Here is a 57,671-nt window from a genome sequence, read left to right on the forward strand (position 1 = left end):
TGGTTGTCTTCGGACAGCGGCCGGTGTGGTGGAGCCGGTGAACCGAGCTTGTAGTAGGTGAGTGATGGGGTGACGCAGGAAGGTAGTCCAGCCCGGGCGGTGGTTGTCCCGGGGTAAGGGTGTAGGACGTCATGTAGGCAAATCCGCATGGCATGTGTCTGAGACCTGATGCCGAGCCGATTGTGGTGAAGTGGATGATCCTATGCTGTCGAGAAAAGCCTCTAGCGAGTGCTGTTGCGGCCCGTACCCTAAACCGACTCAGGTGGTCTGGTAGAGAATACCGAGGCGTTCGGGTGAACTATGGTTAAGGAACTCGGCAAAATGCCCCCGTAACTTCGGGAGAAGGGGGGCCACGGCTGGTGATGAGTCTTGCACTCGGAGCTGGTGGTGGCCGCAGAGACCAGCGAGAAGCGACTGTTTACTAAAAACACAGGTCCGTGCGAAGCCGTAAGGCGATGTATACGGACTGACGCCTGCCCGGTGCTGGAACGTTAAGGGGACCGGTTAGTCCGATTTCGGTCGGGCGAAGCTGAGAACTTAAGCGCCAGTAAACGGCGGTGGTAACTATAACCATCCTAAGGTAGCGAAATTCCTTGTCGGGTAAGTTCCGACCTGCACGAATGGCGTAACGACTTCTTGACTGTCTCAACCATAGGCCCGGTGAAATTGCAGTACGAGTAAAGATGCTCGTTTCGCGCAGCAGGACGGAAAGACCCCGGGACCTTTTACTATAGCTTGATATTGGTGTTCGGTTCGGTTTGTGTAGGATAGGTGGGAGACTGTGAAGCATTCGCGCCAGCGGGTGTGGAGTCGTTGTTGAAATACCACTCTGATCGTGCTGGATGTCTAACCCGGGTCCGTGATCCGGATCGGGGACAGTGTCTGGTGGGTAGTTTAACTGGGGCGGTTGCCTCCTAAAGGGTAACGGAGGCGCCCAAAGGTTCCCTCAGCCTGGTTGGTCATCAGGTGGTGAGTGTAAGTGCACAAGGGAGCTTGACTGTGAGACTGACGGGTCGAGCAGGGACGAAAGTCGGGACTAGTGATCCGGCGGTGGCTTGTGGAAGCGCCGTCGCTCAACGGATAAAAGGTACCCCGGGGATAACAGGCTGATCTTCCCCAAGAGTCCATATCGACGGGATGGTTTGGCACCTCGATGTCGGCTCGTCGCATCCTGGGGCTGGAGTCGGTCCCAAGGGTTGGGCTGTTCGCCCATTAAAGCGGTACGCGAGCTGGGTTTAGAACGTCGTGAGACAGTTCGGTCCCTATCCGCTGCGCGCGTAGGAGTCTTGAGAAGGGCTGTCCCTAGTACGAGAGGACCGGGACGGACGGACCTCTGGTGTGCCAGTTGTCCTGCCAAGGGCATGGCTGGTTGGCTACGTTCGGGAGGGATAACCGCTGAAAGCATCTAAGCGGGAAGCCTGCTTCGAGATGAGGACTCCCACCCCCGTTGTGGGGTTAAGGCTCCCGGGAGATGACCGGGTTGATAGGCCAGATATGGAAGACCCGTGAGGGTTGGAGTTGACTGGTACTAATAAGCCGAGGGCTTGACCACAGCTGCTACGCGTCCACTGTCCGGTATCTGAAACAACAACCCCGGCAAACCGTGCTGGCTGGTTGGTTGATATGTGAAGAGTGCGCTGAACACACACGACACAAGGTTTCCCCTTGTTGCGTTGAGCAATGTGGGGGTTGTGTTTCGGTGGTCATAGCGTGAGGGAAACGCCCGGTGACATTCCGAACCCGGAAGCTAAGCCTTACTGCGCCGATGGTACTGCATGCGGGAGCGTGTGGGAGAGTAGGACACCGCCGAACTACTATTGAAGGGCTGTGGTTCTGGGACTGTTAAGTTCCGGAACCACAGCCCTTTTTCATGTCGTCACCGGCAGTTCATTTTCCGCCCTCACTATCGGCGCCATGAGCGCGACTGAGATGACGGGTGCCGGTGTAGGAATCGGAGACGAGGTCGTGGTGCCTGCCTTCGGCGGGGCCGAAGTGGCAAGTGCCGTAAGGGCGGTGGGCGCCCGCCCGGTGTTCGCGGACATCGATCCGCTGAGTTACTGCTTGTCCCCCGCGGCTGTCGAAGCCGCCGTGACGGACCGGACCGTGGCCATCGCGCCCGTGCATCTCTTCGGTCATCCCGCGGACATGGTGTGCCTGCGGGAGGTGGCACAGCGGCGTGGCCTGCGCGTGATCGATCCGGAGCCCGGGCCGTCGGTGGTCTCCGTGGACGCGGCGCGGCGACGGAAGTTCGCGGAGTATCTGGAGCGGCGGCTTCGAGGCGTGGTCATACCCAAGGTCGCTCTCGGAGTGCAGCACTCCTTCCACGAGTACGTGGTGCGGGTGCCGGGCAATGGGCGGCCCGATCGGGACGCGTTCAAGTGGGCGCTGCGTGCGCGCGGAGTGGCCTGCTACGTACCGGTGAAGACGCCGGCGCACCGCACGGCCGAGTTCCGCAGTGACGTATGGCTGCCGGAGTCGGAGCGTGCCGCCGATGAGACGCTCGCGCTGCCGCTGGAGACGTCCATGACGAAGCGCGAACTGCATCGGCTGGTCTCCGCATGCAATGGGCTCGGCGGACTGCTGCTGGACGCCGCCTGCTGAAGAGGGGGAGAGGCCGGGCCTGGCGAAGGCGCTGATCTCCGACGCTGTGGCCCAGCAAGGCAGTTGAGGACGCGGGCCGATGGACTGAGCAGTACTCGGCATCGGGTAAGATCGACGCCGCCGCAGCGCGCCCCAATAGCTCAGTCGGCAGAGCGTCTCCATGGTAAGGAGAAGGTCAACGGTTCGATTCCGTTTTGGGGCTCTCAGCAGGTGAGTTGAGTGAAGAGGCTTCCGTTCTGGGACGGGAGCCTCTTTTCGTCATTGCCGGACGACCGTCCAACTCCGCGAAAGAGGCGGGCTATTCAGGGACCCGCATCGCAAGGATGGCCATGTCGTCCGAAGGCGCCGCGTTGGCGAAGCGTTCCACGGCGCGCATGATGCGCGCCGCGACTGCGCCCGCCGTAAGCCCGGTGCAGCTTGTGAGCACGTCGGCGAGGCCGTCGTCGCCGAGCATGCGGGTGCCTTCGCGGCGTTCGGTGACGCCGTCCGTGACGCACAGCAGCACGTCGCCCGGGTCGAGGACGACGGTCTGCTCGTACAGTTCGAGGTCGTCCATCACGCCGAGGAGCGGTTGCGGATCGGCGGCCGGTTCCACGCTGCCGTCCTGCCGAAGGCGCAGCGGAAGCGGATGGCCGGCGCAGACGATCTTCAATTCGGCGCTGCCGTCGGGCTGCGGGCGCAACTCCCCGTACAGCAGCGTAAGAAAGCGGCTGCGCGCCCCCTCGTCCAGGATCGCGGTGTTGAGGCGGTCCAGCACCGCGGGACCGCCGAGGCCTTCGCGTGCGAGGAGTCGCAGCGCGTGCCGGGCGAGCCCGGTCACCGCCGCGGCCTCCGGGCCCGTACCGCAGACGTCGCCGATCGCGAAGCCCCAGGTGCCGTCGGAGATGTCGAAGAGGTCGTAGAAGTCGCCGCCGACCTCGTTGCCCTCGCCGGCCGCGCGGTAGATGACCTCGACCTCCACTCCGCCGCTGACCTCCGGCAGTTCGGGCGGGAGCAGGCTGCGTTGCAGGGACTGGCTGATGGCCGTGCGCTCCGAGTAGAGGCGCGCGTTGTCGAGGGCGAGTGCGGCACGGCGGGAGAGGTCCTCGGCGAGTTCGAGGATCTCCTGGCGGAAACGTTCCTCGGCGGGCTTGCCGAGGGTGAGCATGCCGATGACGCGGTTGCGGGCGACGAGAGGGAGGACGACGGTCTCGCCGCCGACTGCCGCCGCTGTGGCGCGAGTCGAGCCCGGCGAGAGGTGATGTTCCTCCTCGCCGAGCACGACCGTACGCAGTGAGCTGCGCAGTGCCGCGGAGTGTGCGGCGTCGGACGGCGCGCTCCAGACGCGGGCGCCCGGCGTGGGTACCGGGTCCGGCGGATCGACCTTGTTGAGCAGGGCCTTGAGGTGGTCGATGCGGTCTTCGTCCTCGTGAAGTACGTACGACAGCTTGGGGTCGGAGCCCGGTTCGGCCACGGTGTAGACGGCGCACCAGGCGGCGAGGGTGGGGACCGTCATCTGTGCCATGAGCGCCAGCGTCTGGTCCCGGTCGAGGGTGCCGGCGAGCAGGTCGGAGGCTTCGACGAGGAAGGAGAGCGAGCCGCGGCGCAGCCTCTCCAGCTCGGTGAGGCGGGCCCGTTCGACGGCGAGCGCGATGCGGTCGGCGGCGAACTGGAGGCGCAGCGCCTCCTCGTTCGTATAGCGGCCAGGGGATTCGGTGGCCACACCGAGCGAACCCGTCAGCCGGCCCTCGACTTTCAGCGGGACGGTGACGACGGAGCGCATGCCGGTGCCCGCCAGCAGCGGTACGGCGCCCGGCACGACCGTGAGGTCCTCGTGTACGGAGGGCATACGCGCGGACCCATAGCGTCCGGTGCCCGCCTCGACCGGTACGCGGGCGAAGCGCTGGCGTGCGGAGGGCAGGCCGGTGGACGCGCGCACTTCCAGCTCGGTCTCGTCGTCGGTGGCCAGCAGCAGATAGGCGGAGTCGCCGTCGAGCATGTCGCGTGCGCGCTCCACCGTTCGCTGGAGCAAGCCGTCGAGATCGTCGGGCGCGGGGGAGCCGATGAAGATCTCGAAGGGGTCGACGGGCCCCTCCCCGCCCTCCTGACGGCTTGCGGAGTCGGGCGCGGGGCTGCGCAACGGGGACTGGAGAACCGCCCGTTCGTGGTCCCGTACCAGGAGGCACACAGTGGACGGTTCGCCGTCGCTGTCGCGCACGCGCAGGTGGGAGGCGTAGACGGGGATCGTACGTCCGTCGGCGTCCCGCAGGCCGTACGAGCCTTCCCAGCGGGAGAGCTGGAGGGCCTCGGCGATGCCCGTGCTGGTGCCGGGGGTGTGGGGCCAGGCGGCGAAGTCGGTGAGGGGCTTGCCTGTGACCTGCTCGGCCGGGTAGCCGAAGAGCTGCTGTGCGTCCTCGTTCCAGGCGGCGATCGCGCCCTGGCGGTCGACCTGTACGACTGCCACGCGCACGCGGGCGTCGGCCACGGGAAGCGCGTCGTCGGGCAGCGCGGGGCCTGCTGCGCGGGTGCCGACGGGGCGTTCGGGCAGGTCGAGGCTGAACCAGACGCGCTTGTCGGCCGCCGTGTAGTCGACGCCCCAGTGCGAGGCGAGCGCCGCGCACAGCAGCAGGCCACGTCCGCCCTCGCGGTCCGGGCTGCCGAGTACGTGTGCCGGGTCCTGGAGCGGGAGTTCGCGCTCGGGATAGCGGTCGACGACTTCGATGCGTACGCCCTCGCCGTCGCGCAGGCATACGACTTCGGCGGCGGTGCCCGCATGCACCACGGCGTTGGTGACGAGTTCGCTGGTGAGGACGACGGCGTCGTCGACGATGTCGCCCAGGCCCCAGCCCTGGAGGGTGTCCCGTACGAAGGCACGGGCGGTCGCCACGGAACGTCCGACAGGCTCGAACGTGGCCGCTGCCCTCGCGGTGATCACTCGTCTCCCCTTGTATCGCTGATCGCTGCCCGCCCGTGTGCCGTCCGCACCCGGAGGGGAGTGCTGCGCCGCGATGACCGGTGCTGTCGTGCTGCGGGCGGCCGGGCCGGCGTCCGCGGTGCCGCCGCCCGTCGCCCGGGTACCGAAGCCGACCGCCGGGCCGCCCCCGCCGCCGCCTTCCGGGAGACCCGTGTCGCCGTCCGCGGGCGTGCCCCCGCGCTCGGCGCTCTGCTCTTGCGTCACCCGCGGCGCCCCTCCGTTGCCTTACATGCTCTCGCGGCTGCCCCGCCCGCTTCGTGCACTTCCACACGATTCGCACTTTTCACTGCTCTGTCCGCAACACGGGACGGATGGACAGCCGGAAGCCAGGTTACTTACGTTCGCAGTGTGCGCGGGTGCCGGATCCAGTGTGTTTTCCGTCCGGGGTGTGTGGAGAGCCGTGTGCCATGCTGCCGAACTGTTATCGCCTGGTTCGGGCAGGGTGAAACACTGGGAAGGCTCGAAGCAAAAGCCCGGGTATGACGGCAGGACGGTCGACCCTTCGGGAGGGACACGGTGGAGTCTGGCGCAGCGGTGCGTAGCAAGAGTGCGCGCGCGAAAGGCGGCCGCTCCCGGAAGAGCGGGACGATCGAGGTCGATGCGGCATCCGTCAATCGGCTGCTGACGGCTCTCACGGCAATGCGGGACGGTAACTTCCGTAAACGGCTGACCGTCACGGGAGACGGTCCGATGGCGGAGATCGCGGCGGTCTTCAACGAGGTCGCCGACCAGAATCTCCATCTCACCGGTGAGCTGGCCCGCGTTCGGCGGGTGGTGGGCCGCGAGGGCAAGCTGACGGAACGGCTTGAGACCGGTACGTGCGAAGGCTCGTGGGCGGCGGCGATCGACGCCTCCAACGCTCTGGTCGAGGATCTCGTCAGGCCGGTCTCCGAGGTCGGCAGGGTGCTGACGGCGGTGGCCGAAGGCGATCTCGAACAGCGGATGGATCTGCGTTCCCGCGGTGCCGACGGCAGCGGGCGCCCGCTGCGCGGCGAGTTCCTGAAGGTGGGCCGCACGGTCAACGGGCTCGTCGATCAGCTCTCCGCGTTCACCGACGAAGTGACGCGCGTGGCCAGCGAGGTCGGTACGGAGGGCAAGCTCGGCGGGCAGGCGCGCGTGCGCGGCATGTCCGGTTCCTGGAAGGACCTGACGGACTCCGTCAACACGATGGCGTCCCGGCTGACCGCTCAGGTGCGGGACATCGCGCTGGTGACGACGGCGGTCGCGAAGGGCGACCTGTCGCGCAAGGTCACCGTCCATGTGGCCGGGGAGATGCTGGAGTTGAAGAACACCGTCAACACGATGGTGGACCAGCTCTCCTCGTTCCAGTCCGAGGTGACCAGGGTCGCCCGCGAGGTCGGCACCGAGGGCGAACTCGGCGGCCAGGCCCGGGTGCAGGGCGTCGCGGGCGTATGGAAGGACCTGACGGACTCCGTCAACCTCATGGCGGGCAATCTCACCTCGCAGGTGCGGGAGATCGCACAGGTGACGACGGCGGTCGCCAACGGTGATCTGTCGCAGAAGATCACGGTGAACGCGCGGGGCGAGGTCGCGCAGCTCGCCGAGACGATCAACACGATGACGGAGACGCTGCGTACGTTCGCAGACGAGGTGACCCGCGCGGCGAACGAGGTCGGCACGGAGGGCGTACTGGGCGGCCAGGCGCAGGTCCCGGGCGCCGCGGGCATCTGGAAGGACCTCACGGACTCCGTGAACACCGCGTTCCGCAACCTCACGGCGCAGGTGCGGGACATCGCGCAGGTGACCACGGCCGTGGCGAACGGCGATCTGTCGCAGAAGGTGACCGTCGACGTCTCCGGCGAGATGCTGGAGCTGAAGACCACGGTGAACACGATGGTCGACCAGCTCTCGTCCTTCGGTGCCGAAGTGACCCGCGTCGCACGGGAGATCGGGGTCGAGGGCGAACTGGGCGGCCAGGCGCAGGTCCCGGGCGCGGGCGGCACCTGGAAGGACCTCACGGACTCCGTGAACACCGCGTTCCGCAACCTGACGGGTCAGGTGCGCAACATCGCGCAGGTGACGACGGCGGTCGCGAACGGCGATCTGTCGCAGAAGGTCGCGGTCGACGTCTCCGGCGAGATGCTGGAGCTGAAGAACACCGTCAACACGATGGTGGATCAGCTCTCTTCGTTCGCGGAGCAGGTCACGAGGATGGCCCGCGACGTGGGTACGGAGGGCAGGCTGGGCGGCCAGGCCCGTGTCGACGGCGTATCGGGCACGTGGAAGGACCTCACCGACTCCGTCAACTTCATGGCGGGCAACCTGACTTCGCAGGTACGCAACATCGCGCAGGTGACGACCGCTGTGGCCCGCGGCGACCTCTCGCAGAAGATCGAGGTCGACGCCCGAGGGGAGATCCTCGAGCTGAAGAACACCATCAACACGATGGTGGATCAGCTCTCTTCGTTCGCGGAGCAGGTCACGCGCGTGGCCCGTGAGGTCGGTACGGAAGGCCGCCTGGGCGGTCAGGCGCAGGTGCCCGGCGTGGCGGGCGTCTGGCGGGACTTGACCGACTCCGTGAACGGAATGGCCGGCAACCTCACCGACCAGGTGCGCAACATCGCGCAGGTCGCGACCGCGGTGGCGCGAGGCGACCTCTCGCAGAAGATCACAGTGGACGCCCGAGGCGAGATCCTCGAACTCAAGAACACCCTCAACACGATGGTGGACCAGCTCTCTTCGTTCGCCGAACAGGTCACGCGCGTGGCCCGTGAGGTCGGCACCGAGGGCATCCTGGGCGGCCAGGCCGAGGTCAAGGGCGTATCGGGCACGTGGAAGGACCTCACGCAGTCCGTCAACTTCATGGCGAACAACCTCACCTCCCAGGTGCGGAACATCGCGGAGGTGACGACCGCCGTCGCACAGGGCGACTTGTCGAAGAAGATCACCGTCGACGCCAAGGGCGAGATCCTCGCGCTGGTGACGACCGTGAACACGATGGTCGACCAGCTCTCCTCGTTCGCGGAGCAGGTCACGCGGGTCGCCCGCGAGGTGGGCACCGAGGGCATGCTCGGCGGTCAGGCACGGGTGCCGGGCGTCACCGGCATCTGGAAGGACCTGAGCGAGAACGTGAACCTGATGGCGAACAACCTCACCAGCCAGGTCCGCAACATCTCGCAGGTCGCCACGGCCGTCGCCAACGGCGACCTGACGAAGAAGGTCACGGTCGAGGCGAGCGGCGAGGTCGAGCAGCTCGCCGACACCCTGAACACCATGGTCACGGCGCTCTCCACCTTCGCCGAGGAGGTCACCAGGGTCGCCCGCGAGGTCGGTACGGACGGTGTGCTGGGCGGCCAGGCCCGGGTCGCAGGCGTCGCCGGCACGTGGAAGGACCTCACCGAGTCCGTGAACTCGATGGCGTCCAACCTCACCGGGCAGGTCCGCAACATCGCGATGGTCACGACGGCCATCGCCCGCGGTGACCTCACCAAGAAGATCGACATCGAGGCCAACGGCGAGATCCTCGAGCTGAAGACGACCATCAACACGATGGTCGACCAGCTCTCGTCCTTCGCCGAGCAGGTGACCCGGGTGGCCCGAGAGGTCGGCACCGAGGGGCAGTTGGGCGGTCAGGCGCGTGTACGCGGAGTCGCGGGCACATGGAAGGACCTGACCGACTCGGTGAACGAGATGGCCTCCAACCTCACCCGGCAGATGCGTGCCATCGCCGACGTGGCGACCGCCGTGACGCGCGGCGATCACAACGTACGGATCGACGTGGAGGCAGCGGGCGAGATCCTCCAGCTCCAGGGCTACATCAACACGATGATCGCCAACCTGCGTGAGACCACCCTCGCCAACCAGGAGCAGGACTGGCTCAAGGGCAACCTCGCGCGCATCTCCGGCCTCATGCAGGGCCGCCGCGACCTGAAGGACGTAGCCGGGCTGATCATGAGCGAGCTGACGCCCGTCGTATCGGCGCAGCACGGCGCGTTCTTCCTCGCCTTCTCCACGGGCGAGGACAACGAGGACGTCGGCATCGGCGCGGAACACAGCGACGACGCCAACTACGAGCTGCGCCTCGTCGGCAGCTACGGCTACTCGACGGAGGCGATGCCCTCGACCTTCACGCCGGGCGAGTCCCTGGTGGGAACCGCCGCGAAGGAGGCGCGCACGATCCTCGTGGAGAACGCGCCGCCCGGCTATCTGAAGATCTCCTCCGGTCTGGGGGAGGCGCCGCCGGCGCATGTGATCGTGCTGCCCGTCGTCTTCGAGGGAACGATCCTCGGGGTGATCGAGCTGGCCGCGTTCCAGCCGTTCGCGCAGATCCAGAAGGACTTCCTCAACCAGATCGCCGAGATGATCGCCACGAGCGTCAACACGATCAGCGTCAACACGAAGACCGAGACCCTGCTCCAGCAGTCGCAGGAGCTGACGGAGCAACTGCGGGAACGTTCCGAGGAGTTGGAGAACAGGCAGCGGGCGCTTCAGGAGTCCAACGCCCAGCTCGAGGAGAAGGCCGAGCAACTCGCCCAGACCAACAGCGACATCGAGATCAAGAACCGCGAGATCGAGGAGGCGCGCCAGGTCCTGGAGGAGCGTGCCGAGCAGCTTTCGGTCTCCATGCGCTACAAGTCGGAGTTCCTGGCGAACATGAGCCACGAGCTGCGTACTCCGCTCAACTCGCTGCTCATCCTCGCCAAGCTGCTCGCCGACAACGCGGAGGGCAATCTCTCCCCGAAGCAGGTCGAGTTCGCCGAGACGATCCACGGAGCGGGCTCCGATCTGCTCCAGCTCATCAACGACATCCTCGATCTGTCGAAGGTCGAGGCGGGCAAGATGGACGTCAGCCCGACGCGCATCGCGCTCGTACAGCTCGTCGACTATGTGGAGGCCACGTTCCGGCCGCTGACGGCGGAGAAGGGCCTCGACTTCTCCGTACGGGTCTCGCCGGAGCTGCCGGCCACGCTCCACACCGACGAGCAGCGGCTGCTCCAGGTGCTGCGCAACCTGCTTTCCAACGCCGTGAAGTTCACCGACACCGGCGCCGTCGAGCTGGTGATCCGCTCGGCCCAGGCGGACGTTCCCGATGTGATCAGGGAGCAGATGCTGGAGCACGGATCGCTCTTCGACGCCGATGCGGAGATGATCGCGTTCTCGGTGACCGACACCGGAATCGGCATCGCCGCCAGCAAGATGCGCGTCATCTTCGAGGCGTTCAAGCAGGCGGACGGCACGACGAGCCGAAAGTACGGCGGTACGGGCCTGGGCCTGTCCATCAGCCGTGAGATCGCCAGGCTGCTGGGCGGCGAGATCTACGCGGCGAGCGAGCCGGGCCGCGGCTCCACCTTCACGCTCTACCTGCCGCTGCACCCGACCGAACTGCCGCCGCAGGGCTATGCGCAGCTCGGTTCGGGCACCCTCGCCGTGGCCGCCGCCGCGGAGACGGGGGCGGCAGCGGCGGAGCGCATCGAGCCGCTGGAGCGGGTCGACGAGCACGCGGAGGGCGGCGAGGACGCTGCCGAGGCCGGGGAAGGCGCGGAAGCGGAGGAGGCCGCGGGCGAGGACGAGGCGCGGCAGCCGTCCTCCGGCGATGTGGCCGCCTCGGAGGCCGAGCGCGCCGCTGCGTCTCTCGTACGGCGCCGCAGGCAGCGCAACGCGGCGGAGCCGGGCCAGCAGCCCGAACTGCCGCCGGAGGCGCAGCCGGAGCCGCGTGCGCTCCAGAACGGCCGCGGCGGCCGTGGCGCGCGTTACGGCCGTACGGCCTCGGCCACGGGTTCGGCGGACGGCGGCGGCATCGGGGCCGCGGAGGAGGCCGCGAGGAGCGCTCAGGACGACTCCTGGCTGCACAGCGGGCAGGATCTGGTCGAGCCGGGCCCCGGCGGCGACTTCGGCGGCGAGAAGGTGCTGATCGTCGACGACGACATCCGGAATGTGTTCGCACTCACAAGTGTGCTGGAACAGCACGGACTTCAGGTGCTCTACGCCGAGAACGGCCGTGAGGGCATCGAGGTGCTGGAGCAGCACGACGATGTGACCGTGGTGCTGATGGACATCATGATGCCGGAGATGGACGGCTATGCCACGACCGCGGCGATCCGCAAGATGCCGCAGTTCGCGGGGCTGCCGATCATCGCGCTGACGGCCAAGGCCATGAAGGGCGACAGGGAGAAGAGCATCGAGGCCGGAGCGTCCGATTACGTCACGAAACCGGTGGACACCGACCATCTGCTCGCGGTCATGCAGGAGTGGATGAGTGCGCGCTGATGTGGCACGGTGCTGGTAGCGGCCGACCGCTGACGCAGTGTGTCGAAGAAGTGTGGAAGTGTGGACGACCGGGAACCTTTCGGTCTCTTGAGGCGTTCCTGCTGTGTGCACAGTGACATCACGGTGACAGGGTGTGGTGAACACCGGCGTGCGGCTACGATGACCCGCACAAGGACGGGCGGCGCTGTCGATGAGCGGCCCCCACGGGCGGCGTCCGACAGACTGCCGGGGCGAGGAGGACGGGCCATGGTGCAGAAGGCCAAGATCCTCCTGGTCGATGACCGGCCGGAGAATCTGCTGGCGCTGGAGGCCATTCTCTCCGCGCTCGATCAGACACTGGTGCGGGCATCGTCAGGGGAGGAAGCGCTCAAGGCGCTGCTGACGGACGACTTCGCGGTCATTCTGCTCGATGTGCAGATGCCAGGCATGGACGGCTTCGAGACGGCTGCCCACATCAAGCGCAGAGAACGCACGCGTGACATCCCGATCATCTTCCTCACGGCCATCAACCACGGCCCGCACCACACCTTCCGTGGATATGCGGCCGGTGCCGTCGACTACATCTCCAAGCCGTTCGACCCGTGGGTGCTGCGCGCCAAGGTCTCCGTCTTCGTCGAGCTGTACATGAAGAACGTCCAGCTACGGGAGCAGGCGTCGCTGCTGCGGCGGCAGTTGGAGAACGGCAGCGGTGCGGGGCAGCCCGCGGGCGAGAGCACGGAGACGGAGGAAGGCGCGGAGCCTCCGGGCCTCCTGGCCGAGCTGTCGGCGAGACTCGCCGCCGTCGAGGAGCAGGCCGAGGCGCTGTCCAAACAGCTCGGCGACAATGCCGAGTCGGCCACCGTGGCCACCGCCGCGCATCTCGAACGTAAGATCACCGGGCTGCGCAGAGCACTCGACGCGCTGGAGCCCGGCGCGGGCGGAGCCTCCGCACAGGTGCCCTCGCAGAACTGACCTTTCTCGCTGTCTCCGCTGAACTGGCCCGCTACGTAGGGAAGTTGACGGAGCGGGGCTTGAGCCCCCGTCAGCATTCTTCGTCACCGTGGTGGCTTGTGCTGTCGCAGGCGTGCGGTGGGCCGTGCTCGACGGGCCGCATGCGTGCACACCGATCGCCGCCCGACGAGGACGCCCCCGGGAGCGGTCCGCTGTGCGTCTACCGCCCGCGTTCCTGCCCGGGACTCCGGCCGAGTGCCGCCGCACGTCCCTGCCCGCGCTGCACGGCTGTTCGTGCCCTGACGCCCCGACGACGGTAACCTCACCACCATGGCCTCTCGTACGTCCGGCTCCGGAAAGGCAGCCAGAAAAGCGCCCGCGAAGAAGGCTGCCGCGAAGAAGGCGCCGGCGAAGCAGGCCCCCAAGAAGGCGGCGGCGAAGAAGCCCGCGCCCAAGAAGCAGGCTGCCAAGGGCAAAGCCAAGTCGGCGCCCAAGCCCGCCCCTTCACCCACCGGCGGGGTCTACCGGCTGGTGCGCGCCTGCTGGCTCGGCGTGGCCCACACCGTTGGGGCGCTCTTCCGCGGCATAGGGCGCAGCACCAAGGGGCTCGACCCGGCGCACCGCAAGGACGGGCTGGCGCTGCTGCTGCTCGGCGTCGGCCTCGTGATCGCGGCGGGCACCTGGTCCAACCTCAAGGGCACGGTCGGCGAACTCGTGAAGATGCTCGTCACCGGGGCCTTCGGACGGCTGGATCTGCTGGTGCCGGTGCTGCTCGGGGTGATCGCGGTACGGCTCATCCGCCACCCGGAGAAGCCGGAGGCCAACGGCCGTATCGTCATCGGGCTTTCGGCACTCGTCATCGGCGGGCTCGGGCTGGTGCACATCGGCTGCGGCGCGCCTGGCCGGGGCGCGGGCGAGAGCGCGATCCAGGACTCGGGCGGCCTCATCGGCTGGGCGGCGTCACGGCCCCTGATCGAGACGGTCGGCGAGGGACTTGCCGTGCCGCTGCTGGTGCTGGTCGCCCTCTTCGGACTGCTGGTCGTCACCGCGACGCCCGTCAACGCGATTCCGCGACGGCTGCGTGCCCTCGCGGTGCGCCTGGGGCTAGCCGATCCCCCTGCCGCAGCACGGGAGTTCGTGGACGACGAGGACGACGAGCCGCGTCCCGTGCGCCCGGCGCGGGGGCGCGCGCACAGCATGCGCAAGGAGTACCTCGATCCCGCGCAGGCGGAGAAGGAGGCTCTGGACAGCCGCAGGTCGGCACGCAAGGGGCGTTCGCGCCGCGGCGGCGTGGCAGCGGGCGCCGGACGGGGCGACGAGTCGGTCGACCTCGCGGCGGGGGCGGCGGCGTCGCTCGACGGCGCGCTGCTGCACGGCGTGCAGCCGTCGCCGCTCGTCGCCGACCTCAGCAGCGGTGTCTCCTCGGGCAGGGGACGCAAGTCCGCGGCGGCCGACGGCATGGACGAAGACGGCCGTGCGGACGCGGGTGCCGGCGCCGGGGGAGGCGCCGATTCGGCCGCACGGCACGGCAGTTCGGGCGCCGACGGCCGCGACGAGACCGCCGTACCGGATCTGACGAAGTCTCCGGCGAAGCGCGAACCGGACTCGCTGCCGCCGCGTGCCGAGCAGCTACAGCTCTCCGGCGACATCACGTACGCGCTTCCCTCGCTGGACCTTCTGGAGCGTGGCGGCCCGGGGCGTACCCGCAGCGCCGCCAACGACCGTGTCGTGGAGTCGCTGACGAACGTCTTCAGCGAGTTCAAGGTGGACGCCGCCGTCACCGGCTTCACCCGTGGGCCGACGGTCACGCGCTATGTGATCGAGCTGGGCCCCGCGGTGAAGGTCGAGAAGATCACGGCGCTGACGAAGAACATCGCCTATGCCGTGGCCAGTCCGGACGTACGGATCATCAGCCCCATCCCGGGCAAGTCCGCGGTCGGCATCGAAATCCCCAACAGCGACCGGGAGATGGTCAATCTCGGGGACGTGCTGCGGTCCGCCGAAGCGGCGGGCGAGGAGCACCCGATGCTGGTCGGCCTCGGCAAGGACGTCGAGGGGGGATATGTCTCGGCCAATCTCGCCCGCATGCCGCACATCCTGATCGCGGGCGCCACCGGCTCCGGCAAGTCCTCGTGCATCAACTGCCTCATCACCTCCGTGCTGGCCCGCGCGACCCCGGAGGACGTGCGGATGGTGCTCGTAGACCCCAAGCGGGTCGAACTCACCGCGTACGAAGGCATTCCGCACCTCATCACGCCCATCATCACCAACCCCAAGAAGGCCGCCGAGGCGCTCCAGTGGGTCGTACGCGAGATGGACCTGCGCTACGACGACCTGGCGGCGTACGGGTACCGCCACATCGACGACTTCAACGCCGCGGTACGCAGCGGCAAGGCCACGGCCCCCGAGGGCAGCGAGCGCGAGCTCGCCCCGTACCCGTATCTGCTCGTCATCGTGGACGAGTTGGCGGACCTGATGATGGTGGCGCCGCGAGACGTGGAGGACGCGATCGTACGGATCACACAGCTCGCTCGCGCGGCGGGTATTCACCTGGTGCTGGCCACGCAGCGTCCGTCCGTCGACGTCGTCACGGGCCTGATCAAGGCCAACGTGCCGTCCCGGCTGGGCTTTTCGACCTCGTCGCTCGCGGACAGCCGCGTCATCCTCGACCAGGCGGGCGCGGAGAAGCTGATCGGCAAGGGTGATGCGCTCTTCCTGCCGATGGGGGCGAACAAGCCGGTGCGCATGCAGGGCGCGTACGTCGGCGAGGAGGAGATCCAGGCGGTCGTCGGGCACTGCAAGGACCAGATGTCCCCGGTCTTCCGCGACGACGTCATCGTCGGGCAGAGCAAGAAGAAGGAGATCGACGAGGAGATCGGCGACGATCTGGATCTCCTCTGCCAGGCGGCCGAGCTGGTGGTCTCGACACAGTTCGGTTCGACGTCGATGCTTCAGCGGAAGCTGCGGGTCGGCTTCGCCAAGGCGGGCAGGCTGATGGACCTGATGGAGTCGCGCGGGGTGGTAGGGCCGAGCGAGGGATCGAAGGCCCGCGACGTGCTGATCAAACCGGACGAACTCGATGGTGTGCTGGCCGTGATCCGCGGGGAGTCTGTTTCGTAAGGACGAGTGAGGCAGCCGTCTCCCAGACGTATACGTCGAGTTGGAGATGCGAGCGGGCGGAAGTGTCCGGACTCAGGCGGTATGACAATCCGGATGGCGTACAAAGTTCGTCCGCCCGCTTGCCCCACTCTTTTGCTCCGCCCCTAGACTGAACGTCCAGCAGGTGGCTACACGCTCGAAAGGCGCCCCCGTGTCCATCGGCAACGAAGCGGAAGAGGACCGTCCGACGGTCGGTCAAGCCCTCCGACAAGCCCGTATCGAAGCACGGCTGACAGTCGACGAAGTCAGTACCTCTACGAGAGTGCGCGTCCCCATCGTGCAGGCGATCGAGGCGGACGACTTCTCCCGTTGCGGCGGTGACGTCTACGCCCGCGGGCACGTCCGCACCCTCGCCCGAGAAGTCGGCCTGGACCCCAAGGAACTCGTAGCGCAGTACGACGAGGAACACGGGGGACGGCCGCAGCCGACACCGCCCGCCGCCCTCTTCGAAGCCGAACGGATCCGTCCTGAGCGGCGCAGGCCCAACTGGACGGCCGCGATGGTCGCCGCGATCGTCGCGGTGGTCGGCTTCGTGGGCTTCACCCTCGTCGGAGGAGGCGGCGAACAGGAGCCGTCCAAGGCGAAGGAGACGCCCTCCGCGCAGCCGACCGAGACCGACACCCCCTCCAAGCCGCCCAGGACGACGGCGCCCGAGGACGAGAAGCCGTCCGAGAGTGCGGAGCCGTCCGAAAGCGCCATCGCGGCGGCCCCGGCCGACAAGGTCACCGTCCAGATGACGGCGGAGCAGGACGTCTGGATCTCCGCACGGGACCACAACGGACGGCTGGTCCACGAAGGCGTGCTGAAGAAGAGCAAGAGCAAGGTCTTCACCGACGACAAGCGCATCAGCCTCGTACTGGGCAACGCCGGCGGCGTGAAGCTCTACGTCAACGGCAAAGAGGTCGAGGACGTCGGCGAGGACGGCCAGGTGCAGCGCGTCAGCTACACCCGCGGCGACCCGGAAGCAGGCTAGGCACGGCGCGACGGCACGGTCCGTTCTCGCCCGGAGCCCCTCACTCGGCGACAAGTCGACATAGGGGACCGAATGCGAAGTGACAGGACGATGTGTCGACCCGGCAGCCGGACGGACGCCCTGACCTGGGCACCGCCGCCCGGCGCGAGGCGGCCTCGGCCACAGCGCGTCCCGCCCACCAGCCGCAGCATCACCTGCGGCTGGTGGGCGGGACGCGACGAAGTACGCTGAGTCCATGCCCGAACGCCGCACCGTCGCCCTCGTCACGCTTGGATGCGCCCGTAACGAAGTTGACTCCGAGGAACTCGCAGGCCGCCTGGCGGCGGACGGCTGGGACCTCGTCGAGGAGGCCGCGGAGGCCGACGTCGCGGTGGTCAACACCTGCGGATTCGTCGAGGCCGCCAAGAAGGACTCGGTGGACGCGCTGCTGGAGGCCAACGACCTGAAATCCGGCGGGAGTCCGGAGGACGGCGGCTCGCGTACGAAGGCCGTGGTGGCCGTCGGCTGCATGGCCGAGCGCTACGGCAAGGAACTCGCCGAAGCCCTGCCCGAGGCCGACGGCGTACTGGGCTTCGACGACTACGCCGACATCTCCGACCGGCTGCGCACCATCCTCGGCGGTGGCGTGCACGCCCCGCACACCCCACGTGACCGCCGCAAGCTGCTGCCCATCAGCCCCGCCGAACGGCAGGGCGCCGGGCCGGACGTCGCGCTGCCGGGACACGGCGGTCAAACCGGTCCCGCGGCGGGCGAGTTCGAGGATCTGCCGGAAGGTCTCGCTCCCGCGTCCGGGCCCCGCACGCCGCTGCGGCGGCGCCTCGGGGACAGCCCCGTCGCCTCCGTGAAGCTGGCCTCCGGCTGCGACCGGCGGTGCTCGTTCTGCGCGATTCCGTCCTTCCGCGGCTCGTTCATCTCGCGGCGGCCCTCGGACGTACTGGCCGAGACGCGCTGGCTGGCCGGGCAGGGCGTGCGGGAGGTCATGCTCGTCTCCGAGAACAACACCTCCTACGGCAAGGACCTCGGCGACATCCGGCTCCTGGAGACGCTGCTGCCGGAACTGGCCGCCGTCGACGGCATCGAGCGGATCAGAGTCAGCTATCTCCAGCCCGCCGAGATGCGGCCCGACCTGATCGACGTGCTGACGGGCACCGAGAAGGTCGCGCCGTACTTCGACCTGTCCTTCCAGCACTCGGCGCCGGGTGTGCTGCGCGCGATGCGGCGCTTCGGCGACACCGAGCGCTTCCTCGGGCTGCTGGAGACGATCAGATCCAAGTCGCCGCAGGCAGGCGTCCGTTCGAACTTCATCGTGGGCTTTCCGGGGGAGAGCGAGTCCGACGTGGCCGAGCTGGAGCGCTTCCTGTCACAGGCGCGCCTGGACGCCGTCGGAGTCTTCGGATACTCGGACGAGGACGGCACGGAGGCCGCCGGCTACGAGGAGAAGAACGACCCGGAGGTCGTCGCGGAGCGCTTGGAGCGGGTCTCCCGGCTTGCCGAGGAGCTGACGGCGCAACGTGCCGAGGAGCGGCTGGGAGAGACGGTACGGGTGCTCGTCGAGGGCGTCGCGGACGACGCCGACTTGGGCGCTGACACCACCGAAGGCGGCGCGGTCGGCGACGGCGATGACGCCGTGCTGGTCGGCCGCGCGGCGCACCAGGCACCGGAGACCGACGGCCAGGTGCTGCTGAGGGGCGGTCCCGCGCCGCTACGGGGCACGGCGATCGGACGTATGGTCGAGGCGAAAGTGGTCGCCACAGAAGGCGTGGACCTGGTCGCCGAGCCGCTGCACAGCGGCCCCGAAGGGGGCGACGAGGACGGCCCGGGCAACAAGGAGGCCGGCGGATGACGGGAATGCCGGCCTCCGCGGCGAGTGGTGGTGCGATGGCCAAACCCCAGCACAAGCCCCAGTACGAGCCGCGTCCAGGCGCCGCCGCGGGGGCGGTGCGGCGCGTGAGCCTGTGGAACGTCGCCAACATCCTCACGATGGTGCGGCTGCTGCTCGTCCCCGGCTTCGTATGGCTGATGCTGTGGCACGGCGGCCACGATCCTGCCTGGCGTTCGTTCGCCTGGGCCGCCTTCACCGTCGCCATGATCACCGACCTCTTCGACGGGGAGCTGGCACGCCGCTACGACCTCGTCACCGACTTCGGCAAGATCGCCGACCCCATCGCGGACAAGGCGATCATGGGTGCGGCGCTGGCCTGCCTCTCCGTGCTGGACGATCTGCCCTGGTGGGTGACCGGGGTGATCCTCTTCCGTGAGCTCGGGATCACGGCGCTGCGTTTCTGGGTGATCCGGCACGGTGTGATCCCCGCCAGCAGGGGCGGCAAGCTGAAGACGCTGGCTCAGGGCGTCGCCGTGGGGATGTACGTGCTGGTGCTGACAGGTCCGCTGGCGACGCTGCGCTGGTGGGTGATGGCGGTCGCCGTCGCGCTGACGGTGGTGACCGGCCTGGACTACGTACGGCAGGCGATCGTGCTGCGCAGGGCCGGACGGGCCCGTGAGCGCGAAGCGCGGGCGGCACGACCGGCCGACTCCGCGGACGCGGCTGACGCGGCGGAGCCCTCCGGGCCGGGTGGCTCGGAGCAGCCGTGAGCGACGTCCGGGCCTCCGCCGAACGTGAGGAGAGTTACTTCGACGTGGCGGCGCGAGTGCTGGAGCTGCTGACGGAGCGCGGAGAGACGCTGGCCGTCGCCGAGTCGCTGACCGGCGGCATGGTCGCCGCCGAGATCACGGCGGCACCGGGCTCGTCACGGGCGTTCCGCGGCTCGGTCACGGCGTACGCCACGGATCTGAAGCGGGAACTGCTGGGCGTTGACGGGGCGCTGCTGGAGGAGCGGGGCGCGGTGGACGCGGATGTGGCGTGCGCCATGGCCGAGGGCGTACAGGAGGCGCTGAGCGCCTCCTGGGGGCTGTCGACGACGGGGGTGGCCGGACCCGAGCCGCAGGACGGCCGGCCCGTTGGCACGGTCTTCGTGGCCGTCTCGGGTCCGCGGGGAACGGTGTGCCGCGGGCTGGAGTTGCAGGGCGACCGAGCGGAGATCCGCAAGCTGAGCGTGAAGGCCGTACTGGGGCTCCTCCACGGCGAACTGGCCGGGAATGAACGGAGGAAGGGTAAGGAACAAGACGGGGGGAATGGTTGTTTGCAGCCCTGAGTGAACACGACATCGCTCCCCGCACGGCCGCAGCCCGAGGCGGTACGGTGGAGCCTGAAGGATTCACGCCCGATGGGGTGGTGGGTATCAAGCTGTGGAAGACGCCGCGCGTTGAGAGGGAGGAGCACCGATGATTCTGCTCCGTCGCCTGCTGGGTGACGTGCTGCGTCGGCAGCGCCAGCGCCAGGGACGTACCCTGCGCGAAGTCTCTTCGTCTGCCCGGGTTTCACTCGGGTATCTCTCCGAAGTCGAGCGCGGCCAGAAGGAAGCTTCCTCGGAACTGCTGTCCTCGATCTGCGACGCGTTGGACGTCCGGATGTCGGAGCTCATGCGGGAAGTCAGCGATGAGCTGGCGCTTGCGGAGCTTGCCGAGTCCGCTGCGAGCGAGACCGTGCCGGCGCCTATGCGGCGCACCGTTCTCAACCCTGTCTCCGTGACATCTGTCACAGGAGTTCCGGAGGAGCGGGTCACGATCAAGGCGCCCGCGGAGGCCGTCGACGTGGTCGCGGCCTGACGCTCGCTCGGCGGAGAGCACAAGAGTTCACCGAGAGGTCCTGCCGGTTCGTCCGGCGGGGCCTCTCGCTGTTCGGCCCCCATCGCTGTGTTCCTGCTGGCCGCATACGAGCTGCTTTGTACGCGAATCCGCCCGTATGCAGGCGGTGGGCACGGCCGTTGCCGTGTGACATCTGGGCTGCTGCGCCTTGTGACTGCTGCTGCTTCGTACTGCTGTCGCGGGGTCGCGCAGAGTGCGCGACGATGAGCACGAAGGCGAGTACGGCCCGGGTCGGCGTGCGCGGGAGGTGCGGAGATGGCGGGGTGCATACGGGGACTGCCGGTTCGCCGGGTCCTGGCGGTCGTGGCCGCGGTCGTCGCCGGATGGCTCGTATGGCGGCTGGCAACTCATGGGGCTCCGGCGGTGGAGTCCGTGGTTTCGATGGCTTCGGTGCTCGGTTGGGGGCTGGGGCTGATGCCTGTGCATGTGAAGTTGGGGGAAGCGCGAGGTCCCGAAGGGGCGCGGAGGATACGGCGACCGGCGCGGACATACGACCGCAGACGTGACCGCGGGGGCCGTCGTACGGCTGCCTGAGGACTCTTGGGGGAGCCGAACCGGCCGTACGGCTGAGGGGGCCGTTCGGCCGAAGTGAACGCTGGAATGGGGGAGTTCGGGCGTTCGCGCGACAGGACGACGGGGGCAGTTGGGCCCGGTGGGCGCCTGTCGTCCGCGGTGCTACGTCGATCAGAGGTGGGGGCCGGGCTGGCAGCGTGGGCAGTAGAAGGCGGTACGCAGGCGCTCGGGCGGTCCATGCTCGCCCGTGCGTACGGGAGTGCCGCAGCGGTGGCACGGCCTGCCGGTTCGTCCGTACACCCACAGCGCGCGGTCGCGGTCCGCGCGGGCCGGGGCGTGGGTGGTGCGCCGGTCGAAGCGGTCCTTGTTGGCGTCGAGGAGATTGTGAGCGGCGGCGACCAGCTTCTCCAGCCGTGGCGGCGGCAGTTCACCGAGGGGCGTCCAGGGGGAAGTGCCCGCGAGGAAGCAGAGTTCGGCGGCGTAGACGTTGCCGATGCCCGCGAGATTGCGCTGGTCGAGCAGGGCTTCCACGAGGGGGCGGGCCGGGTCGCCGAGCAGGCGGCCCAGCGCCTCATTCGCGTCCCAGTCCGGGCCCAGCAGATCGGGGCCCAGATGTCCCAGGGCCGCCGACTCCTCGTCGGTGCGCAGCAGTTCGAGGAGCGGGAGGCGGTAGCCCGTCGCGGTGCCGGTGGATGTGGCGAGCACCGCGCGAATCTGATGTGACGGGCCGCCACCTCCCCTTGAGGGGCGTTCGGGGGTGGTCACTCGCCAGGAGCCTTCCATTCCCAGATGGGAGTGGACGGTGAGACCGCCCTCGACGCGGATGAGGATGTGCTTGCCGCGGGAGGCCGCTTCGAGCGTCGAACGTCCGGAGAGATCCGTCGTGGCGAGCTTCGGGACGCGGAAGTCGGTGCGTGTCAACGGCTGCCCTGCCAGCGCGTCGTGCAGGCGGCGGGCCGTGTACCAGACCGTGTCTCCCTCGGGCATGGCCTCACCTTCGCAATCCCTGCGGCGCCGCCGATGCGTCAAGTGGCCGCGAGACGGGGGAGGTTGGCGTCGGTGTGGGTGCGGGGCGCTCCGACGCCCTTGCCTTCTTTGCCTTCTTACGCCCTGTGTCCGCTCCCGTCGCGTGCATCGCCGCCGTGGCCACGGTCATCGTGCCCGCAGCCGCAGACCACGGGGAGTCGCATGGAAGCCGGCGCTCTCCAGGACGGTGCCGAACGGCGACGAGAGCGCGGGCGAGCCGTTGACCCGCTCCACGGTGACCGTGCCCAGCGCGCCCTCCAGTGCCGCTCGCGACAGTGCCTCCGCCGCGGTCGCCGGTGCGGGACGCCCGCCCGCCTCGGCGAAGTCGCTGTCCGTAAGCGGGACTTCGACCCCGGATGTGCCCGGCCAGACGAGCAAGGTCTTGCCGCCGCGCTCCATATAGACCGTCAACTCGCCGTCGACCAGGACCACCACGGCGCCCGCCTTACGGCCCGGCTTGTGTGTGGCCCCCTCGGGAGGATCGGGCCAGGGCAGGGCCGCACCATAGGCGTTGGCCGGGTCGGCGGCGGCCAGGACCACCGCCCGGAAGTGCTGCTCGCGCTCGCGGGCCGTATGCACCGCGCGCAGCCTGTCGATGGCGCCGTCCATCGCGAACTGGGCCGCGCCCAGGCCCTCCACGACATACCCGCGTCGCGCCTGCCCGCTGTCCTCGAACGCCGAGAGCACCTTGTACGCCGCTGAGAAGCCGCCCTCCACGCCCTCGGCGGACACGGCGCCCCGAGTGACGACGCCGTGCCTGTCGAGCAGCGTACGAGCGAGGGCGTGTGCCCGGTGCGTCGCGTCCGTCTCGGCGGCCGGGAGCAGGGACCAGCGGCCCGCGACGGTCGGCGGACCGTTGCGCGAGGCGGTGGGGCGGTTCGTGCCGCTGCGGGTGGCGGACGCCGTCAGGGAGCCGTAACGGCCGCGTGGGACGGCGCGTTTGGCGCGGTGCGCCGTCGAGCCCGCCGTACGGCCCGAGCCGAGGAGGGCGCGGAGCGGCGCGAGCGTGTCATTGGAGACGCGGCCGGACCACGCCAGATCCCATAGCGCGTCCGCCAGTTGGGGATCGGTGGCCTCCGGCTCCCCGGCGGCGCGCACCTGATCGGCGATCTGACGGAAGAACAGCCCGTAGCCGGGAGCCAGCGCATCGAGGACCGCCTGGTGGAGCGGCGTCAGCTCCAGCGGCAGGGGAGGCGGCAGCAGCAGCGGAGCCGAGTCGGCCGGATACAGCGAGAGCCAGCCGTCCTTGCCCGGCAGCGAGCCCGCGCCCGCCCACAACACCTCACCCGATGTGGTGAGTTCGTCGAGCATGCCAGGCCCGTAGTCCCGTACGCGTCCCGGCAGGACCAGCTTCTCCAGCGCGGACGCGGGCACCGGCGCGCCCTGCAACTGCTCGACTGTGCGCATCAGTCCGTCGATTCCGCGGACGCTGCCCGCGCCCGACGGTGACACGTGCTGCCACTGGGGCAGGAAAGCCGCGAGCGCCGCAGCGGGCACCGGCTCCAGCTCCTGCCGCAGCGCCGCCAGCGAGCGGCGCCGCAACCGGCGCAGCACCGCCGCGTCACACCACTCCTGGCCCACTCCCGCCGGGTGGAACTCGCCCTGTACGAGGCGGCCGGACGCCGCCAGCCGTTGCAGCGCGCCTTCCGCGACCGCGGTGCCCAGCCCGAAGTGCGCGGCGGCGTCGGCGGATACGAACGGGCCGTGCGTACGGGCGTAACGGGCGAGGAGGTCGCCGAGGGGATCGGGCACCGGCTCCATGAACGCCTCCGGAACGCCCACCGGCAGGGCTGCGCCCAGGGCGTCCCGCAGTCTCCCCGCGTCCTCGATCGCGGCGAAGTGCTCGGCCCCGGCGATGCGTACGCGGATCGCCCGCCGCGCCGACTCCAGCTCCACGGCCCATCCGGGGTCGGCGCCGCGCTCCCGCAGGGCGTCAGCCGTCAGCGGCCCCAGGAGCCGCAGTACGTCGGCGACGCCCTCGGCGTCCTTCACCCGTCGGTCCTCGGTCAGCCACTGGAGCTCACGCTCCAGCTCGGTCAGCACCTCCGCGTCGAGCAGCTCACGCAGCTCGGCCTGGCCCAGCAGCTCCGCCAGCAGCCGCGAGTCCAGCGAGAGGGCCGCGGCGCGGCGCTCCGCCAGCGGCGAGTCGCCCTCGTAGAGATACTGCGCGACATAGCCGAAGAGCAGTGAACGGGCGAAGGGCGACGGGTCGTTGGTGGTGACCTCGACGACGCGCACCCTGCGGGCCTCCACATCGCCCATCAGCTCCGCGAGGCCCGGCACGTCGAAGACGTCCTGAAGGCACTCCCGTACCGCCTCCAGCACGATGGGGAAGGAGCCGAACTCCGAGGCGACCTGGAGCAGTTGAGCGGCGCGCTGCCGCTGCTGCCACAGCGGGGTGCGCTTGCCGGGGTCGCGGCGCGGCAGCAGCAGCGCACGCGCCGCGCACTCGCGGAAGCGGGCCGCGAAGAGCGCAGAGCCGCCGACCTGGTCCGTGACGATCTGCTCCACGTCTCCCGCGTCGAACAGGACGTCGGCGACGCCGACGGGCGCCTGCCCGTCGTCGAAGGCGGCACTTCTGCCGGAGGGCCCGGCGGCGGCCTCCTCCAGCAGATCGAGGCCCATCATGTCCGCGTCGGGAAGGCGCAGAACGAGGCCGTCGTCGGCGTGCATCACCTGGGCGTCCATGCCGTACCGCTCGGTGAGGCGGGCGCCCAGGGCCAGGGCCCAGGGGGCGTGCACCTGCGCGCCGAACGGCGAGTGCACCACGACCCGCCAGTCGCCCAGCTCGTCACGGAAGCGCTCGACCACGATCGTGCGGTCGTCCGGGACATGGCCGCAGGCGCTGCGCTGCTCGTCGAGATACGCGAGCAGGTTGCCCGCCGCGAGCTCGTCCAGCCCAGCCGCGTCGAGCCGCTGCCGCGCCTCCTCCCGTCCGAGCGAGCCGACCTCACGCAGGAACGCACCCAGCGCACGCCCCAACTCCAGCGGGCGGCCAAGCTGATCGCCCTTCCAGAACGGCAGCCGTCCCGGCACTCCCGGAGCGGGCGTGACCAGCACACGGTCCCGCGTGATGTCCTCGATGCGCCACGAAGTGGTGCCCAGCGTGAAGACGTCGCCCACACGGGACTCGTAGACCATCTCCTCGTCCAGCTCGCCGACCCGGCCGCCGCCCTTCTTGGGGTCGGCGCCCGCGAGGAAGACGCCGAAGAGACCACGGTCCGGGATCGTGCCGCCCGATGTGACGGCGAGACGCTGGGCGCCCGGCCTGCCGCTCAGGGTCTGCGCGACCCGGTCCCACACCAGGCGCGGACGCAACTCCGCGAACGCGTCGGACGGATAGCGGCCCGCGAGCATGTCCAGCACCGCGTGGTACGCCGACTCGGGCAGCGAGGCGAACGGCGCCGCGCGGCGCACCAGAAGCAGCAGCTCCTCCACGTCCCAGGTGTCCACCGAGACCATCGCCACGAGCTGCTGCGCCAGAACGTCCAGCGGATTGGAGGGGATGCGCAGGGCCTCGATGGCGCCCTCGCGCATCCGCTCCGTGACGACGGCCGACTGCACAAGATCCCCGCGGTACTTGGGGAAGACCACACCCGCCGAGACCGCGCCCACCTGATGCCCGGCACGGCCCACCCGCTGAAGACCCGACGCGACCGACGGCGGCGACTCGACCTGTACGACCAGATCCACAGCGCCCATGTCGATGCCCAGCTCCAGGCTGGAGGTGGCGACGACGGCGGGCAGCCGCCCCGACTTCAGCTCCTCCTCCACCTGCGCACGCTGGTCCTTGGAGACCGATCCGTGGTGCGCGCGGGCCAGCAGCGGCGGTGCGCCCTTGGCCGCGCCCGCCTCGGCCATCACCTCCGCCGGCGAATGGTGCTCTGGCATGGGCTCGCCGGTGGCCCGTTCGTAAGCGATCTCGTTGAGCCTGTTGCACAGACGCTCGGCCAGGCGGCGGGAGTTGGCGAAGACGATCGTGGAGCGGTGCGCCTGCACGAGATCCGCGATGCGCTCCTCGACGGACGGCCAGATCGAGGGCTTCGCGCCGCTGCCGGGACCCGCGCCGCTGCCGGGACCCGCCCCGGCGTCCTGCGCGGGCGAACCGCCCAACTCGCCCATGTCCTCGACGGGCACCACCACCGACAGGTCGAACTCCTTGCCCGACGGCGGCTGTACGACCGTGGCCTTGCGCTGTGGCGAGAGGAAACGCGCCACCTCGTCCACCGGGCGCACCGTCGCCGAGAGGCCGATGCGGCGCGCGGGACGCTTCAGCAGCTCGTCCAACCGCTCCAGGGACAGGGCCAGATGGGCACCGCGCTTGGTGCCGGCCACCGCGTGCACCTCGTCCAGGATCACCGTCTCCACGCCGGAGAGGGCGTCACGGGCCGCGGAGGTGAGCATCAGGAACAGCGACTCCGGCGTGGTGATCATGATGTCCGGAGGGCGGCGCGCCAGCGAGCGCCGCTCGGCCGCGGGGGTGTCACCGGAGCGGATGCCGACCCTGATGTCCGGCTCGGGCAGGCCGAGGCGCAGCGACTCCTGACGGATGCCGGTCAGGGGGCTGCGCAGATTGCGCTCCACGTCGACCGCGAGCGCCTTCAGGGGCGATACGTACAGCACCCGGCACCGCTTGAGCGGATCGGCGGGAGGGGGAGCGGAGGCAAGCCTGTCGAGCGAGGCGAGGAACGCGGCGAGGGTCTTGCCCGAGCCGGTCGGCGCCACGACCAGCGCGTCGGACTCCTCGGCGAGCGCGCGCCAGGCCCCCGCCTGCGCGGAGGTGGGCGCGCTGAAGGCCCCCGTGAACCAGGCCCGGGTCGCGGGGGAGAAGACGTCGAGAGCCGAGGCCGCGGAGGCGTCCGGCGAAGGGCCCGGCGAGGAGCCCGGAGAGGTCTGACCCATGCCGTCCATCGTGCACCCGGCCACTGACAACGCCGAGTCACGGCCGTACGGGCGGGCGTACGCCCGTGCCCGCGCATGCGGTGGCGGCGGGCCGGGCAGGGCGCGGCGGCCGGAGGCTCACGCTTCGTGTGCAGCCTGAGCACAGAAAACACACGAGACCGGCGGCTGCCGCTCCGCTTAGCGTGGGTCCGTGCTCGAACAGGAGAACCCATCCGGCCGTCCGCTGCCCACCGCGCCCGAGGAGTCGCCCCGGGGCACGCAGGGTGACGACCGCGCCGTCATACGTGACGCCCTGGGCGTGGGTGTGGCCGTCGGCCTCTCCGGCTTCGCCTTCGGCGTGACGGCGGCGGAGGCGGGCGTCAGCGTCGCGCAGGCGTGCGCGCTCAGCCTGCTGATCTTCACCGGGGCCTCGCAGTTCGCCCTCGTAGGGGCGCTCGCCGCCGGCGCGGGCCCGCTCACGGCCGCGGCGGGGGCGTTCTTCCTGGGCGTGCGGAATGCCTTCTACGGGCTGCGGCTGGCCGCGCTGCTGCGGCTGCCGCGCGGACTGCGCCCGTTCGCCGCCCATATGGTCATCGACGAGACGGCGGCGGTCACGCTCGCGCAGACGACGCGGCGGGGCGCCCGTATCGGGTTCACCGTCACCGGCTTGACCCTCTTCGTGCTGTGGAACGTGACCACGCTGCTCGGTGCCCTGGGCGCGGGCGCGATCGGCGACACCGCGACGTGGGGGCTGGACGCGGCCGGGCCCGCCGTCTTCCTCGCGCTGCTGGCGCCGATGCTGCGTACCGGCGTGGCCCGCGCCACGGCGGCACTGGCCGTCGTGCTGGGGCTCGGGCTGCTGCCCGTGCTGCCGGGCGGAGTGCCGGTCCTGCTCGCGGCGACGGCGGCGCCTGCCGTACTGCTGCTGCACGGTCTGAGGGCGCGTAGGCGGGGACGTGGACCGGCCGATGACAGTGCCGAGGCCGGGCCCGTCGACGATCCCGGGCCCGTCGACGATCCCGGGCCCGTCGACGATCCCGGGGCCGAGGAGCCGGAGCCGGAGACCGGCACGGGACCGGGGGAGGAGCGGCGGTGAGCGTGTGGATCGCGGTCGGCGTGACGGCACTGGGCTGCTACGCCGCGAAGCTACTGGGGCTGTCGGTGCCGCAGGGCGTGCTGGAACACCCCTTCGTCAAGCGGCTGGTGACGCTGCTTCCGGTCGCGCTGCTCGCCGCGCTGACCGCACAGCAGACCTTCAGCGACGGCGGCGCACTCGTGCTGGACGCGAAGGCCGCGGGACTCGGCGCCGCGGCGCTGGCACTGCTGCTGCGGGCTCCCTTTCTCCTGGTGATCGCGGCCGCGGTGCTGGTCACCGCCGCGGTACGGGCACTGGGCTGGGCGCCATGAGGACGCCGGGCGGGGAAGCAAGGGGGCGGCGGGCGTACGGCCCGCCCGGACGGGGCTGGATACTGGGCGTATGCGGTTGACGGACTTCTGGCAGCGGATGGCGGAGCACTTCGGCGAGACCTACGCGGACTCCTTCGCCCGCGACCATGTGATGTCGGAACTCGGCGGCCGTACCGTGAACGAGGCCCTGGAGGCGGGCTGGGACGCGAAGGTCGTCTGGCGCACCGTGTGCGCCGTCATGGACGTGCCCGCGGAGAAGCGGTAGCGCCCGGGGTCCGGGCGACGGTTCTGCGGGGCCGCAGGCCGACGGGGCGTACGGCGAGACGTCGTCGCCGTGACGAGCGCTGTGGCCCGCCGCCCGGACCGTTTCGTCCGCCCATGCCCGCCCTGCTCAACTCGCCCTTTTGAGCAGGGATTTCAGGAGTTATCCACAGAATCCCGGGGTGGCTTGACGCTAAAATCGAACATCGATTCTTATAGGGGTCCTGGCGGGTGCTCCCGCTCCGGCCGCCCGGCCGGGGAGCAGGGAGCCGGGCCGATTGTCAGTGGCAGACGCTAGCGTCGTGGACGTGAAGCGATCGACTCAAGCAAACCGGGTGGCACCCATGGCAGAAACCGACCGCGAGAAGGCGCTCGAGACCGCCCTCGCGCAGATTGAACGGCAGTTCGGCAAGGGCGCCGTGATGCGCATGGGGGAGCGGCCGAACGAGCCGGTCGAGGTCATCCCCACGGGATCCACCGCCCTCGACGTGGCGCTCGGCGTCGGAGGACTGCCGCGCGGGCGCGTGGTGGAGGTGTACGGGCCGGAGTCCTCCGGCAAGACGACCCTGACGCTGCATGCGGTGGCCAACGCACAGAAGGGCGGCGGGACGGTCGCGTTCGTCGACGCCGAGCACGCCCTCGACCCCGAGTACGCGAAGAAACTCGGCGTCGACACGGACGCGTTGATCCTCTCCCAGCCGGACAACGGCGAACAGGCGCTGGAGATCACGGACATGCTCATCCGTTCCGGCGCGCTCGACCTGATCGTCATCGACTCCGTCGCCGCGCTCGTCCCGCGTGCGGAGATCGAGGGCGAGATGGGCGACTCGCATGTGGGGCTCCAGGCCCGGCTGATGAGCCAGGCCCTGCGAAAGATCACCGGCGCGCTCAACCACTCCAAGACCACGGCGATCTTCATCAACCAGCTACGCGAGAAGGTCGGCGTGATGTTCGGGTCGCCCGAGACCACGACGGGCGGGCGGGCGCTGAAGTTCTACGCCTCCGTACGGCTCGACATCCGCCGGATCGAGACGCTCAAGGACGGCACCGACCCGGTGGGCAACCGCACCCGGGTCAAGGTCGTCAAGAACAAGGTCGCACCGCCGTTCAAGCAGGCCGAGTTCGACATCCTCTACGGGCAGGGCATCAGCCGCGAGGGCGGCCTGATCGACATGGGCGTGGAGAACGGCTTCATCCGCAAGTCCGGCGCCTGGTACACGTACGAGGGCGACCAGCTCGGGCAGGGCAAGGAGAACGCCCGCAACTTCCTTCGCGACAACCCCGATCTGGCCAACGAGATCGAGAAGAAGATCAAGGAGAAGCTGGGCATCGGAGTGGCGCCGGAGGAGCCCGGCAGCGAGCCCGGTGCCGATGCCGCAGGCGCGGCCGCACCGGCCGGTGAAGCTGCCGCAGACGCGGCCAAGGCCGCTCCGGCCTCGAAGGCGAAGGCGCCGAAGTCCGCTGCCGCGAAGAGCTGATCCGTGACACGGCGCACGCCATGGCCGGTCCAGGAAGACAGCGGTGGCCCCACTTCGTCGAGGGCCGAGGTGGGGTCACCGCGTAAGACACGGGCGTCCCGCCGGGGTATGTCCGGCGGGCGGCCGAGCACAGATGAGGGTGAGACGTCCCTCGATGAGGGAGGCGAAGGCGAACTCCCTGGCGTCGACGGGGACTTGGGCGACGATGGTGCTCGGGAGCCGGGCAAGGGCTCGGGCAGTGACTCGGGTGGCGACTCGGGTGGCGACTCGGGCGGTGGCCCCGACGGCGACCCGAGCCAGGACCCGGTGGAGCGGGCGCGGGCGGTCTGCCTGAGGTTGCTCACCGGTACGCCACGGACGCGACGTCAGCTCGCGGACGCCTTGCGTAAACGGGAGATCCCCGACGAGGCCGCGGAGGAGGTGCTCTCCCGTTTCGAGGAGGTCGGGCTGATCGACGATGTGGCCTTCGCGGACGCCTGGGTGGAGTCCCGGCATCACGGCCGCGGGCTTGCCCGGCGGGCGCTGGCCCGTGAACTGCGTACCAAGGGCGTCGACTCCCAGGTCATCGAGGAGGCGGTGGGTCAGCTCGACGCCGAGCGTGAGGCGGAGACGGCACGTGCGCTGGTGGAGGGCAAGCTGCGCTCCACGCGGGGGCTGGACCGTGAGAAGCGGATTCGCCGCCTCGCCGGGATGCTTGCCCGCAGGGGGTACGGCGAGGGGCTGGCGCTAAGGGTGGTGCGGCAGGCGCTGGAGGAAGAGGGGGACGATCCCGAGGTGCTGGACCGGTATCTGCCCGAGGACTGACGCGACTTCGGCCCGAGGCGCGTCCGTCCCGGCACGACGTCGACCCGAGAGCGTCGAGCGCCGCCCGGGGCCTACTGTCGTTTGGGTACGGTGAGAAGGACCACTCGTTCGTGGGACGCCGGTGGCCGCACGGGCGCGTCTTGAGCCCGACTCGCCCTGAACCGACGGGACTTGGGCCCGACGTGGCTTCGGGCTCAGCGGCCCAGGCCGGTCAAGGCTCTCGCCCGGTCCAGCATCGGGGCCCATGTTCCCGCCCCAGCCCAGGCCCGGCTTGGCCCTCGCGCCTCGCCCTGGCTGCGGCCATGCGCGCCGCCCTGGCCCAGCCCCTCGCCCTTGTCCAAATCCCGTAAGGCGTCCGCCGCCGTCACCGGCGTATGTCGCGCGAGCGGGAGGTGACCGGGCGGTGGTCCGGGATGGCGCCGCCGCGGACCGCGTCCGCGAGGGACCTGAGCTGAGCGGTGCGCGGCCCCGGCACGGCCGCCACCAGATGACCGTCGGGCCGTATCACGAGCAGGGTGTGGGCCGCCGCGCCCGGATACTCCTCCGTCACCAGCAGATTCGCCTTGAGCGGCAACGCCTCCACGGCCGCGGCCAGTTCGGGCATCATGCCTGCCGACAGCCAGTGGCGGCTGTCCCAGACGGCGGTGCCCGGGGCGACGAGCATGACCGTCAATTCGCAACCGGAGCCGCACAGTTGCTCACGCAGACGGCCGCGCTCGCCGTTCAGCGCGATCACCGGCACGTCGTCGACCGGTGCACCGGGGGAGGTCTCCACCCGTACCGTGTCGACCGCGTTCCTGGGGGGTGTGAGCGGCGAGTTTCGGTAGGCGGCGGGTGCGCCGAGCAGCCCGCGCCCCAAGTGGCCGTCCGTCAGCAGCTCCAGCCTCGTGCGGGAGCCGCCGCCCGGCAGTATCGAACGCAGTCCTCCGCCTTCCCGTCGCACCAGCGGCAGGGCCTGGTCCACGGCGCGCAGCCGGGCGCCGACGGCGCCGCGCCGCTCCGACTCGTAGCTGTCCAGCAGCACTTCGGTCGCGTCGCGGTCGACGCGCGGGCCGCGCACGCCGTTCGCCTCGTGCCAGGCGATGGCGAGTTTCCAGGCGAGGTTGGCGGCGTCACGCAGTCCTTCGTCGACGGACTGCACGCCGAGAGCCCCGAGGAGGTGGGCCGCGTCGCCCGCGAGGAACGTCCGCTGTACGCGGAAGCGGCGGGCGAGCCGCTGGTGGGCGGTGTAGACGCCGGTGTCGAGGAGTTCGTAGGTCGCGCCGTCGCTGCCGGGGCCCGCGCCCGCACCCGTACCGGTGCCCGCTCCCGTACCGGAGCCCGCACGTACGACCGCGCCCCCGGCGCCGCCCGTCCCGCCGTTCCGGTCCCCTCCGTCCGCGTACCACTGCCCGAGGGTTATGCGGATGCGCTCCAGCAGCGCCTCGGGTGTGACGAGTTCGCCGCGCGGCGGCAGAAGCCAGTCCAGCCGCCACACGCCCTCCGGCAGCGGACGCGCCGTCACCTCCGTCTGCGGTACGGACGCCGCCGCGCCGGTCAGCCCGGCGCCGCCGCCCAACTCACGATGCAGCAGGGCCTGTTGCTCCCAGGGCAGATCCGTGCGCAGCGCCGCCACAGCGTGCCGCTCCACGGATGTGCGGCCCGCGAAACGCACACCGAGGAGCTTCCGTACGGTCGATCGTGCGCCGTCGCAGCCGACGAGATAGCTGCCCCGCCACCAGGTGCCGCCCCGTCGCGCCCCCGACGCCTCACCACGGGCGCCCATTCGGGCCGCTCCGCCGTGGCCGGCCCCATGGCCGCCTCGATAGCCGTCGTCGTTCTCGACGGGTACGAGAGTGCCGCGCGGACGGGTATGTGCGGTGACGCCCGTAGCGTCCTGCTCGATGATGTCCACATGGCTGCGCGTGACGATCTGGGCGAGCCGCTCCTTCGCGAGCGCGGCGCGCAGGCCCTGCTCCAACTCGTGCTGTTCCACATGGAGCGGCGAGGTCTCCTCGCTCAACTCGACATCCTGGACGAGCTGCCGGCGCCGCCGTGTGCTCCAGCGGGTCCAGCGCGCGCCCGGAACGGAGGCGTGCGGAGCGGTCAGCGCCCCCAGCCACGAGGCCGTGTCGGGGCGCAGCACACAGCTTCGGGCGGCGCGCACGGTCACCTTGCCGTTGCCGTTGTCCAGTACGAGCGAGGGCACTCCGGACTTCGCGAGCGCGAGGGACAGCGCGAGCCCGGTCGGCCCGGCGCCGACGACGATGACTTCGGACTCGCTCACGCGCGGTTCCCCGAGCAGTGCCCGGCACCGCGGAACGCCCGGCCCGCACAGGCGGTTGAGGGGGTGGAAGCGGGAGTGGGTGGAGCACAGTGCGCGATCACGAAACGTATGCAACCCAGTGCCAGGTCACCCGTCAAGCTGAGCCGGAACGACGGAAGCGGCGGCCCGGACAGATCGTGACAAGTCCTGGCCGCCGCGCGCCGTGGCTGTTCCAACCGGCCGGCCGCCGGCGCCTGCCGTTTCGGTTCCCGAGGGGTTCCTCCGGCGGGAACCGGAATCGGCCGGTGGCGCCGGCGTGCCGTGTCAGGCCGCGGGCCCCGCGCCGCCGCCCATGTCGGGCGCCGCCGTCTGGGTCTCGGCCACCGGGATGCCGGTCTTGGCACGCCGCCCCCGCTTCTCGATCCAGTTCGCGAGCGCGGACAGGGCGAGGCACATGGCGACGTAGATGGCACCGAAGACCAGGACCACGGGCACATACGGGTTCTCACCGTCGACGAGGATGGTGCTGGCCATCTGCCGCCCGGCGTACAGCAGTTCCTCGTAGGTGATGACGAAGCCCAGCGAGGTGTCCTTGAGCGTGACGACGAGCTGGCTGACGATCGTCGGCAGCATGGACCGTACGGCCTGCGGGATGAGGACCGTCGTCATCACCTGGGTCTTGTTCATGCCCAGCGCGTACGCGGCCTCGCTCTGCCCCCTGGGCACGGCGACGATCCCGGCGCGCAGCACCTCGGCCTGCACCGCGCCGTTGTAGAGCGTGAGGCCGAGCACGACCGCCCACAGCGGATCGCTGGTGAAGAAGCCCACCCACAGCACGTAGATGGTGATCAGCAGCGGTACGGCGCGGAAGAGTTCGATGACGCCGGTCGCGACCCAGCTCACGGGCTTGTGGTCGGAGAGCCGCGCCACCGCGAGCAGCACGGCGAGCACCAGCGACAGCACACCCGCCATCGCGAAGGCCTCAAGGGTGCTGACGATGCCCTTGGCGATGGAGTTGCGGACGCCCGCGTAGTTGAAGATGTCCCACATCGCGCCGTCGAGCTGGCCCTTGATCGCCAGCCGGTAGATCACGAAGGCGACGATCGCGAGCACCGCGGCGGAGCCGACGACGGCGTAAGTGCGGTTGCGTGCACGGGCCTTGGGGCCCGGTGCGTCGAAGAGTACGGAAGAGCTCATCGGGCGACCTCCAGCCTGCGCTCCAGCAGCCGGAACAGGCCGCTGATGAGGAAGACGAGCACGAGGTAGGCGAGGGCCACCCATACGAAGATGACCATGACGTTGTAGCCCTTGTCGCTCAGCACCTTCTGGACGCTGAAGAGTTCGGGGTTGTTGAAGGCACCCGCGATGGCGGAGTTCTTCGTGAGGGCGATCATGATGCTGCTCAGCGGCGGAAGCACCGTACGCGTCGCCTGCGGCAGCACCACCATGCGGAGCGTCTGCACGAAGGTCATGCCGAGGCTGCGGGCGGCCTCGGCCTGCCCGAGCGGCACGGTGCTGATGCCGGAGCGCACCGCCTCGCACACGAACGACGAGGTGTACAGGCCGAGCGCCAGCACGCCCAGGATGTAGGAGCTGATGCCGGGGAAGACGATCTGCGGCAGTACGAAGAAGGCCACGAGGAACAGCAGCGTCAGCGGGGTGTTGCGAAGCACCGTGACCCACACGGTGCCGAACGCGCGCAGCGGCGGCACCGGCGAGACCCGGAAGCCGGCTATCAGCACGCCGAGCACGAGAGAGAGCGCGGCACTGGCCGCGGTCAGTGAGACCGTTCCGAGGAATCCGTCGCGGAACAGGTCCAAGTGGTCGAGCAGAACATTCATAGGGTCTCCGCAGGGCGGTCAGGGAATGCCGCGTCCCGTACGCCCGCCCGCTGTGGGACGGGCGTACGGGACGCGGGTGGCGCAGGGGCCGTGCCCCCGGCATGCCCCCCGTCGGTGCACGCCGGAGGCGACGCATCAGCCGTCAGCCGTGAGCCGCAGGCCGACGGAGGACAGGAGGGCCGTCAGTCGCGCTCCAGGGCCGGCGGCTCCTCGAACTTCGAACCGGAGCGGCCGAGGGTCGCGTCGTAGGCCTTTTTGTAGCTGCCGTCCTTCTGGTGTGCCTCGACGGCATCGAGCACGGCGTTCTGAAGCTCCTTGTCGCCCTTCTTCAGACCGATGCCGTACGGCTCCTCGCTGAAGGTCTTGCCTACGACCTTGAGCTTGGTCGGACGCTCGGCGGCGTAGCCCTTGAGGATGGCGTCGTCGGTCGTCATCGCGTCGACCTGGCCGTCGAGAAGCTGCTTGACGCAGTCGGTGTACTTGCCGAACTCCACGGGCTCAGCGCCGAACTTGGACTTGTTGTCCTTGAGGTTCTGTAGCGGCGTGGAGCCGGTGACGGAGCAGACCTTCTTGCCCTTGATGCTGTCGGGGCCCTTGATCGACTTCTCGTCCTTGCGCACGAGCAGGTCCTGGCCGGCCATGTAGTACGGGCCCGCGAAGGAGACCTGCTTCTTGCGCTCGTCGTTGATGGTGTACGTGCCGACCATCAGGTCGACCTGCCCCTTGGAGATCGCGGTCTCGCGCACGGAGGAGTCGATCGTCTTGAACTGGATGTCCTTCGTGGCGAAGCCGAGGTCGGCGGCGACCATCTTGGCGACCTCGATGTCGAAGCCCTCGTACTTCTTGGACGAGGGGTCCTGGAAGCCGAGGTAGGGCTGGTCGGACTTGGCGCCGATGATCAACTTGCCGCGCTTCTGTGCCTTCTTGAGCACGGGCGAGTCGACCTTGACGTCCTTGGCGACCTCGTACGTCGGCAGCGCCTTGGTGTCCGTGTCGCCGCCCGGCTTGTCACCGGCCGGGCCCTTCTTGCCTCCGCAGGCGGTGGCGGACAGGGCGAGGGTGAGGACCACGGCCGCCGAGGCGGCGGTCTTGCGGAACTTCATGATGGGCACATCCCTTGCTCGTGTTCTGCTGGTGTCGGCGGTCGTGCGGGCGGTCGTACACGTCCATGTCCGCAGCCGTACGGACCGTAGCCGTACGGCCTGCCGCGGTGTACGGCCCCCGGCTGCCGGTGGGGTGGCAGCCGGACGGCCGGGGGACCGGGCGGCGGAGCCGGCGTTCGTTGCGGGGCGTTTCGGTGCTGCGGTGTCCGGACCGCTCTGGAATCGATCGGTCCGTAAAGCGAACCGGACGGGCCAGACCGGCTCGGACAGGGCCTGACTGGTTCGGACGGGGCTGGACTGAACGGAGACGGGGCTGGACTGAACGAATCGGTACGGAAGTGCCGGATCTGCCGCGGAACTTCGGCCGCCCGTAAGTTCCCGGGCGGCACGTAGCAGTAAGTTCCACGGCGGCACATCAGTGGTGAAGAATCTTCGCGAGGAAGTCCTTCGCCCGGTCGCTGCGGGGGTTGTTGAAGAACTGCTCCGGCGTCGCCTCCTCGACGATCCGGCCGTCCGCCATGAACACGACCCGATTCGCGGCCGAGCGTGCGAAGCCCATCTCGTGAGTGACGACGACCATCGTCATGCCCTCGTCGGCGAGCTGCTTCATCACCTCGAGGACCTCGTTGATCATCTCGGGGTCGAGCGCTGACGTCGGTTCGTCGAAGAGCATCACCTTGGGGTCCATCGCGAGCGCGCGGGCGATCGCCACCCGCTGCTGCTGGCCCCCGGAGAGCTGTGCGGGGTACTTGTCGGCCTGGTTGCCGACACCGACCCGGTCGAGGAGCGCCCGTGCCTTGGTCTCCGCCGCCTGCTTCTCGGTGCGGCGGACCTTGGTCTGGCCGAGCATCACGTTCTCAAGGACCGTCTTGTGGGCGAACAGGTTGAACGCCTGGAAGACCATCCCGACGTCCGCGCGCAGCCTGGCGAGCGGCTTGCCTTCCTGCGGCAGCGGCTTGCCGTCGATGGAGATGCTGCCCGAATCGACGGTCTCGAGGCGGTTGATGGTGCGGCACAGCGTCGACTTGCCCGACCCGGAGGGCCCGATGACGACGACGACCTCTCCGCGGGCGATGGTCAGGTCGATGTCCTGGAGCACATGCAGCGCACCGAAGTGCTTGTTCACGTTGTCCAGTACGACCAGATCGTCCGCGGCCGGCGCGGCGTCCTTGGTCACCGATACTTCGCTCATCGGCGTGTAGCTCCGTCCTCGTCGGTTGCGAGGACACTAATGAGCGACTGCCACCAGCGTCATTACATCTGAGGGGAAATTGAGCATAACGATCCCGTCGCGGAACGGACCCGGCCCCGCAGAAGCCGTGGAATCCGTAGTCTGTCGTACCGGCTGACAGACGGAAATCCCGTGCCACAGGGAGCACCTCGACTCACCTGCGACGATACGGGGGATGCAGTGCCGCGGCGCATGCCGTGGACGTGGCGCACGCCGTGCGCGGCCGCGGACTCAGAGTCGCGGGTCGCAGGGGCGGGTCGCACGCGTAAGGTCGCGCGCCCGGGTGCGGCATCGCGGAGGGAGGGAGGCCCGAGTGAGGTTGCTGCTCGTCGAGGACGACATTCACGTCGCCACGGCGCTCTCGGCCGTGCTCGCACGGCACGGCTTCGACGTGGTGCACGCCCGCAGCGGCGAGGAGGCCCTCCGTGAGCTGCTGCCCTCCGAGGACGTGGCGCCCTTCGGTGTCGTACTGCTCGACCTGGGCCTGCCGGACCAGGACGGCTTCGAAGTGTGCGGCCGGATAAGGAAGATCAGTTCCACGCCCGTGATCATGGTGACTGCGCGTGGCGGCGTACGCTCCCGCATCCACGGGCTGAACCTCGGCGCCGACGACTACGTCGTCAAGCCCTACGACACCGGTGAGCTGCTGGCCCGTATCCATGCCGTCAGCCGCCGTGCCGCCGTGCCCGAGGAGAGCGGCGAGTCCTCGCGCGACGAGGGCACGCCCGCGGACAGTACTCTCCGGGTCGGTGCCGTGACCATCGAACTGCCCACGCGGCAGGTGTGTGTGGACGGCACCTCGGTGGCCCTGACACGCAAGGAGTTCGACGTGCTGGCGCTGCTCGCTCAGCGCCCGGGTGTCGTCTTCCGGCGGGAGCAGATCATCAGCGAGGTCTGGCGGACCAGTTGGGAGGGGACGGGGCGCACCCTGGAGGTGCATGTGGCGTCGCTGCGCTCCAAGCTGCAACTGCCCGCGCTGATCGAGACCGTGCGCGGTGTCGGCTACCGGCTTGTCGAGCCGTCGCAGCCGGCCTAGCGCTGAGCGGTACGCCGAAGTCGCGTACGTACCTCGGTACGTGGGGGAAGAGGGCCACAGGGCCACGGGTCGAAGGGGGCCACCGGCCAGGACAGGCAGGACAAACAGGACGGGCCGTGACAAGCAGGCCAGGACAGGCGGAACAGGCCGCGCGGCCGTGAGACCGGGAGCCGGAAGAGACCATGCACGCACGTCTGCTGCCACTGCTGATCGTTCTGCTCGCCGGTGTGCTGCTCGCTCTCGGCTTCCCGCTCGCCATGAGCCAGGCCGCCGCCGAACAGCAGCGCGTCGTCGTCGACCGCATCGACGACACCGCACGCTTCGCCGCGCTCGCCCAGTTCGTGGCCTCGTCGCCGGACGAGGGCGAGCGGCTGTCCATACTCCAGGACGAACTGCACCGCTATCACAGCCTCTACGGCATCGACGCGGGCGTCTTCCTCCGCGACGGCCGCGCGCTCGGTGTCTCGCCCGGCGGCTGGAGCGTGCCCGAGTCGGGCGAGGGCGCCGACGCGTTCGCGGAGGCCCTCGCCGGGCGGCGCAGCCACGACCCCGAGCAGGTATGGCCCTGGCAGGAGGGGCACATCGCCGTCGCCTCGCCCGTCATCCGGGACGGCGACGTGGCAGCGGTCGTCCTCACCGACTCGCCGACAGGTCAACTGCGTTCGCGCATCCTCCAGGGCTGGCTCCCGATCATCGCGGGCGAGGCCGCCGCGATGCTGCTCGCCGTGGGGCTGGCGCTGCGACTGACGGGCTGGGTGCTGCGTCCCGTACGGACTCTGGACCGGGCGGCGCACGAGATCGCGGTCGGCCAGTTCAAGTCCCGCGTCGCCGCGTCCGGCGGCCCGCCCGAACTGCGCCACCTCGCCCGCTCGTTCAACGAGATGGCGGACAACGTCGAGAACGTGCTGGAGCAGCAGCGTGCCTTCGTCGCCGACGCCTCCCACCAGTTGCGCAATCCGCTCTCCGCGCTGCTGCTGCGCATAGAGCTGCTCGGGCTCGAACTGCCCGAGGCCGACGAGGAGTTCAAGTCCGTACAGGCCGAGGGGAAACGGCTGGCGCGGGTCCTGGACGATCTGCTCGATCTTGCCCTGGCCGAGCACGCGTCGGCGGATCTGCGGCTCACGGACGTGGCGGAGGTGGCCGCCGAGCGCGTGGAGGCGTGGCGTCCGGTGGCGGAGATCAAGGGCGTGGTGCTGGAGTCGGAAGGCAGACAGGCCATTACGGGATGGGCCGACCCCGTCACCCTCTCCAGCGCGATGGACGCGGTGGTCGACAACGCGATCAAGTTCACGCCCGAGGGAGAAAGCGTCACCGTCGGCGTCAGCAGGAAAGGCGACAGCGTCATCCTGGAGATCGCCGACCACGGCCCCGGGCTCACCGAAGAGGAGATGGAACGCATCGGCGACCGCTTCTGGCGCAGCAGCCGCCACCAGAACATCTCGGGCTCGGGCCTCGGCCTGTCGATCACCAGGGCGCTGCTGGCGTCGTGCGGCGCGAAGCTCGAGTACGCGCACAACGAACCGAAGGGCCTGCGCGTCGTGATCACGGTGCCGCGCAATGCGCCCACGGCGGACGAGGGCACGGGCGGCGAGGGCCGCCAGAGGCCGGTCGTCTCCCTGAAGAAGCGGCCGAGGGAGTCCGCCGAAGCGGACGCGTGATCCCGGCCCTGGCGGGGCCGGGGCCCGGCCCGCTTTCTGGGCCCCGCTGCCCCTGGTGGCGTCCGCTCGCGAACGTGGACGGCGCTGCGACAACTCGATGCCCCGCGGGGACAGTTGTTCGCGGCCCCCGGCCAGGTGCGCCCGCCGCGTCGCGCTCCCGGCGAGCACGGGGAATGCTCCCCGGCCAGAGGCAAACCCGGCCGGGGACCCCCGCCCCGCATGCCCAGTAAGCCGCTACCCCCTCGCGAAGCGCAGCGTCAGGATCTGGAACGGCCGGAGCGTCACCGACACCGAGCCGTCTGCCGACAGCTCACGCGCGGGGGCGTCCTCAAGCGGGCGTTCCAGGAGGTCCGTCTCGCTCACCGACGTGACCGGGGTACCCGCGGTGACGACCGCGTGGGCGCGTCCGCCGTGCGACTCGTAGAGCCGTACGACGACGTCGCCGCTGCGGTCGTCCGCGAGCTTGACCGCCTCGATCACGACCTGGTCGTTGTCGACGCCGACCAGTGGCGCCACGGCCTCGCCCGAGCCGCGCACCGTGCGCTCCGGCAGGTTGATCCAGTGGCCCTCCCGTACGGCGTCGCCGACGCTCGCGCCCGGCGCCAGCGCGAAGCGCAGCCGGTGGGTGCCCTGGTCGGTCTCCGGGTCCGGGTAGCGGGGCGCACGCAGCAGCGACAGGCGCACGGTGGTGGTCTGCCCGCCGTCGTCGCGGACCGTGCGGGTCACGTCGTGCCCGTATGTCGAGTCGTTGACGAGCGCCGCGCCCCAGCCGGGCTCCTCCACGTGGATCCAGCGGTGCGCGCAGATCTCGAACTTCGCCGTCTCCCACGAGGTGTTGGTGTGCGTCGGCCGGAAGACGTGCCCGAACTGCGTCTCGGACGCGGACCGTTCGGCCTTCACATCCAGCGGGAAGGCGGCCTTGAGGAACATCTCGCTCTCGTGCCAGTCCACTTCGGTGTCGATGTCGAGCACCTTCGCACCGGCGCGCAGCGTCAGCCGCTGCACCACCTTCGAGTCGCCGAAGGAGCGGGCGACGCGCACCGTGGCGCGCTCCTCGCCGGATTCGGCCAGCTCCATCTCGTCCGTGCCGGTCAGGTCGGTGACGTTGTGCCGGTAGAAGCGGTCGACGTCCCAGGCGTCCCAGTGATTGGGCAGGTCCGGGTGGATCTGGAGCAGGTTGGCCGCCTCGCCCGGTGCGACGCTCTCCCGGCGTCCCTCCTTGTCGTACGCGGAGACGACCAGGCCGCGTCCGTCGACCTCGATACGCAGCAGCCCGTTGGCCAACGTCCAGCCGCCGCCCGGCCGTTCCTCCACCGTGACGGGCGTGCCCCCGGCGCGCTCACGGGCCGGTGCCGCGCCGCCAGCGGCGACGCCGTCACGTGCGTGCGGCGCCGCGTTGAAGACGACCGGGACGTCGCCGCCGCCCACGAGCGCGGTCTGTGCGCCCGCGATGATCTCCTCCAGCTCGGACCGCACCCGTGCGTAGGTCTCCCGGGCCTCCCGGTGCACCCAGGCGATCGACGAGCCCGGCAGGATGTCGTGGAACTGGTGCAGCAGCACCGTCTTCCACAGCTCGTCCAGTTGCTCGTACGGATACTCGTACGGATCGGAACGCCCGGCGCGCACAGCGGCGGTGGCCGCCCACAACTCGGCCTCGCGCAGCAGGGATTCGCTGTGCCGGTTGCCCTGCTTGGTCTTCGCCTGCGAGGTGTACGTGCCGCGGTGCAGCTCCAGATACAGCTCGCCCGCCCACACCGGGGCCTTCTCGCCGTACTCCTCGTGGGCCTTGGAGAAGAACGCCGACGGCTTCTCGACCGTCACCCGCGGCGACCCCTCCAGGTCCTTCAGCCGCTCCGCACGCGCCAGCATCTCGCGCGTCGAACCGCCGCCCCCGTCGCCCCAGCCGAACGGCGCCAGCGAACGTGAACCGCTGCCCTTCTCCTGGTAGTTGCGCGCCGCGTGCGCCATCTCGGCGCCGCCCAGGTCGGAGTTGTAGGTGTCGACGGGCGGGAAGTGCGTGAAGACCCGCGTGCCGTCGATGCCCTCCCACCAGAAGGTGTGATGCGGGAACTTGTTCGTCTCGCTCCACGAGATCTTCTGCGTCAGGAACCACTTGGCTCCCGCCAGCTTCACGATCTGCGGCATGGCCGCCGTATAGCCGAAGGAGTCCGGCAGCCACACCTCCCTGGTCTCGACGCCGAACTCCTCCAGGAAGAACCGCTTCCCGTAGACGAACTGCCGCGCCATGGCCTCGCCGCCGACCATGTTCGTGTCGGACTCGACCCACATGCCGCCCACCGGCACGAACTGCCCGTCCGCCACCTTCTTCTTGACCTTCGCGTACACCTCGGGCCGGTAGTTCTTGATCCAGTCGAGCTGCTGCGCGGAGGACATCGCGAAGACGAACTCCGGGTGGTCGTCCATGAGATTGACCATGTTCGACGCCGTACGCGCCACCTTCCGTACCGTCTCGCGCACCGGCCACAGCCACGCCGAGTCGATGTGCGCATGCCCTACGGCGCTGACGCGGTGCGCGGAGGGACGCGCGGGAGTGGAGAGCACGCCGCTGAGCGCGGCCCGCGCGGCGGAGGCGTTGCCAACGATGTCATGAACGCCGAGAGCGTCCAGCGCCTCCTCGATCGCCCGCAGCAACTCCCAGCGCCGCGCGTCCTCCAGCGGCAGCTCCTTCATCAGCGACCCGGCGACCTCGAGGTCCTGCACCAGCTCCCACACCTCGGTCTCGAAGACCGCCAGGTCCATACGGCGCAGCCGGTAGAGCGGACGGTCGCTGGAGGTCAGCTTGTCGCCCTGGTACGTGGGCAGTTGGGGCGTGTTGACGATGGGGTTCGCCGCCGCCTCGACGAACAGCTCGACGTCCTCGCCCCCGGCCGCCGACTCCGCGACACGGACCCAGTCGTTGCGCGGGTTGAGCGCCTTCACGGCCTCGCCGTCGGCCCGGTAGACCAGCCCCTCGCACTGGAAGCCCGGCATGTTCCGGTCGAAGCCCAGGTCCAGCACCGCCTCTACGGTCCGTCCCTGCCACTCCGGCGGCACCCGCCCGGTCACCTTGAACCACGTCGTGCCCCACGCGGGGCCCCAGCGCTCACCTGCCTTCGAGGGCCCGTACGGGGCGGCGAGCCCTTCCGCCACGGGAACGGGTTCGCCGGGGGCATCCCAGCGCTCCACGGTCAGGGGCAGCGGACTGCTGTATACGGCGGGCTTGATCCGCTCGGCCAGGACACGGCGCAGGCGGTCCTCAACGATGCGGCGGTCGTCGTGCATGCGGCTGCTCCGATCTACGGGTCCTCGGGTGCTCGTTACGTTCCACCTGGTGAGGAGCCTGCCATTCCGCCGCCCGCGGCGACAGCGTTGTGTTTCAGCCCGGGGTGGCGTATTGGGGGCAGGCGCTCATGCCTCTCGACACGTCCCAGGGCGAGCACGGCGAGCACGACGACCACGGGCGTAGCACTACGGCCGTAAAGCCGCGCGCCCTGAACTCGGGGCTGCCGGAGTAGAGTTGAGCGGTGCCCGAGCTGAGGCGCCTGCACGCCGGCGACGCCCCCGCGGTCCTGGCCTTCGAGCTGGCGAACCGCGCCTACTTCGCTGCCTCGATCTCCGACCGCGGCCACGAGTTCTTCGACCAGTTCGCCGACAGGTACGGCGCCTTGCTTGCCGAGCAAGAGGCCGGGATCAGTGCCTTCTATGTGCTCGTGGACGAGGACGGATCGGTTCTGGGCCGGTTCAACCTGTACGACCTCAAGGACGGCACCGCCGAGCTGGGCTACCGGGTCGCACAGCGTGTCACCGGACGTGGCGTGGCGACTGAGACCGTACGGGAGCTGTGCCGACTGGCGGCGGCGCGGCACGGGCTGCGCACCCTTCGGGCGGCCACATCCCTCGACAACGCCGCGTCCCGAAGGGTGCTGACCAAGGCCGGGTTCGTCCCGGTCGGCCCGGCTGACCCGGCCGACGTCGGCGGTAAGCCGGGCACCTGGTATCAGCGGGACCTGGGGCTCCGGCCGTAGGCCGTGATCCTGCTGGTGGGGCTCCTCAGCGCTGCGTGGCGTAGCGGAGGAAGCGCGTCCAGCCGCCGCGCGGCACGGTGAGGTGGGGACCCTCCGGGTCCTTGGAGTCCCGTATGTGTACGGCGGAGGTCGCCTCGGCGACCTCGACGCATTCGGCACCCTCGTCGTCGCTGTAGCTGCTCTTGCGCCACGTACATGTGGACCGTATGCCGGATGTCCTCCGCATGTCCCTCATAGCTCTCCTGCCAACTGCTCGATGAATCGGGCAGATTGCTCGGTGTCCAGGGCCTGCATGCGGATGATTCCATGCCGCTGGATGCATGTCTGTAGCGGTTCTCGGTCAGTGATGAAGCTGCTCATGCCTTGAGTCTCGCTGTACGCGAGCGACCGGCCGTCACGCGTCTCCAGGAGGACGAGAGGCCCGAGAGGGCTGAACTGCCATCGCTCCATCGGCATTACCTGGATCGACACGTGTCGGAGTGCGGATCGCTCCAGCAGCAGATTGAGCTGTTCCTTCATCACCGACGGGCCGCCGACCGGCCGTCGCAGCGCGGCCTCCTCGATCACGAATCCGAGCACCACCGCGGGGGACCTGTCGAAGATCTCCTGCCGTTCGAGCCGTGCCGCGACGCGGTCTTCCACCGTTCCATCATTCAAGGGCGGGCAGTTCTGGCTCATCAACGCTTCGATGTACGGCTTCGTCTGCAACAGCCCAGGGACCCTGAACGGACTGTACGAATGGAAGCTCTCCGCGTCCCTCTCCCATTTGGCGAAGTCACGGAATCGGGCAGGCAGTCGTGCCTGGTCCACGATGTCCTCGATTGCGGCAAGCATCCCTCCCGCATCGAGAACTCGCTCCGCTCCCGTGATGAACTGCGGCTTCGGAGGACGCCTTCCCCGCTCCACTGACGAGACCTGATCGACGCCGTAACCGATCTGGCCCCCGAACTCCGCCTGTGTGAGCCCCGCCTTGTCCCGCAGATACTTGATCTGCGTGCCGACCGCCTTCAGCAGCGGGTCGCCACTGTCCGCCGCAATCGTCCAACTTCCTTCATGCTGAGCCGACTTCGCTTCGTGATCGCCTTCGCTGATCATTGGCCCACCCCCTTCATCCGTACTCAACACTCCGCACCAGGGACTCGTCACCGCTGGCTACTCGGACGTATGCGTGGGTGCTTCCGTACAACCGGTACTGGTACGGCTCATCCCCCTCGACCGATTATGGTCGGCCAACCACGCTCAGTGACGTGAAAACCGAGATCAGCCGGGCCGAAATCGGCGCGCCCGTACATGAATTCGTGCAGCTCTTCAGTTCGACTCCGCGCGGAGCGCGGCTCGCCCGGCTCGTGGGCGTTCGGCAACTCGCCGCGTGGGGCTGGCCGTACGACGACGAGGTCTCGCAGACCGGTTCGCTACTGATCGGGGAACTGGCCGCGAACGCCGCCACTCACGGCCGCGTCGTGGGACGTCGCTTCCGGCTCCGCATGGCCACCGGTCCGGGGCTGCTGCTCCCGGCCACGCTGCGGATCGAGGTGGCCGACGCCAGGGGCGAGTCCGTACCGCCTCCGGCTCCGGCTCAACTTCCGCCCCTCGACGCCGAGTCGGGCCGTGGCCTGCTGCTCGTACAGACGCTCGCGACCCGTTGGGGCACAGCTCCCCGCTCGCCGTCAGGCAAGACCGTCTGGGCGGATCTAGATCTGGACCAGGGCCAGGTCAGGGACGAGGGTCTGGGCGGGGACGCGGCCACATCAGCCCGATCCGAGCTCCCGGCCGAGGCCGCCGCGCTCACGGGCTGACGCGATTGCGCGCCCTCGCACCCCGACGAGCCGAACGGGTCCGGTCGCCCCGGGCCCGCCGACTCCCGTCGCCTGTACGGCAGTTGGCGCCCCGACGCGCCCGACGTGGGCCCCGTCACGTACGACTACGATGACGGCCGGTTCCGATGGCGGACGAAGGCGACACAACGGGGGCGCGCCGTGGCCGGGTACAACCCGCTTCAGTTCTCACTGATCAACGACGAGCCGGTCACCGACGCGGAGTCGGATCTGCTGGGCGCTCGCGACCCGGCGCAGCAGCTCGCCGCGCTGCTGGTCGCGTCACGCACCTCCACGCCCTTCACACTGGCCGTCGATTCGGGGTGGGGTACGGGCAAGAGCAGCCTGATGCGCCTGGTCGACAAGGAGCTGACGGAGGTCCACGGGGCGCGCACGGTCTGGTACAACGCGTGGACTTCGACCGATGCGGACAGGCCGGACACCCTCGAAGGTCTGATCAAGTCCGTTCTGATGCGCTTCGACAAGCGGATCGTGCGTCGCGTGATTCAGAGCTTCTCCGAGCGCAGAACCCTGCGGGCGTTCTGCCGCGCCGTCTTCGTACTGCTTGTGGGCGTGCTCGGGCTCGCTCCGCTGGTGAACCGGTTGTGGAAGGAGTTCTCCGTAAGTCCGCAGGCCCGGAACGCCACGCGGCAGGCGATCAGAACGGCAGTGGAGGAGCGGGTCGAGAACGGCGACTTCTCTCCGAGGGAACTGCTGGTCGTCTTCATCGACGATCTGGACCGCTGCTCGGAGGAGACGGTTCTCGCGGTGTGCGAGGCGGTGAAGGTCTATCTGGACGTGCCGGGGCTCGCGTTCGTCATCGGATGCGACCGCTCGGCGCTCTCGTCGAACGGTCTGCTGCGCGACCTGTCACCGGCCGGGTCGGCGTTCATGGAGAAGATCTTCCAGACGACCTTCCGGATTCCCGTACCGGACAGCGACGGCATCGAGGACTTCGTACGCCGGTGCGCTCGCGACTCCGGCATTCTCATGCTGCTCAACGAAGGACTCGTCACGCGCATCGCCGATCACTCCCAGCGCAATCCGCGGCGCATCAAGAAGCTGATCAACGGCTTCGTGCTGGAGGTCGGACTCAACCCGCTGTGGCGGGACTTCGTGTCCCAGGCCGCCGACACCGTGGTCAGCGCTCTCGTACTCCAGTACCTCTACCCGGACTTCTACCGGATGCTGGTCGGCCGGGTCGGCGCGGACGGCGACGTGCTCAACGAGTTCCAGACGTACCGTCAGGTGAGGCTCAGGCTCCTGGAGGTCGACGGCGACGCGGCGAGCGACGAGGAGGTCGTGCGCTTCTTCGCGGAACACCAGGTACGGCAGCCGCTGCTCGGGAACTCCGGCGCATGGGCTGAGAACCTGTCCGAGCTGGAAGCACAACTGCCCAGCGGCTTCCCGGAGTTGGCCAGTGACCGTGGATTCACGTCCCTGGTCGACGACTTGATGAACGAGCCGGAGGCGGAAGAGCTGATCAACCGGCTCCGGCAGCAGCCGCTCCAGAGCGCGGCCGAGCCCGCCGCGCCGCAGCCGGAGCCGTATGCCCCGGGGTACCAGTCGTACCCCGTTCCGCAGGCCTACCAGCCGTATCAGGGGATGCACGCGCCCCAGGGGCTGAACGCGCCCCAGGGGATGCAGGCGTACCCGCCGTACCAGTCGTATCCGCCTCTTCCGCCCGAGCCGACCGGCACCGCGGACGGCTCCAGGGGGCGCACCGCGCCGGCGCTGGAGGGCATGCACATCCTCTGGATCGACGACAGCCCGGACACCGTGGAACTGGACGTACGGGCGCTGCGCCGGGCAGGCGCGTCGGTCGAGGTGGTGGAGGACCGGGCGGAGGCGGAGCGCCGTCTCGCGGGGGAGGACCACGACTTGCTGATCTCGGACATCACCCGCGGTGCCGACCGGGAGGGGGGGTTCAAGGACGTCGAAGGTCTCGCGCGTGGCAACTTCTACACGGGCCCGGTGATCTTCTACACGGGCAGGGTCACGCCCGCCCGCGAGGCACGAGCCGAGGAGTTGGGCGCCGGGATCACGGCGAGCCCCGACATGCTCCAGCGGTTGGTCGCCAGGGTCGCGGCGGGGCGCGATTCGCGCGTCGACCCGCAGGCCCAGTCACAGTCGCCGTCGCAGGTGCCGTCACAGGCGCAGACGCCGCCTGCGTAGGGCCAGTTGCGGGGTGCGACCAGCGCAACGACGGCCGTTGCCACGGGTGTTGGCGGCACGCCGAATCCCTGCCCCCTTCGGGACGCCGCAGCCTGACCGCTCCCGATACCGCTCCCTATATCCTGTCTTCCAGGATATGCTGCCGCCATGGCATCGAGAGGTTTGACGCAGACGGCGTTCTTCGTCCTCGTCGCACTGACCGACGAGCCGCGCCACGGCTACGGCATCGTGCAGGAGGTCGACGCGCTCTCCGGCGGCCGCGTGCAGCTCCGGATCGGCACGCTCTACGGAGTCCTGGACCGGCTGGCGGCGGACGAGTTGATCGAGCTGGACCGGGAGGAGGCGCACCAGGGACGCCTGCGGCGCTACTACCGGCTGACGGACGCCGGTGAGGCGGCGCTCTCGGAGGAGGCGGAGCGCATGGCGGAAGGAGCGCGCACGGCGGCCCGGCGAGTGGAGGGCCGCCGCGGGGGAGCCACGGGGAAGCAGCCGCCCGCCGCCTCGCCCCCGCACGGGCACGTACGCCCCGGCCTCGCCGGAGGCGGCGCATGACCTCGCTGCTGGAGAAGCGCTACCGCAGGGTGCTGCGCATGCTGCCCGCGTCCTATCGCGCCCAGCGCGAGGAGGAGATCGTCGACACCTATCTCCAGGACTTCGACGAGTACGAGCAGGACGAACTGCGGCCCACCTGGCGGGAGGTGGCCAGCATCGCCGCGCTCGCCGTACGGACCCGGACGGGCGGTGCGGGCGCCGCTCCCCGCCATGTCCTCGCCGGTGCGACCGTGCGGCTGTTCGCGCTGCTGAGCATCCTGCTGCACGGCGCACGCGAACTCACCGACCGCGCCCTCGCGTTGGCCTACGTCAGCGGGGCGCCCGCCCGCGACCGCGACTTGTTCCTCGGCGTCTTCGACGGCCAGCAGGGCGTGCTCTCAGGTGTGCGCGAGACCCTTCTGTGGCTGCTGCCGCTGTGCTGGGTTGCGGCGTACGCGGCGCTGCTCCGGGACCGGCGGCGCACCGCTCTCGTGCTCTCCGTGCTCGCGGCCCTGCCCGCGCTGATGTTCGCCGTGGACTGGGCGACGGGCGGGCCGGTGCGGATCGACGGCTTCGACATCGCCTTCGCGGCCTCGGGCTGGCTCACCGTTCTCGCGCTTAGCTGCGCCTTCCACAGCGACGCACCGGCGGCCCGACTCCCGGCGGTGCGGCCAGGGTTGGCGCTGATGGCCGTCTGTGTGCTGATGGGCGGCTCGGTCGTGCTGTGGCGCGACGGGGCCGACTCCGTCTGGTCGAGCGGCACGGTCTGCGTCCTGGCGGGAGTGCTGTGGTGGGCTGCCGCGCTCGTACGCGGCGACCGGCGCGGTCGCTCCGGCGAGGCTCCCGCAGGTGAGGCTTCCGCGGGTGGCGCGGGCGATCCGGCCGTGCCGCTGGCCCTGGCGCTGCTGAGCCTCGTCGTGCTGGCCGAACGTACGGGGATGCTGGCGCTGCTCGTGCAGAGCCGTATGCCCGCCTCGTATCTGTACGCGGCGGGGGCTCAGGCGGCGGTGCTCGCGGGGCTGGTCGTCGCGCTGGGGGTCGCTGGAGGGCGTCTCGCGCGCCGTGGCCAGGCGCCGCTTCCCACCCGCGAGGAGAGCGGCGCCCTGGAGTAACTCCCGTACCGGCGGGGCGAGTCGGGGACCGTGGCTGGTGTGCGGTCCCGGCCGGGGCGGGTCAGGCGCTCGCGGGTGGCGGTGAACGCCTCACCGGCCGCCGGGCGGAAGACGGGCTCCGCGCAGTGCCCGCGGCGCCCTGCCCGGTGGCGCTCTGTCCGGTAGCGCCCCGCTCCCTCGTCCCCTGCGCCGCGTCGTCCGCGTCGTCCGTGTGGCCGTCGGCCACGTGTGCCTCGCCCGCCTGCCGCGACTGCTCGACGATCCGCTGAAGCGCGGAGACATGGTCCTCCAGCGCGGTGCGTCCGTCCTCGCTGAGGTTCAGCCAGGTCCGCGGACGCTTGCCCACGTAGCCCTTCTCGACCTCCACATAGCCCTGCTTGCCCAGGGTCGTGACCTGCTTGGACAGCGCCGAGTCGGACATGCCCACGGCGTCGCGCACCCAGCCGAACTCGGCCCACTCCGTGGCCGCCAGGAGCGACACGATGGACAGGCGCGTGGGGTCGAGGAGGACCGGGTCGAGGTCGGCGTGCGTCATGTGCGGACCGCGCCCGTCCCGTGCGGTGTGCCGCGCTTGCCGGGCGAGAGCAGCGCCCTCTCCAGCGTGGGGCCGAAGAAGATCAGTACGGCGGCCAGTACCGCGCCGAGAGCGGTGTGCCAGTAGGGGAGGTCGAGGTGTGCTCCCGAGAGGCCGACCGCGAGCGCGAGGACCACGATCACGAGTGGCACCCATCGGGTCCGGGCGGCGGCGTTCCTTGCGACGGCCTTCCTGTCGACCCGGGCCGACCGGCCCAGCGCGCTCGATCCGCGTCGCGTCCGCAGCAGTATCGCGTACAGGACGATCAGGAGCGAAAACCCTATGGATATCCATGAGTTGGCGTCGCTTCCCAGGAAGTCACGGGAGGCGAGGTTCACCAGCAGCAGCACGCCGACGACCACCCGGACCCAGGTCGCGTCGCTCGTCGCGGTATCCAGCGCCTGCTCTTCGCGCCGGCCGATCTGCTCCAGGGCGCGTGCCGCCTCGTCGGGCGTAGGACGCCGGTCGGTCATCGTGACCACTCCCGTACTTTCTCTCGTCGGAACTACTTTCCTAGCGGGAAAGTAGCAGTCCGTTGTCCGGATCGGCAAGTGGTTTCCTGAGTGGAAAGTGCTTGGTGTGGAGGGGAGTTGGCGGAGGGCGGTCGTGGGGCGGCGCACGGGGGCCGTGCAGAGCGGCGTGCCCGCGGGCTGGTCACGCTCTCGCGTGGACGGATCACGCGGTCCCGGGCGTCCGCGTCAACTGCCGGGCCCCGTCCAGTGTTCGGGGCCCGCCCGGTGCTCGACCTGCCCGGGGGTTCAGGGCTTGACGGACCTGTAGTAGTGACGGGCCCCGCTGTGGAGCTGTAGCGGGGTCGTGTAGATCGCGGTGCGCCGGTCGACCTTCTGTGCCGCGTGCACCTTCTCGCCGATCTGGTCCCGGCTGTTGAGCACCGCACGCGTCATGCCCTCGGTCAGTGCTGTGTCGGTGCGTTCGGTCGTCACCAGCAGGTTGGCCACGGCCACGGTGTTGACCGGTTCTCCCTGCTGCACCGCCGGATAGGCGTCGGCGGGCATCACCGCGGCACGGTAGTGCCGGGTCTCCGGTTCCAGGGCGTGCAGCTTCTCCACCAGGTCGCCGAGCTGGACGAGTTGGATGTTGGTCTTCGCCGAGAGGCTCTCGATGGCGGTGGTGGGAAGGCCGCCGGACCAGAAGAAGGCGTCGATCTTGCCCTTCTCCAGCAGGTCGGGCATGCGGTCTATGCCCTTGTGCACCGCGTGCACGTCCTTGTCGACGTCGAGGCCCGCGGCGCGCAGCAGCCGTCCGGCTATGAGGTTCACGCCGGAGCGCTCCTGGCCGACGCCGACCCGCATCCCCTTGAGGTCCTTCGCGCTGCGTACCGGGGAGCCCGCCGGAACGACGAGCTGCATGTAGTCGTCGTAGAGCCGTGCGCAGGCGCGCAGCCTGTCGGCGCCCGGCTCGCCGTCGTCGCGGTAGGTGGCGACGGCGTCCGCCGCCGCGATGGTGAAGGAGGCCTTGCCGGAGGTGACCATGTCGAGGTTCTGCACCGAGCCCTGGCTGGCCAGCAACCGCAGTCGCACATCGGGCAGTTCGCGGTGGAGACGGTCCTTGAGAAGGCTGCCGTAACGTGCGTACACGCCGGTGGGCACGCCCGTCGCGAACGAGACCGTGCCGCTGGGGGAGGAGGAGCCGGCGGGGACGAGCCACCACAGCAGCAACCCGAGCACGACGACCAGTACGCCGGCGACTCGCGACGGGCGCCGCATGCCACGGTGAATGCTGTGGCTCATGCGGTCTGCGGTACGGCGGAGGCTGAACATGGGCGTGATCGTGCCAGCCCGGCGCCCGGGACGCGAGAGTGCGGGATTCGGGGACGCACACCGCCGCGCCCTCGCTCCGTCGGCGGCCCCGGGGACACCTACGGCGCTACGGCCCCGCGCTCATCGCCGCCGCAGCCCGTACAGCAGCTTCTCCACCGCATCGGGCACCACCGTCTCCAGATCCTGGCCTTCGAGCATCCCGCTGCCGCTCATCGCCGTCAGTCCGTGGAGCGTCGCGAGCGCCACCTGAGCCAGCGACTCCGGGTCGCCGGGCACCAGTTCACCCGTCTTCTGCGCGTCGGCGATGACGCCGAGCGCCACTGCGAAGGCCCGTTCCGCCGCAGCGTGCACCGACTCGGCCCCCTCGCGGTGCTTGCCCGCGTACATCAGCTCCAGCAGCGCCGCGTGCCGCGTGGCGAAGCGCACATACGCGTGTGACAGGGCCTTCAGGCGCGATGTGCAGTCCGGTTCGGCGTCGCGCACGGCGTCGTCGAGGTCCTGGCCGAGCCGTACGAAGCCCTCCTCGGCGAGCGCGTCCAGCAGCGCCTGGCGGTCCCCGAAGTGGCGCCGGGGCGCACCGTGGCTGACGCCGGTCTCGCGGGCGAGTTCGCGCAGGGACAGCGCGGCGACGCCGCGTTCGCGCACCGTCTCCTCGGCCCTTGCGAGGAGGGCGGAGCGGAGGTTGCCGTGGTGGTAGGAGCGGGCGCACATGGCGGCAGAGTAACCGAACGCCGCAGGCCGGGGGCCAGGTGAGGGCGGCGGGACTCCCAGGTGGGAGGCGGTAGTTGACTCCGAATGTTGTCACTGACTACATTCGGGGCCATGAAGAACTCCGCATGGACAGCACAGCAGCTCCCCGACCTCACCGGCCGCACCGTCGTCGTCACCGGCGCCAACAGCGGCCTTGGCCTGGTCACCGCCCGCGAGACCGCCCGCGCGGGCGCCCATGTCGTACTCGCCGTACGGGACACCGCCCGCGGCGAGGCCGCCGCCTCCACCCTCACCGGCAGCACGGAGGTACGGCGCCTCGACCTCGCCGACCTGGCCTCCGTACGGGCCTTCGCCGACCAGTGGCAAGGACCGCTCGACATCCTCATCAACAACGCCGGTGTGATGGCCGTGCCCGAGCGCCGCACCGCCGACGGCTTCGAGATGCAGATCGGCACCAACCACCTCGGCCACTTCGCCCTCACCAACCTCCTGCTGCCCCACATCACCCGTCGTGTCGTGACCGTCTCCTCCGCGATGCACCGCACCGGACGCATCAACTTCGACGACATCAACTCCCGTGGCGGCTACAGCCGTTGGGCGGCCTACGGCCAGTCCAAGCTCGCGAACCTCCTCTTCACCGCCGAACTCGCCCGCCGCCTGGAGGCCGCCGGATCGCCCGTCACCGCACACGCCGCCCACCCCGGCTACGCCGCCACCAACCTCCAGTCGCACTCCGCCAGCAAGCTGGAGAACGCGTTCATGGCCGTGGGCAACCGCCTGTTCGCACAGCGGGACGACATGGGCGCGCTGCCCACCCTCTACGCGGCGACCCAGCCGCTGCCCAGCAACAGCTACACCGGTCCGGGCGGCTTCATGGAGAGCCGCGGATACCCGGCACCGTCCGGCAGGAGTGCCGCCGCCCGCAACGAACGCGACGCCGAGCGGCTGTGGACCCTGTCCGAAAGCCTCACCGGAGTCGCCTTCCCGCTCACCTCCGCCACCACCGGGCCCGCCTGAACCGCAGGAAGCAGGCCGCGGCTCACGCACCGCGGCAGGCTCCGCCCGCAGCGCCCACGGGCCCGTGAGCGGGGGGCGTGCGCCGCGCCCGAGCGCGTACCCTGTCGGACTGAGATGACTGCGAAGACTTATGAGCTGCGGACGTTCGGCTGCCAGATGAACGTCCACGACAGCGAGCGGATGGCGGGCCTGCTGGAGGAGGCGGGCTACGTACGCGCGCCCGAGGGCGCGGGGGGCGCCGACGGCGGCAGCGGGTCCGGCGCGGACCTCGTCGTCTTCAACACCTGCGCGGTGCGGGAGAACGCCGACAACCGCCTGTACGGCAACCTGGGTCAGCTCGCGCCCAAGAAGGCGGCCAGGCCCGGCATGCAGATCGCCGTCGGCGGCTGCCTGGCGCAGAAGGACCGCGAGACGATCGTGAAGAAGGCCCCCTGGGTCGACGTCGTCTTCGGCACCCACAACGTCGGCAAGCTGCCGGTGCTGCTGGAGCGCGCCCGCGTACGGCAGGAGGCGCAGGTCGAGATCGCCGAGTCGCTGGAGGCGTTCCCCTCGACGCTGCCCACGCGGCGCGAGAGCGCGTACGCGGCCTGGGTGTCGGTCTCCGTCGGATGCAACAACACCTGCACCTTCTGCATCGTTCCGCAGCTACGCGGCAAGGAGAAGGACCGCAGGCCCGGCGACATCCTCGCGGAGATCGAGGCACTGGTCGCCGAGGGAGTCACCGAGATCACGCTGCTCGGGCAGAACGTCAACGCCTACGGCTCCGACATCGGCGACCGCGAGGCGTTCAGCAAGCTGCTGCGGGCCTGCGGACGCGTCGAGGGCCTGGAGCGGGTCCGGTTCACCTCGCCGCATCCGCGCGACTTCACGGACGACGTGATCGAGGCGATGGCGGAGACGCCCAATGTGATGCCGCAGCTCCACATGCCGCTCCAGTCGGGCTCGTCCCGCGTACTGAAGGCGATGCGGCGCTCCTACCGCCAGGAGCGCTTCCTCAAGATCATCGAGAACGTCCGTGCCGCGATGCCCGAGGCGGCGATCTCGACGGACATCATCGTGGGCTTCCCCGGCGAGACCGAGGAGGACTTCGAGGAGACGCTGCACGTCGTGCGGGAGGCGCGCTTCGCGCAGGCGTTCACCTTCCAGTACAGCAAGCGGCCCGGGACGCCCGCCGCCGAGATGGACGGGCAGATTCCGAAGAAGACCGTGCAGGAGCGCTACGAACGGCTCGTCGCCCTCCAGGAGGAGATCTCCTGGGAGGAGAACAAGAAGCAGGTCGGAAGGACCCTCGAACTCCTCGTCGCCGAGGGCGAGGGCCGCAAGAACGACGCCACGAACCGCCAGTCCGGCCGCGCGCCCGACAACCGCCTCGTGCACTTCGCCCGTCCCGAAGTGCCGGTGCGTCCGGGCGACTTGGCCACCGTCGAGGTGACCTACGCGGCTCCGCACCATCTGCTCGCCGAGACACCGCCCGCAGCGGTACGGCGTACCAGGGCCGGCGACGCATGGGAGGCACGCAACGCGGCACCGGCGGTGGAGTCCGGGCAGCGCGGCGTGATGCTCGGTCTGCCGACCGTCGGGGCGCCCGCGCCGCAGCCCGCAGGAGCGGGCGGAAGCGGCTGCCAAGCCTGCTGACGGGCGGCTCGTTCGCCGGGCCGGACCGCAGGTCCAGCGTCACCGCGGAGACGAGCACGGCGGGGGAGCGGACGGGACGGAAGCCGACCGGCACGAGTCCGGATCGTCCCGTTACACAGAGCGACTTGCGGCGTTAAGCTGCGCGCCATGCTTGTCGCCGCCGCCACATGCCCCAGCCCGCCCCTGCTCGTCCCCGAGGTCGCCGGAGGCGCGGCCCACGAGATGGACTCCGCCCGCGCCGCGTGCGACGACGCGCTCGGTGCCCTCGCCGCCGCCCGTCCCGACCGCCTACTGGTCATCGGCCCCGCGGAACAGCCCGCGCGTGGCACCCATCCACAGGGAGCGCGCGGTTCGTTCAGCGGCTACGGAGTGGACCTGGAGGTCTCGCTCGGCAAGGGCGAACCTCCCGCGGACGCACGCCCGTTGCCGTCGTCGCTGGCCGTCGGGGCGTGGCTGCTGGACCGCGCCGACTGGACCGCCGCCCCCGTGGAGGGACTCGGCGTCGGGGAGCCGCTCAGCCGTGAGCGGTGCGAGGAGACGGGACGTCAACTCGCGGACCTCGCCGAACGGGTGGCTCTGCTGGTGATGGGCGACGGCACCAACTGCCGTACGGTCAAGGCCCCCGGTTACTTCGACGAGCGCGCCACGGCCTTCGACGCGGAGGCGGCCCGAGCGCTGGGAGAGGCCGACGCGGCCGGACTACTGGCGCTGGACGAGGAGTTGGCGTACGAGCTGAACGCCTCGGGACGCGCGTGCTGGCAGGTGCTCGCGGGCGCGGCGGGCGGCGCGGACGCGCAGGGCGGACTGCGGGGCCGGCTGCTCTACGACGAAGCCCCTTACGGAGTCGGCTACTTCGTCGCTAGCTGGAGCTGACCGGGGCCGCGGCCACGGGACTTCGACGGCGGCGCCGCGGATGCCCCGATGAGGGGCCGCGGCGCCGCGGGCCGGACGACACCGTCCGCAGGCCGCATGCGTGGACGCCGCACGCGTAAGGCCCCGTGCGAAAGACCCCACGCGTAAGACCCCGTGCGTGTGGGCGTGCCCCGCCGGAAACCCGGCAGGCGCACGCCCACATGTATTCACGAACCGACGCGGCCGGCCCGCGCCCGGCGCGGTTCAGGAGCCCTGAGGGCCCTTCCCGCCGCCTCCGGAACCGCCTTCGCGGCGCCCGTACTTCTCGGCCTGGTCCTTGGCCTTCTGCGTGCCGCTGCGGATCTGTTCGCTGTACTTGCCCTTGGTCTTCGAGTCGGCCATGCCCGCGGCCTTGTCGATCCCCTTGGAGACCTTCTCGCCGTGCTGGCCGAGCATGCCCTTGACCTTGTCCATGAAGCCCATGGGGGGCCACCTTCCTTCCGTCCCTAGTGCCTCGGCGGCAGTTCGGTTACGGGTCAGTTGCGGGCGTCGTCCGCGGCGTCGCTGTCGGCTGCCCCGTCGGCCGACTGCTGCTTCGGGATTCCGACCTCCTCGGGGCCGTCCCCGGCTCCGGTCACCGCGCTGACCTCCTGTTCCTTCGCCTCCTGGCCCGTACCCGGCACGTCGGCCGGTGCGGCCCCGTCGGCCGGCTTCCGGGACGACCCGGCCGAGCGGCGCAGAAGCCTTGCAAAGACGCCCATATCTACACTCCTGACCTTACTAACGTGGCTGCGATCCGGCCCACCGGGGAAGAGCACCGCCCCCGCCCGCGGCGGAACGTCCCGGAGTCCGGCCCTGATCCCCGGCGCTGGAACCCTTGATTCCGGCTCTGGAGCCCTCGCAACAGGCAACGAACCCACCGGGCCGCCGTCACGTCGCCCGTTCGGGTCCGGATCAGCGCAGGAGGTTTGCGACACTGACGGCGTGAATGCCGCAGACCCGTCCCCGTCCGAGTCCCGTGCCACGGGACGCCCCGAGGCCCGTTCCGCGGCACCTCCCGAGTCCCGCGCCCGCACCGCGGCGCCGTCCGTGCGGACCGCGCCCCGTCCCCGTGGCGGTGCCGCGCCGCCCGTGATCGCCGTGGTGGGCCCTACCGCCGCGGGCAAGTCCGACCTGGGCGTCGCCCTCGCCCGCCGTCTCGGCGGCGAAGTGATCAACGCGGACTCGATGCAGCTCTACAGGGGCATGGACATCGGCACCGCCAAGCTCCCGCCCGGCGAGCGCGAGGGCGTACCGCACCATCTGCTGGACGTCTGGGACGTCACGGTCACCGCCAGCGTCGCCGAGTACCAGCGGCTTGCCCGCGCGGAGATCGAGCGCCTGCTCGCGGCGGGACGGGTTCCGGTCCTCG

The 57,671-nt window shown here is 70.0% G+C and carries 42 protein-coding genes, 1 tRNA gene and 2 rRNA genes (2 of these 45 running past the window's edge); 28 read left to right on the plus strand and 17 right to left on the minus strand.

Going from position 1 to position 57,671, the window contains the following annotated elements:
- The 4 genes from MMA15_RS22035 to MMA15_RS22050 form a co-directional block, all read left to right on the plus strand.
- Positions 1-1,552: ribosomal RNA gene (locus MMA15_RS22035) — 23S ribosomal RNA — on the plus strand (it extends 1,577 nt beyond the left edge of the window).
- Positions 1,553-1,695: 143 nt separating this feature from the next.
- Positions 1,696-1,812: ribosomal RNA gene (gene rrf / locus MMA15_RS22040) — 5S ribosomal RNA — on the plus strand.
- Positions 1,813-1,914: 102 nt separating this feature from the next.
- On the plus strand, positions 1,915-2,601 hold the full coding sequence (locus MMA15_RS22045; RefSeq protein ID WP_241061838.1) for a DegT/DnrJ/EryC1/StrS family aminotransferase: 687 nt from the start codon (positions 1,915-1,917) through the stop codon (positions 2,599-2,601).
- A gap of 129 nt (positions 2,602-2,730) precedes the next feature.
- Positions 2,731-2,803 (plus strand) — tRNA-Thr (locus MMA15_RS22050).
- 96 nt (positions 2,804-2,899) lie between these two features.
- Here the strand turns inward: MMA15_RS22050 and MMA15_RS22055 are convergent.
- The gene (locus tag MMA15_RS22055) at positions 2,900-5,515 is read right to left on the minus strand and encodes a SpoIIE family protein phosphatase (protein WP_241063360.1); all 2,616 of its coding nucleotides are present in this window, start codon (positions 5,513-5,515) and stop codon (positions 2,900-2,902) included.
- Positions 5,516-6,070: 555 nt separating this feature from the next.
- Between MMA15_RS22055 and MMA15_RS22060 the strand changes: the two genes are divergently transcribed.
- The 8 genes from MMA15_RS22060 (at position 6,071) to MMA15_RS22095 (ending at position 20,510) form a co-directional block, all read left to right on the plus strand.
- Positions 6,071-11,782 (plus strand): HAMP domain-containing protein, encoded by a 5,712-nt coding sequence (locus MMA15_RS22060; protein ID WP_241061839.1) that lies wholly within the window; start codon positions 6,071-6,073, stop codon positions 11,780-11,782.
- A 246-nt stretch (positions 11,783-12,028) separates the two neighbouring features.
- Positions 12,029-12,733, plus strand: a complete 705-nt coding sequence (locus tag MMA15_RS22065; protein ID WP_241061840.1) for a response regulator — start codon at positions 12,029-12,031, stop codon at positions 12,731-12,733.
- 309 nt (positions 12,734-13,042) lie between these two features.
- Positions 13,043-15,832 carry a DNA translocase FtsK gene (locus tag MMA15_RS22070; protein ID WP_241061841.1) on the plus strand — a complete coding sequence of 930 codons (2,790 nt, stop codon included), beginning with the start codon at positions 13,043-13,045 and terminating at the stop codon, positions 15,830-15,832.
- A 190-nt stretch (positions 15,833-16,022) separates the two neighbouring features.
- Entirely contained in the window at positions 16,023-16,844 is an 822-nt protein-coding gene (locus tag MMA15_RS22075) for a helix-turn-helix domain-containing protein (protein WP_241061842.1), read from the plus strand.
- Positions 16,845-17,079: 235 nt separating this feature from the next.
- Positions 17,080-18,687 carry a 30S ribosomal protein S12 methylthiotransferase RimO gene (gene rimO / locus MMA15_RS22080; RefSeq protein WP_241061843.1) on the plus strand — a complete coding sequence of 536 codons (1,608 nt, stop codon included), beginning with the start codon at positions 17,080-17,082 and terminating at the stop codon, positions 18,685-18,687.
- Entirely contained in the window at positions 18,684-19,436 is a 753-nt protein-coding gene (gene pgsA, locus MMA15_RS22085) for a CDP-diacylglycerol--glycerol-3-phosphate 3-phosphatidyltransferase (protein WP_241061844.1), read from the plus strand. Before rimO ends, pgsA begins: the two co-directional genes overlap by 4 nt.
- Positions 19,433-19,996, plus strand: coding sequence for a CinA family protein (locus MMA15_RS22090; protein ID WP_241061845.1), 564 nt, complete (start codon positions 19,433-19,435; stop codon positions 19,994-19,996). The genes pgsA and MMA15_RS22090 overlap by 4 nt, the downstream gene beginning before the upstream one ends.
- Positions 19,997-20,126: 130 nt before the next feature.
- Positions 20,127-20,510, plus strand: a complete 384-nt coding sequence (locus tag MMA15_RS22095) for a helix-turn-helix domain-containing protein (protein WP_169135730.1) — start codon at positions 20,127-20,129, stop codon at positions 20,508-20,510.
- Positions 20,511-21,233: 723 nt separating this feature from the next.
- On the opposite strand, the gene MMA15_RS22100 is transcribed toward MMA15_RS22095, so the two are convergent.
- Complete coding sequence (locus tag MMA15_RS22100) at positions 21,234-22,049, minus strand: Fpg/Nei family DNA glycosylase (protein WP_241061846.1); 816 nt, start codon at positions 22,047-22,049, stop codon at positions 21,234-21,236.
- A 165-nt stretch (positions 22,050-22,214) separates the two neighbouring features.
- Positions 22,215-26,990 carry an ATP-dependent helicase gene (locus MMA15_RS22105; RefSeq protein WP_241061847.1) on the minus strand — a complete coding sequence of 1,592 codons (4,776 nt, stop codon included), beginning with the start codon at positions 26,988-26,990 and terminating at the stop codon, positions 22,215-22,217.
- Between the two features lie 223 nt (positions 26,991-27,213).
- Between MMA15_RS22105 and MMA15_RS22110 the strand changes: the two genes are divergently transcribed.
- The 5 genes from MMA15_RS22110 to recX all read left to right on the plus strand — a co-directional run bounded on the left by MMA15_RS22110 (position 27,214) and on the right by recX (position 30,919).
- Entirely contained in the window at positions 27,214-28,065 is an 852-nt protein-coding gene (locus MMA15_RS22110; protein ID WP_241063361.1) for an AzlC family ABC transporter permease, read from the plus strand.
- Entirely contained in the window at positions 28,062-28,376 is a 315-nt protein-coding gene (locus tag MMA15_RS22115; protein WP_241061848.1) for an AzlD domain-containing protein, read from the plus strand. Before MMA15_RS22110 ends, MMA15_RS22115 begins: the two co-directional genes overlap by 4 nt.
- 70 nt (positions 28,377-28,446) lie before the next feature.
- A complete protein-coding gene (locus MMA15_RS22120; protein ID WP_241061849.1) occupies positions 28,447-28,641 on the plus strand; it encodes a DUF3046 domain-containing protein in 195 nt (64 codons plus the stop codon).
- A gap of 340 nt (positions 28,642-28,981) precedes the next feature.
- Positions 28,982-30,115, plus strand: a complete 1,134-nt coding sequence (gene recA, locus MMA15_RS22125; protein WP_241061850.1) for a recombinase RecA — start codon at positions 28,982-28,984, stop codon at positions 30,113-30,115.
- Positions 30,116-30,118: 3 nt separating this feature from the next.
- Positions 30,119-30,919: a recombination regulator RecX gene (recX, locus tag MMA15_RS22130; RefSeq protein ID WP_241061851.1), complete on the plus strand. Its 801-nt coding sequence runs from the start codon at positions 30,119-30,121 to the stop codon at positions 30,917-30,919.
- A gap of 364 nt (positions 30,920-31,283) precedes the next feature.
- On the opposite strand, the gene MMA15_RS22135 is transcribed toward recX, so the two are convergent.
- The 5 genes from MMA15_RS22135 to MMA15_RS22155 form a co-directional block, all read right to left on the minus strand.
- Positions 31,284-33,185: an FAD-dependent monooxygenase gene (locus tag MMA15_RS22135; RefSeq protein ID WP_241061852.1), complete on the minus strand. Its 1,902-nt coding sequence runs from the start codon at positions 33,183-33,185 to the stop codon at positions 31,284-31,286.
- A gap of 303 nt (positions 33,186-33,488) precedes the next feature.
- On the minus strand, positions 33,489-34,361 hold the full coding sequence (locus tag MMA15_RS22140) for an amino acid ABC transporter permease (protein WP_241061853.1): 873 nt from the start codon (positions 34,359-34,361) through the stop codon (positions 33,489-33,491).
- Positions 34,358-35,005 carry an amino acid ABC transporter permease gene (locus tag MMA15_RS22145; RefSeq protein ID WP_241061854.1) on the minus strand — a complete coding sequence of 216 codons (648 nt, stop codon included), beginning with the start codon at positions 35,003-35,005 and terminating at the stop codon, positions 34,358-34,360. The genes MMA15_RS22140 and MMA15_RS22145 overlap by 4 nt, the downstream gene beginning before the upstream one ends.
- 182 nt (positions 35,006-35,187) lie before the next feature.
- Positions 35,188-36,108, minus strand: a complete 921-nt coding sequence (locus MMA15_RS22150) for a glutamate ABC transporter substrate-binding protein (protein WP_241061855.1) — start codon at positions 36,106-36,108, stop codon at positions 35,188-35,190.
- 415 nt (positions 36,109-36,523) lie between these two features.
- Complete coding sequence (locus MMA15_RS22155; protein ID WP_241061856.1) at positions 36,524-37,300, minus strand: amino acid ABC transporter ATP-binding protein; 777 nt, start codon at positions 37,298-37,300, stop codon at positions 36,524-36,526.
- A gap of 352 nt (positions 37,301-37,652) precedes the next feature.
- Here MMA15_RS22155 and MMA15_RS22160 point away from each other — a divergent pair, with 352 nt between their 5' ends.
- Together MMA15_RS22160 and MMA15_RS22165 are read left to right on the plus strand one after the other, a co-directional pair.
- Positions 37,653-38,375: a response regulator transcription factor gene (locus tag MMA15_RS22160; protein WP_241061857.1), complete on the plus strand. Its 723-nt coding sequence runs from the start codon at positions 37,653-37,655 to the stop codon at positions 38,373-38,375.
- Positions 38,376-38,557: 182 nt separating this feature from the next.
- Positions 38,558-40,033, plus strand: a complete 1,476-nt coding sequence (locus tag MMA15_RS22165; RefSeq protein ID WP_241061858.1) for a sensor histidine kinase — start codon at positions 38,558-38,560, stop codon at positions 40,031-40,033.
- A 234-nt stretch (positions 40,034-40,267) separates the two neighbouring features.
- On the opposite strand, the gene MMA15_RS22170 is transcribed toward MMA15_RS22165, so the two are convergent.
- On the minus strand, positions 40,268-43,315 hold the full coding sequence (locus tag MMA15_RS22170) for an alpha-mannosidase (protein ID WP_241061859.1): 3,048 nt from the start codon (positions 43,313-43,315) through the stop codon (positions 40,268-40,270).
- A 242-nt stretch (positions 43,316-43,557) separates the two neighbouring features.
- Here MMA15_RS22170 and MMA15_RS22175 point away from each other — a divergent pair, with 242 nt between their 5' ends.
- Positions 43,558-44,058, plus strand: a complete 501-nt coding sequence (locus tag MMA15_RS22175; RefSeq protein WP_241061860.1) for a GNAT family N-acetyltransferase — start codon at positions 43,558-43,560, stop codon at positions 44,056-44,058.
- 25 nt (positions 44,059-44,083) lie between these two features.
- Here the strand turns inward: MMA15_RS22175 and MMA15_RS22180 are convergent, their stop codons facing one another.
- Positions 44,084-44,284, minus strand: coding sequence for a DUF397 domain-containing protein (locus MMA15_RS22180; protein ID WP_241061861.1), 201 nt, complete (start codon positions 44,282-44,284; stop codon positions 44,084-44,086).
- Between the two features lie 5 nt (positions 44,285-44,289).
- Positions 44,290-45,153 (minus strand): helix-turn-helix domain-containing protein, encoded by an 864-nt coding sequence (locus MMA15_RS22185; RefSeq protein WP_241061862.1) that lies wholly within the window; start codon positions 45,151-45,153, stop codon positions 44,290-44,292.
- 152 nt (positions 45,154-45,305) lie between these two features.
- Between MMA15_RS22185 and MMA15_RS22190 the strand changes: the two genes are divergently transcribed.
- The 4 genes from MMA15_RS22190 to MMA15_RS22205 all read left to right on the plus strand — a co-directional run bounded on the left by MMA15_RS22190 (position 45,306) and on the right by MMA15_RS22205 (position 49,690).
- Positions 45,306-45,854, plus strand: a complete 549-nt coding sequence (locus tag MMA15_RS22190) for an ATP-binding protein (RefSeq protein WP_308290576.1) — start codon at positions 45,306-45,308, stop codon at positions 45,852-45,854.
- Positions 45,855-46,034: 180 nt separating this feature from the next.
- Positions 46,035-48,047, plus strand: coding sequence for a P-loop NTPase fold protein (locus MMA15_RS22195; RefSeq protein WP_241061863.1), 2,013 nt, complete (start codon positions 46,035-46,037; stop codon positions 48,045-48,047).
- Between the two features lie 147 nt (positions 48,048-48,194).
- Positions 48,195-48,599 carry a PadR family transcriptional regulator gene (locus MMA15_RS22200; RefSeq protein ID WP_372498285.1) on the plus strand — a complete coding sequence of 135 codons (405 nt, stop codon included), beginning with the start codon at positions 48,195-48,197 and terminating at the stop codon, positions 48,597-48,599.
- Entirely contained in the window at positions 48,596-49,690 is a 1,095-nt protein-coding gene (locus MMA15_RS22205) for a hypothetical protein (protein WP_241061864.1), read from the plus strand. The genes MMA15_RS22200 and MMA15_RS22205 overlap by 4 nt, the downstream gene beginning before the upstream one ends.
- 61 nt (positions 49,691-49,751) lie before the next feature.
- On the opposite strand, the gene MMA15_RS28305 is transcribed toward MMA15_RS22205, so the two are convergent.
- The 4 genes from MMA15_RS28305 to MMA15_RS22225 all read right to left on the minus strand — a co-directional run bounded on the left by MMA15_RS28305 (position 49,752) and on the right by MMA15_RS22225 (position 52,756).
- On the minus strand, positions 49,752-50,225 hold the full coding sequence (locus MMA15_RS28305) for a winged helix-turn-helix domain-containing protein (RefSeq protein WP_308290577.1): 474 nt from the start codon (positions 50,223-50,225) through the stop codon (positions 49,752-49,754).
- Positions 50,222-50,737: an OPT/YSL family transporter gene (locus MMA15_RS22215; protein WP_241061865.1), complete on the minus strand. Its 516-nt coding sequence runs from the start codon at positions 50,735-50,737 to the stop codon at positions 50,222-50,224. The genes MMA15_RS28305 and MMA15_RS22215 overlap by 4 nt, the downstream gene beginning before the upstream one ends.
- Positions 50,738-51,022: 285 nt before the next feature.
- A complete protein-coding gene (locus tag MMA15_RS22220; RefSeq protein ID WP_241061866.1) occupies positions 51,023-52,015 on the minus strand; it encodes a TAXI family TRAP transporter solute-binding subunit in 993 nt (330 codons plus the stop codon).
- Between the two features lie 150 nt (positions 52,016-52,165).
- A complete protein-coding gene (locus MMA15_RS22225; RefSeq protein ID WP_241061867.1) occupies positions 52,166-52,756 on the minus strand; it encodes a TetR/AcrR family transcriptional regulator in 591 nt (196 codons plus the stop codon).
- A 111-nt stretch (positions 52,757-52,867) separates the two neighbouring features.
- On the opposite strand from MMA15_RS22225, the gene MMA15_RS22230 reads away from it, so the two are divergent.
- From MMA15_RS22230 to MMA15_RS22240, 3 genes are all read left to right on the plus strand, one after another.
- On the plus strand, positions 52,868-53,773 hold the full coding sequence (locus tag MMA15_RS22230; protein ID WP_241061868.1) for an oxidoreductase: 906 nt from the start codon (positions 52,868-52,870) through the stop codon (positions 53,771-53,773).
- Positions 53,774-53,887: 114 nt separating this feature from the next.
- Complete coding sequence (gene miaB, locus MMA15_RS22235; RefSeq protein ID WP_241061869.1) at positions 53,888-55,408, plus strand: tRNA (N6-isopentenyl adenosine(37)-C2)-methylthiotransferase MiaB; 1,521 nt, start codon at positions 53,888-53,890, stop codon at positions 55,406-55,408.
- A 147-nt stretch (positions 55,409-55,555) separates the two neighbouring features.
- Entirely contained in the window at positions 55,556-56,281 is a 726-nt protein-coding gene (locus MMA15_RS22240; protein WP_241061870.1) for a class III extradiol dioxygenase subunit B-like domain-containing protein, read from the plus strand.
- Positions 56,282-56,524: 243 nt separating this feature from the next.
- Here the strand turns inward: MMA15_RS22240 and MMA15_RS22245 are convergent, their stop codons facing one another.
- Positions 56,525-56,743 (minus strand): antitoxin, encoded by a 219-nt coding sequence (locus tag MMA15_RS22245; protein ID WP_241061871.1) that lies wholly within the window; start codon positions 56,741-56,743, stop codon positions 56,525-56,527.
- 53 nt (positions 56,744-56,796) lie between these two features.
- Entirely contained in the window at positions 56,797-57,021 is a 225-nt protein-coding gene (locus MMA15_RS22250; protein WP_241061872.1) for a hypothetical protein, read from the minus strand.
- Positions 57,022-57,349: 328 nt separating this feature from the next.
- On the opposite strand from MMA15_RS22250, the gene miaA reads away from it, so the two are divergent.
- Positions 57,350-57,671: the start of a tRNA (adenosine(37)-N6)-dimethylallyltransferase MiaA gene (gene miaA, locus MMA15_RS22255; protein WP_241063364.1), read on the plus strand. 632 nt of this gene lie beyond the right edge of the window; 322 of the gene's 954 nt are visible here — the first part of the coding sequence; the start codon lies at positions 57,350-57,352; the stop codon falls past the right edge of the window.

Origin of the sequence: Streptomyces marispadix, assembly GCF_022524345.1 — a bacterium.
Classification (GTDB): domain Bacteria; phylum Actinomycetota; class Actinomycetes; order Streptomycetales; family Streptomycetaceae; genus Streptomyces; species Streptomyces marispadix.

Coding starts and splice junctions, on each gene's coding strand:
- MMA15_RS22180 (WP_241061861.1), bottom strand. CDS start 44,284: ATGCGGAGGACATCCGGCATACGGTCCACATGTACGTGGCGCAAGAGC.
- MMA15_RS22215 (WP_241061865.1), bottom strand. CDS start 50,737: ATGACCGACCGGCGTCCTACGCCCGACGAGGCGGCACGCGCCCTGGAG.
- MMA15_RS22225 (WP_241061867.1), bottom strand. CDS start 52,756: ATGTGCGCCCGCTCCTACCACCACGGCAACCTCCGCTCCGCCCTCCTC.
- MMA15_RS22100 (WP_241061846.1), bottom strand. CDS start 22,049: ATGCCCGAGGGAGACACGGTCTGGTACACGGCCCGCCGCCTGCACGAC.
- MMA15_RS22070 (WP_241061841.1), top strand. CDS start 13,043: ATGGCCTCTCGTACGTCCGGCTCCGGAAAGGCAGCCAGAAAAGCGCCC.
- MMA15_RS22205 (WP_241061864.1), top strand. CDS start 48,596: ATGACCTCGCTGCTGGAGAAGCGCTACCGCAGGGTGCTGCGCATGCTG.
- MMA15_RS22240 (WP_241061870.1), top strand. CDS start 55,556: ATGCTTGTCGCCGCCGCCACATGCCCCAGCCCGCCCCTGCTCGTCCCC.
- MMA15_RS22220 (WP_241061866.1), bottom strand. CDS start 52,015: ATGAGCCACAGCATTCACCGTGGCATGCGGCGCCCGTCGCGAGTCGCC.
- MMA15_RS22170 (WP_241061859.1), bottom strand. CDS start 43,315: ATGCACGACGACCGCCGCATCGTTGAGGACCGCCTGCGCCGTGTCCTG.
- MMA15_RS22185 (WP_241061862.1), bottom strand. CDS start 45,153: ATGATCAGCGAAGGCGATCACGAAGCGAAGTCGGCTCAGCATGAAGGA.
- MMA15_RS22230 (WP_241061868.1), top strand. CDS start 52,868: ATGAAGAACTCCGCATGGACAGCACAGCAGCTCCCCGACCTCACCGGC.
- MMA15_RS22150 (WP_241061855.1), bottom strand. CDS start 36,108: ATGAAGTTCCGCAAGACCGCCGCCTCGGCGGCCGTGGTCCTCACCCTC.
- MMA15_RS22140 (WP_241061853.1), bottom strand. CDS start 34,361: ATGAGCTCTTCCGTACTCTTCGACGCACCGGGCCCCAAGGCCCGTGCA.
- MMA15_RS22245 (WP_241061871.1), bottom strand. CDS start 56,743: ATGGGCTTCATGGACAAGGTCAAGGGCATGCTCGGCCAGCACGGCGAG.
- MMA15_RS22045 (WP_241061838.1), top strand. CDS start 1,915: ATGAGCGCGACTGAGATGACGGGTGCCGGTGTAGGAATCGGAGACGAG.
- MMA15_RS22200 (WP_372498285.1), top strand. CDS start 48,195: ATGGCATCGAGAGGTTTGACGCAGACGGCGTTCTTCGTCCTCGTCGCA.
- recA (WP_241061850.1), top strand. CDS start 28,982: ATGGCAGAAACCGACCGCGAGAAGGCGCTCGAGACCGCCCTCGCGCAG.
- MMA15_RS22065 (WP_241061840.1), top strand. CDS start 12,029: ATGGTGCAGAAGGCCAAGATCCTCCTGGTCGATGACCGGCCGGAGAAT.
- MMA15_RS22155 (WP_241061856.1), bottom strand. CDS start 37,300: ATGAGCGAAGTATCGGTGACCAAGGACGCCGCGCCGGCCGCGGACGAT.
- pgsA (WP_241061844.1), top strand. CDS start 18,684: ATGACGGGAATGCCGGCCTCCGCGGCGAGTGGTGGTGCGATGGCCAAA.
- rimO (WP_241061843.1), top strand. CDS start 17,080: ATGCCCGAACGCCGCACCGTCGCCCTCGTCACGCTTGGATGCGCCCGT.
- MMA15_RS28305 (WP_308290577.1), bottom strand. CDS start 50,225: ATGACGCACGCCGACCTCGACCCGGTCCTCCTCGACCCCACGCGCCTG.
- MMA15_RS22250 (WP_241061872.1), bottom strand. CDS start 57,021: ATGGGCGTCTTTGCAAGGCTTCTGCGCCGCTCGGCCGGGTCGTCCCGG.
- MMA15_RS22145 (WP_241061854.1), bottom strand. CDS start 35,005: ATGAATGTTCTGCTCGACCACTTGGACCTGTTCCGCGACGGATTCCTC.
- MMA15_RS22105 (WP_241061847.1), bottom strand. CDS start 26,990: ATGGGTCAGACCTCTCCGGGCTCCTCGCCGGGCCCTTCGCCGGACGCC.
- MMA15_RS22120 (WP_241061849.1), top strand. CDS start 28,447: ATGCGGTTGACGGACTTCTGGCAGCGGATGGCGGAGCACTTCGGCGAG.
- MMA15_RS22095 (WP_169135730.1), top strand. CDS start 20,127: ATGATTCTGCTCCGTCGCCTGCTGGGTGACGTGCTGCGTCGGCAGCGC.
- miaB (WP_241061869.1), top strand. CDS start 53,888: ATGACTGCGAAGACTTATGAGCTGCGGACGTTCGGCTGCCAGATGAAC.
- MMA15_RS22165 (WP_241061858.1), top strand. CDS start 38,558: ATGCACGCACGTCTGCTGCCACTGCTGATCGTTCTGCTCGCCGGTGTG.